Consider the following 56487-nt stretch of genomic DNA (forward strand, 5'->3'; position numbering starts at 1 on the left):
ATCTGAACACCCTGTTGATCGACTGCGTCTTGCGATCAGCTCTCTGAGCAAAGGTCCTTCTGGTGTGGCGGTCAAAGGCCCGCGTCTGGGTGATATCCAGAAAATAGCGCGCAACGAAGGGGCTAACATATTACGCGCGACTTTGGGTACGAAAGTGTCACCGGCTTTGGTGTTGGCGGTGATCTCGGTTGAATCAGGAGGGCGCGTCAATGCAGAAAGCCATGCAGGCGCGCAGGGATTGATGCAGTTGATCCCAGCCACAGCAGAGCGATTTGGCGTCAAAGACAGCCTGTCAGCGCAGGACAACATCAAAGGCGGCGTTGCTTATCTTGATTGGTTACTGCGCGAGTTTGATGGTGATGCTGTGCTCGCGCTGGCGGGATACAACGCAGGTGAGAACGCCGTAAAAAGACACGAAGGCGTACCACCCTACGCGGAAACACGTGATTATGTGCCGAAAGTTCTGGCTGCCTATCAGGTGGCACGGGCGCTTTGCAAAACCCAGCCCGAATTGGTAACCGATGCCTGTGCATTGCAATTGGCTTCGAATTAGCGGGCATCTGAGGTGATGCCCGCCAAAGATATCTGTTAGACGATTGACGCCTCAGTAGCAGCGCGAAGGTCGTCTTCGCTAATGTCAGGGGCCGTTTCGACAATCTTTAAGCCACCTTCGACAACATCCAGCACGCCAAGATTGGTGATGATGCGATCGACCACACCTGTGCCGGTCAGCGGCAGGGTGCATTCCTTGAGCAGTTTGCTGTCACCGTGCTTGTTGGTGTGATCCATCACAACAACTACACGACCGACGCCCGCCACCAGATCCATTGCGCCCCCCATGCCTTTGACCAGCTTGCCAGGAATCATCCAGTTGGCCAGATCGCCATTCTCAGCCACCTCCATGGCACCCAGGATGGCCATGGCAATCTTGCCGCCACGGATCATGCCAAAACTGGTGGAGCTGTCGAAATATACAGTCTCTGGCAACTCGGTGATGGTTTGCTTACCGGCGTTGATCAGGTCAGCATCCTCTGAACCTGAAATCGGGAAAGGACCCATGCCCAGCATACCGTTCTCGGATTGCAGCGTGACGCTGACACCGTCAGGGATGAAGTTTGGCACGAGCGTTGGGATGCCGATGCCAAGGTTCACATAGGTGCCGTCTTCAAGCTCTTGCGCGGCGCGGGCCGCCATTGCGTTACGATCCCAGGGCATATCAGGCCTCCCTCACTGTGCGTTGCTCAATGCGTTTTTCGTGCGCGCCTTGGACAATGCGATGCACATAGATGCCCGGCAGGTGGATGTTGTCGGGGTCCAGGCTGCCAACCGGCACGATCTCTTCAACTTCCATCACGCAAACCTTGCCGCACATGGCCGCGGGTGGGTTAAAGTTGCGCGCGGTCTTGCGGAAAATGGCATTGCCGGTCTCATCCGCTTTCCAGGCTTTGACAATCGACAGATCAGCGAAGATGCCGCGTTCCATGATGTAAGTCTCGCCATCAAAATCTTTGTGTTCTTTACCCTCGGCCACCTGCGTTCCGACACCGGTTTTGGTGTAGAAGCCGGGGATGCCTGCACCACCGGCACGCATCCGTTCAGCTAGGGTGCCTTGCGGGTTAAACTCGATCTCCAACTCACCCGCCAGATACTGACGCATGAATTCAGCATTTTCGCCCACGTAAGAACTTAGCATCTTTTTAACCTGCCGCGTTTGCAACAGGATGCCGATGCCGAAATCATCAACGCCTGCATTGTTCGATGCGAACGTTAGATTTTTGGTGCCTGCCTCTTTGATGGCTTGCAGCAGCAATTCGGGAATGCCGCACAAGCCGAAACCGCCGGCAGCGATCAGCATGTCATCATGCAGCAGCCCATCCAGGGCTTCGGCTGCATTTGCGTAGAGTTTGCTCATGAGAGTCTCCTGAGTAATTCGATAGCCCGGTTTTACGGGCTGCAGGAGACAAGTCAATGAAAGGTGGCGGCACTGGTATTTCTACGCATCTGCTGCTGCCTGATGGTTCAAACGACTGCTGCAGATGCTTTGTTTACTTTGTAGCCTTGACCGTTTTCTTGGGTGCGGCTTTCTTTTTGGGTGCGGCTTTTTTGCGCCCACCCTTTTTAGCGGCCTTCTCAGTGACAAGCTGTACTGCCATTTCCAGCGTCACATCCGCAGGCTCAACCCCTTTGGGCAAAGTGGCGTTTACCTTGTCCCACTTCACATAGGGGCCATAGCGCCCATCCATGATGTTGATCGGTCCGCCGCTGTCTGGGTGTTCGCCCAGCTCTTTCAATGCTTTCGCAGGAGCGCTGCGACCCCGACCGGGATTGGCGCGTTTTTCGGCCAGCAATTCTACGGCGCGGTTCATGCCGATCTCAAACACATCCGCCGGATCTTTGAGGTTGGCGTAGGTCGGCTTCGCTTCATCCGGCAACTGGTGCATGAGGTATGGGCCAAAACGGCCAAAGTTTGAAACAATCTCGCCCCCGTCGGGGTGGGCACCAATCGGGCGCGGTAATGAAAGCAGGCGTAGGGCCTTTTCCAGGTCCATATCGTCTTTGGACCAGCCACGTGGTAGGGATGCGCGTGGAGGCTTCTTATTTTCGGGCGTTGGTTCACCGCGTTGCACATAGGGGCCAAAGCGTCCGGCTTTGAGCCAGATTTCATCGCCTGCGTCTTCACCAAGTACACGTTCATCACCCTCGGCGCCTTCACCTGCAATGGGGCGGGTGTAGGTGCATTCTGGATAATTGCCACAGCCCACGAAGCCACCAGTGCGGGAGCTTTTCAGGTGCAATTGCCCGTTGCCGCATTTTGGGCAGACGCGCGGATCAGACCCATCTTCGCGCGGTGGATATAGCTGTGGCGCAAGCGCGTCATCCAGAACATCCAACACTTCGGAAATCCGCAATTCAGAGGTTTCAGAAATAGCAGCCGAGAAATCGCGCCAGAATTTGCTGAGGACTTCTTTGTAATCCATGCCGCCAGCGCTGACCGTATCGAGCTCATCTTCGAGGTTGGCTGTGAATTCATACCCGACATAGGTGCGGAAGAAGTTCAGCAGGAAGATTGTAACAATCCGACCCTTGTCCTCGGGGAACAGACGGTTCTTGTCCTTGCGGACATATTCGCGGTCTTGGATCGTGGTGATTACGCTGGCGTAAGTCGAGGGGCGTCCAATACCCAGCTCTTCCATGCGCTTGACCAGAGTCGCTTCGGTATAGCGTGGGGGCGGTTGGGTGAAGTGCTGTTCTGGAGTGATGCTGCGCTTGTCGGCTTTTTCGCCCTGCATGATCTGGGGTAGACGGCGATCATCATCACCCACGACCGTATCATCGCGACCCTCTTCGTAGATGCGCATAAAGCCATCAAATAGGACAACCTGACCCGTGGCTCGCAATTCGATCTGGCCATCCACGCTGGCGACGTCAACGGTAGTACGTTCCATCCGAGCGGCGGCCATCTGGCAGGCCAACGTGCGTTTCCAGATCAGATCATAGAGTTTACGCTGATCTGCATCGGTAGTTTTCAGTTTGGACGCATCGCGTGTCATTTCCGTGGGACGGATACATTCGTGCGCTTCCTGTGCGTTCTTGGCCTTGTTTTTGTACATGCGCGGTGAGGAGGGCACATAGTCAGCCCCAAAGCGGTCTTTGATCGCATCACGGGCGGCCATCACCGCCTCGGGGGCCATGTCGATCCCATCGGTTCGCATATATGTAATGTAGCCAGCCTCATAAAGCCGCTGCGCGGTGCTCATGGTCTGGCGCGCGCCCATTCCGAATTTGCGACTGGCTTCCTGTTGTAGAGTCGAGGTCATGAACGGGGCCGATGGGTTGCGATTGGCAGGTTTTGCCTCAACCGATTTGACCGTCAGGTCGCGTGAATGGATCGCCTGCTGCGCCAATTCAGCCTGCGTTTCATTCTCGATATCATATTTATCAAGCTTCTTGCCGGCCAGCACGGTCAGACGTGCTTCGTATTCCTGACCGCGTGGTGTACCCAGCATGGCCTTGACCGACCAATACTCGCGCGGCTTAAAAGCCTCGATCTCCATCTCTCGCTCAACAATCAGGCGCAGGCAAACGGATTGCACGCGGCCCGCGCTTTTTGCGCCGGGCAGTTTGCGCCATAGGACCGGTGACAGGTTGAAGCCCACCAGATAGTCCAACGCGCGGCGCGCCAGATAGGCATCAACCAAATCGGTGTCGACATCACGTGGGTTTTGCATCGCCTCGGTCACGGCGGACTTGGTGATCGCATTAAATACCACGCGGCTCACGGGCGTATCTTTCTTGATCGCACGGCGTTTGCGCAGGGCTTCTTCAAGGTGCCAGCTGATCGCTTCACCTTCGCGATCGGGGTCGGTTGCGAGGATCAGAGCGTTGTCATCTTTTAATGCGTCGGCAATGGCTTTGACATGTTTACGGCTGTCGTATCCGACCTCCCATTTCATATCGAAACCGTTGTCGGTATCGACAGATCCATCTTTAGGAGGCAAGTCACGCACGTGGCCATACGAGGCCAGAACCGTGTAATCGGGTCCTAAATATTTGTTGATTGTCTTGGCTTTAGCCGGAGATTCGACAACAACAACGGGCATGCAATTTCCTTTCGACTCGGAGCGAGGCTTATGGCGGCGAAACATGTGGGCTGACAAGGGGGAATGTCAATGCACTCGTCGCAACGCTGATATCGGCGTCAGGAAAATGTAAAATTCAGACGGTCAATGACAAGAGGCCACCGGGGTGCCGGGTGACTTTTCCATCCAATTCCAGATCTGTTAAAACCGGGCTAACGGTGGCGGCAGGCGTGGCCAGATCACGGATAAGTTGATCCTCGGCCAGTGGGGATGGTCCAAGCCGGTTCAGGATCTGGCTGTGCAGCTGTGCCGTATCTTGCAAGCTGCGTTTTGGTGTCGCAGGCGTTTCCAACGGCAGATCGTTTTGCGTTGGCGTAGTGGGCTTGGGTGGTAAGGCTTCAATCACATCTTCAGCGTTGCGCACCAAACGCGCTCCGTCCCGTAACAGCATGTTGCAGCCAGATGCGCGTGCATCAAATGGGTGTCCGGGGACGGCAAGAACCTCTCGCCCCTGATCCAGCGCATTGCGGGCTGTCAGGAGAGAGCCAGACTTTGCTGCCGCTTCAATGACTACGACGGCGCGGGCGATACCGCTGATCAGTCTATTGCGACGGGGAAAGTGGCGCGCCTGCGGTTGCAGGCCCATCGGTTGTTCGGACAGGCGCAGACCTGTTTCAGCGATTTTTTCAGCCAGATGGGTGTTCTCAGCCGGATACATGATGTCCACACCACCGGCCTGAATCGCGATGGTTCCTGTCGCAAGACTGGCGGTATGTGCCGCTGTGTCTATGCCGCGCGCCAGTCCAGACACGATGATAAATCCCTGTGCCGCCAAATCGGCTGCCAACGCGCGCGCCATGCGCAGGCCCAGGGATGACGCATTCCGCGCCCCGACCAGCGCGATTATCGGCAGATTCAGCGTGGAGAGTTTCCCCATTGACCATAGAAATGGAGGCGCATCCGAGATCTGCTTCAGATCTTCGGGGTATTCCGCGTCCGTTATGCAAGTCATTCTTGCGCCATGTGAATGTGCGGCGGTCCACTCTTGCATAGCGGCTTCTTCTGAACAGGGGTTATATTTCTCAACCCCGGCTTTGCGAGCGACCTCTGGCAACGCTTCAAATGCAGAGCGAACGCTGCCGTATTCGTCGATCAGGCGATAAAAGGTCGATGGACCCACCCGACGTGAACGCAGCAGGCGAAGCCACAATACCCGATCATCTTCCGAGGTGGGTGGGTGTGAGAGTAGAGTGGAAGGTTGAATATCCTCGGGCATCATGACTCCGTCTGCTTGCAGAGAGAGTTAAGACAGACTTGGTTAATGAACGGTAAAACAAATCAGGAATTTGAAATAATTTACGAACTGGACTTGCCTTGCGGTCGAACGCCGGTTGCGATCCAAATCCGATGCGGGACAGCCAAAGGCTCTTTGGGGAAATCGCGGGTCAGCATGTTGAAAAGCTCTTGATCGAAGGCCTTTGTCTGCTCATCACTCAATGACGCCGCCACACCCGCGCTAGCCCGAATGCGACCGCGCCAACCGATGTGGCCGTAGGGTTGAGACAGATCAAAAGATGCTGTTTCCAACTGGTCAAACCCGGCATTGGCCAGATCTGTGAGCCATGCGGGGTAGAGTCCAGTACCATTTGCGCCAGCCCACAATGGATTGTGCTTTAGTATCAGCTCTTCAGTTTTTTCAACCACATTGCCGGGCAGGGGCAGCCAATCAAAATGCGCGATGACAAGCCGACCTCCGGGGCGCAAAACTCGTTTCACTTCGGCGGCTGCGCGCGGCCGATCGAACCAGTGCCAGCACTGACCGGTCGTCACCAAATCTACGCTTTGGTCGGCGCTCCCCGTGTCCTCGGCTGTGCCGGTCCGATATTGTACTTCAACGCCTGCGGCTTTGTCGAGAACACGAGCCTGTCCAAGCAGGTCAGAGGCAGGATCGATCCCGGTGACTTGCAGACCATGGTGAGCAAGGCCACGTGCGACCGTGCCAGTGCCGCATCCCAAATCGAGCGCAGTTTGACCTGAACAGGCATAACGACGTTGTGCGAGAAGATCGAAAAACTCTAGTGGAAATCCCGCGCGGTGATTGGCGTAGTCGTGGGCTGTCTGTCCAAAGTCCACTGATGTACCAAACTGGCGCAACGCCTCTGGAGAAAGCCCATCCTTGTCTGAGCTCAAGCCGCAGATCCCCCGACGGTTAGCCCACCAATCATGACTGTGGGCTGCCCCACACCAACTGGCACCCACTGGCCTTGCTTGCCGCAATTGCCCATACCCGGATCAAGAGCCATATCATTGCCCAATGCACGAATTTGGTTGAGTGATGTTGCCCCGTCCCCGATCAGTGTTGCACCTTTAACCGGTGCACCGACCTTGCCGTTTTTCACACGATACGCCTCGGTGCAGGAAAAGACGAACTTGCCGTTGGTGATATCAACCTGACCACCACCAAAACCGACGGCGTAGATGCCGTCTTTTAGATCGGCCACAATATCCTCGGGCGCGGTGTCACCACCCAGCATATAAGTATTAGTCATGCGTGGCATGGGCGCATGAGCATAGCTTTCGCGGCGGCCATTGCCGGTTGGCTTGACGCCCATCAGGCGGGCATTTTGCCGGTCTTGCATAAAGCCGACCAGAATGCCGTCTTCAATCAGGGTATTCTTTCCTGACGGCGTGCCTTCATCATCAATGGTGATTGAACCGCGACGATCCGGGATGGTGCCGTCATCCAGAACGGTCACTCCAGGGGCGGCGATGCGTTTGCCCATCAATCCTGCAAAGGCCGAACTGCCCTTGCGATTAAAGTCTCCTTCGAGTCCATGGCCGATGGCCTCGTGAAGTAAAATACCGGGCCATCCCGGGCCAAGCACGACATCCATCACGCCGGCCGGGGCAGGTTCGGCATTTAGGTTCACCAAGGCCAAGCGCAAGGCTTCGTCCGCTTTCCGTTGCCAATCAGATGGATCCAGTAACCCATCCAACCCGACGCGTCCTCCGCCACCAGCGCTCCCCGATTCACGCAGGCCGTTCTCCTCAACAATCACACTGACATTGACGCGGGTCATCGGTCGGATATCGTGCAGCTCGGATCCATCGGGGCGTAGAATCACGACTTCCTGATGGGAGGCAGCAATGGTCGCCGAGACCTGAACAACGCGTGGATCAAGATCGCGGGCATAGGCATCAATTTGACGCAAAGTCTCGAGTTTCACGGGAAATTCGATGCCAGAGATCGGATCGGCATCGGTATACAGCCTGCGATTTGTTGGGGCAGGAGGGGGGGCCAAGACGCTGCTATCTGAACCAACGGCCAGACGCACAGTGGAAACTGCACGCTTTATCGCGTCTTCGCTGACATCGGACGAATGCGCATAGCCCGTTACTTCACCTTGCACGGCGCGCAGCCCGAACCCTTCGGAGGCATCATATGAGGCATTTTTGACACGCCCATCTTCGAACACCAACGCCTCGGCGCGGCGGCGTTCAAGGAAGAGTTCACCATCATCTGCCCCGCGTGTGGCGCCCCGAAGGTGCTTTAATGCTTGGTCGCGGTCCAAAGCGGTTTCGAATGGGCGAAAGGAGTTCTCAGTCATTTTTCAAGGGGTCCAATTCATAATTGTCGCGATTCGAGGTCAAAAAATTGACCTAAATCAAAAAAAGTGTCCGTTTGCCGCAGTGGTCTTTCTTGTCTGCTGACGCAGAATATGGTTTTTAGCGTCGGTAAACCAATAGGAATCCGCAAATCTGCGAATCCAGAGTGTAAAAAGAGCCACGAACCGCTTCAACCGATCAGGGTATAAAATGCGACGACTTTCCAGCCTTCTGGCCATCCCGGCCACACTGACAGCCATCCCCGCCTTTGCTCAGGAGAGCCTTGAGGTTCTCGGTAAGCCAAAAGACGGCGGCATTGCGTTCCAGCCAGCCGCGACTGAACTGGCGCGCGACATTCAGTGGCTAGATAATTTGGTGTTGATCATCATCACCATTGTCGTTCTGTTTGTGTGTGCTTTGCTGGCAATTTGTATCGTCCGCTATAACCGCAAGGCCAACCCAAATCCGGCGAAGTTCACACACAACTCGCCGATTGAGGTGGCATGGACCTTGATTCCTGTTCTCATTCTGATCGTGATCGGTTCGTTCTCGCTGCCTGTGTTGTTCAAACAACAGGAAATTCCAGAAGGTGAAGTGAACATCAAGGTCATTGGCCACCAGTGGTACTGGACTTACGAATACCCGGATCAAGAGATTGAGTTCGACAGCTTCCTGTTGGGCCGTAGCGCGTTGGAAGAGCATGGCTACGAAGACAGCGATTACCTGTTGGCCACAGATACAGCTGTGATCGTGCCAATCAACAAGGTAGTTGTAATGACCGTCACAGCTGACGACGTGATTCACAGCTGGACCATCCCGGCATTTGGCGTAAAGCAGGACGCGGTGCCTGGCCGCTTGGCGCAGCTTTGGTTCAAAGCTGAAAAAGAAGGTGTGTACTTCGGCCAATGTTCAGAGCTGTGCGGCAAAGACCACGCCTATATGCCAATTACTGTCAAAGTTGTCAGCGAAGAAGCATACGCGGCATGGCTTGAAGCTGTGAAGTCGGCCGATGAATATGTCGACATTGCTGCGCTGAACTGATGATTGAAACAAAGCCCTGAGATCGTCTCGGGGTTTTGAATAACCGGACGGAACCATGAGCGACGCGAGCCTTAATGCCAGCCAGACACAAACCGGCGATGCCGGTTTTGGTGATTATTTTGCCCTGCTGAAACCGCGGGTGATGTCGTTGGTTGTATTTACAGCGTTGGTTGGCCTTCTGGCCGCGCCGGTTCCTGTGCATCCGATTATTGGGTTTGCAGCGATTTTGTTCATTGCTGTAGGGGGCGGAGCCTCTGGCGCGCTGAATATGTGGTGGGATGCGGACATCGACCGGATTATGAAGCGCACGCAAGGCCGCCCTATTCCGGCGGGTCGCATTTCCGAAGGCGAGGCTTTTGGTTTTGGCATGACTCTGTCGGTTATGGCGGTCGTCATGTTGGCGTTGGCAAGTAATTTAGTGGCTGCAGGCCTGTTGGCGTTTACAATCTTCTTTTATGTTGTCGTCTATACGATGTGGCTCAAACGTTGGACACCGCAGAACATCGTGATCGGTGGAGCGGCTGGAGCGTTCCCTCCGATGATAGGCTGGGCAGTGGCAACTGGCGGGATCAGCGTTGAATCGGTGCTGATGTTTGCCTTGATCTTCATGTGGACGCCGCCGCATTTCTGGGCGCTCGCGCTGTTCATGAAGTCGGATTACAAAGAGGCCGGCGTGCCAATGCTGACGGTCACACATGGCCGTCGCTCAACCCGCAAGCACATTCTCGTTTATACGCTTCTGTTGGCCCCACTGGCTATCGGCACAGCATTCACCAGCATCGGTGGCCCAATTTACTTGGCTGTGGCCGTTGTGTTGAATGCGATGTTCCTGAAAGGCGCATTTGATATCTGGCGCCGGACCGAGGAGCAGGCAGAAGCCGACAATTACAAGACCGAGAAAAAGGTCTTTGCCCTGTCGCTGTTCTATCTCTTTGGGCATTTCACCGCGATCTTGTTGCAATCAGTTATGGCCGGTTACGGATTGGGGGGCTGGTGATGTCATTCCCTGACGAGCATGAACTGCACAAACGCCGTTTTGGTCGCAACTTGGGTTTAGGCTTGGTGTTGGCCGCCTTTGTGACCCTTGTCTTCGGCATGACAATCGCCAAAGTCAGCGATGAACGCTTTGCTGTTCCGACCAATGAGGTTGCAAACTGATGGCGACGGACAACAAAAATAAAACGGTTGTGCGTCTTGTCGGTGTGGTGGTGCTGATGGGTGGCCTCGCTTGGGCATCGGTGCCGTTTTATGACTGGTTCTGCCGGGTGACCGGTTTTGGTGGTGTTACCAGCGTGGCGGACAGCGGATCAGATCAAGTTCTTGATCAAACCATCACGGTCCGATTCGATGCCTCAAAAGACCGCGACATGCCGTGGGAATTCAAACCACTGGATCGTGAGATTGAGCTTAAGATCGGCGCAACTGGTCTTGCGTTTTACGAGGCCTACAACCCAACCGATCGCCCTGTCGCCGGACAAGCCAGTTATAACGTTGCGCCTTACGAGGCAGGTGGATTTTTCACCAAGATCGACTGCTTTTGCTTTACCGAACAGGTGTTGCAACCCGGTGAACGGGTCGAGATGCCCGTGACTTTTTACGTAGACCCTGAAATTGTGACTGACAGAGACGCAAAATACGTCCATACGATCACTTTGGGATATACGTTTTACGAAATCGATCTGCCCGAGGCCCAGGCGGCCCTTGCGCAGGACAGTGAAACCAATAAGAATCTGAACTAACAGAGCCTTCGACGAGGGATATGCTACATGGCACATGAAAAGAACCACGATTATCACATTCTAGCCCCTTCGATCTGGCCCCTATTGGGCGCGGTTGGTGGCTTTGTCATGCTGTTTGGCGCGGTATTGCTGTTCCAATGGCTGAAACTGCCAGAGGGTGCGCCGTCAACAGGTGGTGCAAACCCTTGGATGTTCCTGATCGGCTTTGTCGCCGTTCTGTATGTAATGTTCGGCTGGTGGGCTGAAACCATTAAGGAAAACCAAGTGGGTGACCACACTCCGGTTGTTCTGATTGGCCTGCGTTATGGCGTGATCATGTTCATCATGTCCGAAGTGATGTTCTTTGCCGCGTGGTTCTGGGCTTTCTTCAAAAATGCCATGTACCCTATGGGCCCCGACAGCCCGATCAAAGATGGCGTTTGGCCTCCGGTTGGGATTGAAACCTTTGACCCATGGCACTTGCCACTGATCAACACGCTGATCCTGCTGTGCTCGGGTTGTGCTGCGACATGGGCGCACCACGCACTGGTTCACGAAGATAACCGCGAAGACATGAAGTGGGGTCTGATCCTCGCTGTTGCTCTGGGCGCGATCTTCACAGTCTTCCAAGCCTATGAATACAGCCATGCGGCCTTTGGCTTTTCGGGCAACATCTATGGCGCGACCTTCTTCATGGCGACAGGTTTCCACGGCTTCCACGTCATCATCGGGACCATCTTCCTGTTGATCTGCCTACTGCGGGTTCAGCGCGGTCACTTCACCCCAACCAACCACGTGGGTTTTGAGGCGGCAGCTTGGTACTGGCACTTTGTTGATGTTGTCTGGCTGTTCCTGTTTGCGGCTGTTTATATCTGGGGCGGCTAATCGGGTTGAATAACCCGTCGTAAAGCTTAAAACACAAAGCGCGCGATTTTCGCGCGCTTTTGCTTTACAGGAGCCTCTCCGTGCACCGTATCCTAATTCCTTTGCTTTTTGGCCTGATAGGCGCCGCGGTGCTGATCAGTCTTGGCACGTGGCAGATGCAGCGTCTGGCGTGGAAAGAGGAGATCCTGACAGGTATTGAAAGCCGAATTACAGCTGAGCCGGTCGCACTTCCTGAAAGCCCTAACCCAGACTCTGATAAATACCTACCTGTAATTGCCAGTGGCACACTCGGGATGCCCGAGGTGCATGTGCTGGTGTCGTCGAAAAAGCGCGGCGCTGTCTATCGTGTCATTCAACCGTTTGAGACCGAAGGTCGTAGGATCTTGGTGGACATGGGGACAATCCCACTTGATGAAAAACACACAGCAAGAGCGCAGCCAGAAGTGACGCTGACAGGGAATTTGCACTGGCCGCAAGAGATAGACAGCTACACACCCGAGGCGGATGTCGCGGACAATATCTGGTTCGCGCGGGACGTATTAAAAATGGCGGAGACACTGCAAACTGAGCCGATTCTGCTTGTTGTGCGAAAAACGTCGCAAACTGTCGCAAACTTGACGCCGTTGCCCGTCGACACGGTTGGCATTCCCAACGATCACTTGGAGTATGCGATCACTTGGTTTTCGCTATCGGCAATCTGGCTGGTGATGACTGGCTATTTTTTCTGGCGCATGCGCCATAAACCTGAAGGCACTGAGACATGAAATATATCTCGACCCGGGGTCAGGCCCCAGAACTGAGCTTTGAAGAGGCGATGCTGAGTGGCTTGGCCCGTGATGGCGGGCTCTATTTGCCACAAAGCATCCCACAGCTGAGCCATGACGAGATTGCAGCACTGGCCGGGCAAAGCTACGAGGTAGTCGCCTTTCGTATCATGCGACCCTACGTGGGTGAAGCTTTCACCGATGATGAGTTTCGCGGCATCATCGCCCGCGCTTACGAGGGGTTTGGCCACGCTGCACGCGCGCCACTGAAGCAACTTGATAGCGGGCACTTCCTGTTGGAACTGTTCCACGGTCCAACGCTGGCGTTCAAAGATTTCGCGATGCAATTGATCGGCCAGCTGTTTGAGTTTTCGCTCAAACGCTCTGGCAATCGGGTCTGCATCGTGGGGGCGACCAGTGGCGACACAGGATCGGCAGCGATTGAGGCCTTCCGCGGACTGGACGCGGTTGATGTTTTTATTCTCTACCCTCATGGCCGCGTCTCCGAGGTTCAACGTCGCCAGATGAGCACCCCGTCCGAGGATAATGTGCACGCATTGGCGTTGACTGGTCACTTTGACGATTGTCAGGCACGAGTCAAAGACATGTTCAATGACTTTGCGTTCCGCGATACGGTTGGGTTGGCAGGTGTCAATTCGATCAACTGGGCGCGGGTTCTGGCGCAAGTGGTTTACTACTTCACCTCAGCTGTCAGCCTTGGCGCGCCGCATCGTAAAGTGAGCTTCACCGTCCCGACGGGCAACTTTGGTGACATCTTTGCAGGCTACATCGCCAAACGTATGGGGTTGCCGATTGACCGGCTGGTAGTTGCGACCAACCAAAACGATATCCTGCACCGCTGCCTAAGCGGCGAAGGCTATATGCCTGATGGTGTGATTCCATCGATCAGCCCATCAATGGACATTCAAGTCAGCTCCAACTTTGAGCGTGCTTTATTCGAGGCCTATGATCGTGACGGCGCTGCTGTGGCCCAGTTGATGGATGAGTTGAAAGCAGGCGGCTTCAACGTCAGCCAAGGCGCGTTGCAGGCGTTGCGTGAAAACTACGATAGTGGCAATTGTTCCGAGGATGAGACTCGCGCCACCATTGGCCGTGTCACGCAACAAAGCGCTGAGCTTTTGTGCCCACATGGAGCCATTGGTGTGAAGGTTGCTGATGAGCAACGTAACGCCGATGTGCCGATGATCACCCTTGCCACAGCGCACCCGGCCAAGTTCCCGGCCGCGGTGGAAGAGGCCAGCGGCATACATCCCCCCTTGCCCGACCGCATGTCGGACCTGTATGAGCGTTCAGAACGGATCACCCGGGTTGATAACGACCTTGGTGAGATTGAAACGCTGATCAAGGAGCGCACCGGAAATTGACGGTTAACCTGACAACATTGCCGAACGGGTTTCGGGTCGTCTCAGAACATATGCCGGGGCTGCAATCTGCAGCCATCGGCGTCTGGGTTCTAGCGGGTGCGCGGCACGAGGATGCCGCGCAAAACGGCATTGCCCACTTTCTGGAGCACATGGCTTTCAAGGGCACGAAAACACGCACGGCTTTGCAGATCGCTGAGGCAATTGAGGACGTCGGTGGATACATCAACGCCTATACCTCGCGCGAAGTGACGGCCTATTACGTTCGCGTTCTCGAAAATGATGTGCCTTTGGCCTTGGATGTCGTGGCAGACATTCTGCGCAATCCGGTGTTTGATCCGGAAGAGATCGAAATTGAGCGTGGGGTGATCCTGCAGGAAATCGGTCAAGCGCTGGATACACCGGATGACATTATATTCGATTGGTTGCAGGAAAAAGCCTATCCGGATCATCCGTTGGGACGTACCATTCTTGGGGCCGAAGAGCGCGTGCGTGCGTTCAATCGTGAAGATTTGCAACGTTTTGTGGCGCAGCAATATCAACCGGGACAGATGATCTTGTCAGCTGCGGGTGCCGTTGATCACGATGCACTGGTTACCACGGTTGAGAAATTGTTTGGCGATATGCAGTCGTCGCCCGTGGTGGTTCCGCCGACGGCGAAATTCTTTGGCGGTGAGAGTCGCACGGTCAAGGCTTTGGAACAGGCGCATTTCGCCATGGCCTTTGAAGGTCCGAATTACATGGATCAGCGTATTCATGCCGCGCAAATTTATGCCTCTGCACTGGGTGGGTCCATGTCGTCACGCCTGTTTCAAGAAGTGCGCGAAAAGCGTGGGCTGTGCTACACGATTTATGCGCAGGCCGGGGCCTATGCCGATACCGGGATGATGACGATTTATGCGGGCACCTCTGGCGATCAGATGGCTGGATTGGCTCAGATCACGGTTGATGAAATGAAACGCGCCGCCGACGATATGAATGCAGCCGAGGTGGAACGCGCCCGAGCGCAGATGAAAGCGGGGTTGTTGATGGGGCTTGAAAGCCCGTCGAATCGAGCCGAACGTCTGGCACGTATGTTGCAGATCTGGGGCCGTGTGCCTGAGTTGACCGAAGTGGTAGAGCAGATTGACGCCGTTTGTTTGAACGATGTGCGTGATTTGGCTGCTGACTTGGCGGTGCAAGCAAAGGCGGCTCTGGCGCTTTATGGTCCGGTAGAGGCCGCACCTACGCTGGAGGCACTGCAGGAAAGGCGTGCTGCCTGATGTTTATGCCGCGCCGCAAAGTCAGGATCGAGACTGAACGTCTGACCTTGCGTGCGCCGGTGATGCAGGATTTTCAAACTTGGTCGCGCCTGCGCGAAGACAGCGCGGACTACCTGACGCCGTGGGAGCCGCAATGGTCGACTGATCATCTGGCGCGTCGTGGTTTTACCAATCGTGTCTACTGGGCACAGAAATCAATTTCCAATGGCACGGCGGTGCCGCTGTTCCTGATCCGGCGCGAGGATGAGACCCTGCTGGGGGCGATTACTCTGGACAATATTCGGCGGGGGCCTGCGCAAGCGGGCACGCTGGGTTATTGGACGGGACAGCCTTTTGCGCGTCAGGGTTACATGCGCGAAGCGATTGAGGCGGTTGTCCATCATGCATTTGAACGGTTGGACCTGAGCCGGATCGAAGCGGCTTGCCTGCCGGAAAATGCGGCCTCGCGTGGATTATTGGAAAAAACCGGTTTTAAATACGAAGGCGTTGCGCAAAGCTACCTGCAGATCAATGGCCGCTGGCGCACACATGTTTTGTATGCGTCTCTGCGGGGGGATCGGCGGGGTCGGACCGAAGCCGGGTAGGAGCGCTGCCTCAGTCGCTGCGCGACTCCCCTAAGATTTTTTTGGTCAGATGAAATTGAACCAATCGGGGCGGAAAAGTCATGACAGTCAACTCAGCCGATGAACAGTTTGTCGAGGCTTTGCAGAATGTCCTGCCTTCGAGTGCCTTTCGTCCGGTCGAGCCACGATATCTGGAAGAGCCCCGGGGGCGGTGGTTTGGCAAAGCCGGGATCGTGGTGGCTCCTGATCGGGTTGAGGATGTGGCGACTGTGGTGCGCTGTGCCTTCGGCGCGCAGGTGCCGGTTATGCCCTACAGTGGAGGTACAGGATTGGTCGGCGGACAAGTCATGCCGGATGGGCCTGCTCCGGTCTTGTTGAGCCTGGAGCGGATGAACAAGATCCGCGCGACCTATCCAGATGAGAACACCATAGTGGCAGAGGCTGGCGTGATATTGTCGGATCTGCATGAAGCGTCTCGAAGCGTTGACCGGCTGTTCCCCCTGTCGATTGCGGCCAAAGGGTCTGCCAGATTGGGCGGACTGCTATCGACCAATGCGGGCGGTGTGAATGTGCTGCGCTATGGCAATGCGCGGGATCTGTGCCTGGGGTTAGAAGCGGTCTTGCCCGACGGGCAGATTTGGCACGGGCTTAAGCGACTGCGCAAAGACAACATGGGTTATGATTTGCGCAACTTGTTGATTGGGGCTGAAGGTACGTTAGGGGTGATTACGGCCGCCACACTGAAGCTGAACCCGCGTCCGGCACATGAGGGCACAGCACTGATGGTGGTGCCGGATCCGGCAGCTGCTTTGAAACTGCTGGCAATGGCGCAGGCGCATGTGGGCGAGGGAATCAGTGGCTTTGAATTGATGGCTCGTACAGGGTTGGAGTTTCTGGCACAAACCATGCCCGAACAACGTCAGCCGTTTGAGGTGATGCCAGAGTGGTTTGTGCTAATCGACCTTGGGTTGGCGCAGGGGCTAGATCCGGCTCAGGCATTGGAAAAACTTTTCGTGCAAGCCATGGAGCAGGGTTTGGTGAGCGATGGAGTGATTGCGCAGTCTGAAGCGCAACGGCAGGTGTTTTGGGATCTGCGAGAGAATATTCCAGAGGGCAACAAACGGATCGGTTCCATCAGTTCACATGACATTTCTGTACCGATGGGTGCCATCCCAGATTTCATTTTAACAGCCAAGCAAAGATTGGCAGAAATTGGGACTTTTCGGATCAATTGCTTTGGTCATCTGGGGGATGGGAATCTGCATTTCAACGTGTTCCCACCAAAGGGGGAAAGCCGAGAGGCCTATCGGGGTGTACGGGATCATGTGCAACGCGCAGTGCATGATCTGGTTCATGAAATGCAAGGGTCAGTCAGTGCAGAACATGGAATTGGGCGGTTAAAGGTTCCAGATCTGGAGCGATATGAAGATCCGGTGAAGTTGCAGGCCATGCGCACCATCAAGTCGGCGCTTGATCCCAAAGGGATCATGAACCCGGGTGCGGTGTTGCGGGATGTACCTGCGCCCTGAGCGCCATTTTGTCGTTTTGCGCACAACGGCGGATGCGCTGGCCGGACATTATGACTACCTTTGTTGCTCTGTATCAGTCTTGCCGCAAATGCTTCGCTTTTATGCTGTTCTTATGTGGGCTTACTCGATAATTCTGGACAACGATTGAAACCACCTGACACACAGGTGGGATAGGGATGGCACCAGACAGATATGTCCGAACTTTGGCAGGGAATAACGCAAGCTGTTTGGCTGCTGATCACGTTTGATGCGGATTTATATGAGATCACGTTGCGCTCCTTGCAGGTGACGTTTACCGCTCTGTTGATCGCTTGTTTGATTGCCTTGCCTCTTGCGGCCTTGCTCGCGGTGCGCCGGTTTCGCTATCGGCGGGCGACAATTGCCGTGCTCAACGCTTTGATGGGCCTGCCGCCGGTGGTTGTTGGGCTGGTGGTCTATGTCTTCTTGTCGCGTGCAGGGCCGTTTGGGGTCTTTGGGTTGTTGTTCACCCCCACAGCGATGATTATCGCGCAGGTGATCATCATCGTGCCGCTGATTGCGTCGATTGCGCATCAATCCTTACGTGAACTTTGGGCGGAATATCATGATCTGTTGATCTCTCTGAACACCACGCAACTCCAGCGCATTGCGACGCTGCTGTGGGATGCACGGCGCGCTTTGCTGACAGCGGCGCTTGCCGGTTTTGGGCGTGGCATTGGCGAGGTGGGTGCGATCATGATTGTGGGCGGTAACATCGATCATGCCACGCGAGTGCTGACCACGGCGATTGCACTTGAAACCGGTAAAGGTGATTTCGCGTTGGCACTGGCGCTGGGCTTTATCCTGATTGCTCTGGCGATTGCTGTGAACCTGATGATTCACTGGCTGAGCCGGACAGAGACGGAGGGCCGGTGGTGAGCAGCATGTTTCCGGTGAAGGTCCAAGGCGCAGAAGTGCGCAAACGAGGCAAGACCCTGGTCGGACCAGTGGATCTGGAGTTGCAGGGCGAGGGCGTCAGCATCGTGATTGGCCCCAATGGTTCTGGTAAGACCAGCCTGTTGAAAATGCTCCATGGTATTGTCCGGTTGCGCGAAGGCAGTGTCACATGGTCATGCCCACGCGAAGAGGCGCAACATTGTCAGGGCTTCGTGTTTCAGACGCCGGTGATGTTGCGGCGCACGGTTTTGGAGAATCTGACTTATCCGTTGCGCCTTCTGAAAGTCCCCAGAGCCGAGGCCCGTGATCAGGCCGCACAGTGGGCCACTCGGATTGGGTTGGGCGATGCGGCAGAGCGGCAAGCAACGGTGCTGTCTGGTGGGGAGCGGCAGAAACTGGCGCTGGCCCGCGCACTGATCCGCCAGCCGGAGCTGCTGTTTCTGGACGAGCCCTGTGCTTCTTTAGACGGGCGCGCGATCCGAGAAATCGAAGATATTTTACAGGCGGTGGCACAGGATGGCACGCGTATCATTATGTCGACCCATGACATGGGGCAGGCGCGACGGCTGGCCAATGAGGTGATTTTCATGCTGCATGGGAAGGTGCATGAATTCAGCCCGGCGGAAGTGTTTTTCAGCAAGGCTGCCACCCCGCAGGCGCGGGCGTTTTTGAATGGCGATATCGTGGAATAGGGGAAGAATGCGATGTTGAGATGGATAACCGGCACGATTTTGGCGATCAGTCTAGGAACCGCCGCATGGGCAGAAGACATGAAGCTGGCGGTGACCACCTCGTTTCATAACTCGGGTTTGGCCGAGGTTCTCTTGCCGGAGATTGCCAAGGACACAGGCATTGAGGTCCAGCTTTTGGTTGTGGGCACCGGGCAAGCCCTGCGCCTAGGCGCTGCAGGGGATGTGGATGCGATATTGGTGCATGCCAAGGCTGCAGAGGAGCAGTTTGTGAAAGACGGCAATGCACCGCATCGGACCGAGATCATGTATAATGATTTCGTGATCATTGGCCCGGCGGATGACCCTGCGCGGATCGGTAGTGTGCAGACTGCTGCAGAAGCCCTGCAGAAAATTGCAACGATCCAGGCCGGTTTTGTCAGCCGTGGTGATGATAGTGGCACCCACAAGAAAGAGCTGAGCCTCTGGCAGGCTGCAGGTGTTACCGCCGAGGGCGCTTGGTACAAGGCCGTGGGCGCGGGGATGGGGGCAGCGCTGAACACGGCATCTGGGCTGAATGCCTATATCTTGTCGGATCGTGCCAGTTGGTTGAACTTTGGCAATAAGGGCGACCTGGAACTCTTGTTTGCGGGAGATCCCGTCCTGTTCAACCAATACGCCTACCTGCCTGTGAGTGCAGAGAAGCACGGGCATGTGAAGGCTGAACTAGCCGCGCAGGTTGAGACATGGTTGACGTCAGATCGGGCAAAAGAATTGATCGACGGTTATCGGCTCGAAGGGGAGCAGTTGTTTACTTTCAATGCAGAATAGGGGGCATCGCCTCCATCTCTGCGCAACTCTCCGCAGGTATTTTGAGATCAGATGAAAGAGGGATTCTGAATTGAAAGCTAAATTGATCATCGCTGGGGCGACATGGTTTTGTGCAACTACAACAAGCGCTGAGATGATCACTGAACGTATGGAGTGGCAACAAATCGTTTCCGCCGCGCACGCAGAATGTGCATTAGAATGGCAAGCTGTTGCGAACAATCCGCTACCCGAAAACCAATACGATATTTTGCGTTGGGAACTGGAACATGCGAGTGATGCTTCAATTGGATGGGACACCTCAAAACCTTGGCCACGGTCTCCGAAGCACTATCGCGATATTGCCTTTGCGACTGTTATGGCTGCGGATGCAGCGCTTGTTCTAAGTTTACAGGCTTTAAGCGTTGAGTATGGAAAAACTCAGAAAGTCTCAGAATACACCTTTCAGTTCGTGCGTGCGTATCAGGCTCGGCGGGCATTTCAGGAGTGCCTGAAGCTTACGCCGAATGAATACATTGAGCTTCGGGAGGATGAGGATGGACCACATATCGATACGCGGCGCTGCATGGCTGAAGTGAATGCGGGTATTGATACTGTTTTGAAGCGCACGGCGACTTTTGGCGTGCCTGTCAGTCAAAATGAATTCAAAAGGCAGGTGCTAGATGTCATGCTGAACTGCGATCTTCCGAATTGATCTAAAATACTCTTTTACTCGTCCAGCGATCCGTGAATGGCAAACTGATCCAATCCGGCGTCCTGCGGTTCAATGACACGAAAGCTCTCTTTGACACCGGCCTCAGTTAGCTCGCGGGCGACTGTTAAGAGCGTGTTGGGCCGGTGATCTTCACAAAGGTCGGCCATATGATCGATTTCTGATTGCGCTACGGGCAAAGCAGTTGCCAGATCTGGCGCGCCGTAGAGATCAACAAAGTGTTGAGCCAGCATGCTGATCAGAGCCTCCTGTTCGGACTGCTCAATCTGAGTGATAGCGACAAAGGTGACCCGTCCAAAGGTTTCCAAACCCAGCCAGCCATTGGCGAAAGCCTGGCGTGGTTTTCCGGTCAGGTCAGCCTCACCCCAGTTTGAAAACTCGAATCCGCCCGAGATGCACCATTCGCCTGTCCGGGCTGGACTGGCATAAACATTCATATCGCTTTCATCGAAATGGATCGCGCGGGCCAGTTTCATCTGCTGTGCTCCAAAACAGTGCTGAGGGGAATGAGGTGGGTCGTGTCGTCTGCGCGTATGAGCATGCCGAAGTTTTCATCGACCCCCATAAAAGTACCAGACATGCCGCCGTGTTGTATCGGTTCGCCGATGCCTTGCGCCAATCCGCGCCATTCTGCGTGCAGCCCACGATTGCCTTCGTCCTCCCACCGGGTGATCCAATTCAGAGTATGACGGGCCCAGCTTTCGAGCAGATTTGTCGGGTCAACGTCGGCGCACCCTTCATTATAAAGTGCTGTCTGGCCTGGCGTGTCGCCGGGGCGGTCGCCGGTTTGCAACAGAGGCAGTTCCAATCCGACGACAAGCCAGCCGGGTTCCTGAGCGGGATCATCCCCACCTGCTGCGACACGTAACTTCCCGCAAGAGGCACCGTTGATGCGTAGCCCGCCGTCCCATTCCAAGTGAACGGCTACCTCGGGCGGGGCGATTGCGCCAAGCGCGTTTTGAAACCCGACGCCGCAACCAGGTAGCATTGCCATCGCCTGCTCCAACGGCACCTCGGGGGCCATGACCAGAGCGGCGGCCAGACGGTTGGCCGCAACATGATGCACGATCAGCCCGGCATCACAGCCCAAAGCGGCCATCGCGCAGGCTTTCTCGAACGGCTCAATTCCGCTCTCGACCGCGAGGCCGGACATTAGGGGAGGGAAGTTTGGCGTACTCATGCCATCCCTTTCACCACCAATTGCTTGGCAATATCGCGGAAGGCCTGTGCCTGCACGCTTTCAGGTTTCGAGACAACGATAGGGGCACCACCATCGGCCGCCAGCCGGATATCGAGATGCAAGGGCACTTCGGCGAGTAGGGGCACGCCAAGCTTTTCCGCCTCTACCTTCACACCACCGTGGCCGAATACATGTTCCTCATGACCGCATTGAGAGCAGATATGCGTCGACATGTTTTCGATCATGCCCAGTACCGGCACGTTCAACTGATTAAACATGTCGATGCCTTTGCGTGCATCCAATAGCGCCACATCTTGAGGTGTTGAAACAACGATAGCCCCATCCACAACGGCCTTTTGCGCCAAGGTCATTTGTACATCTCCAGTACCCGGGGGCAGATCAACCAACAGGCAATCCAAAGCACCCCACTGTACTTGCATCAGCATCTGTTGCAGAGCGCCCATCAACATCGGCCCGCGCCAGACGACGGCCTGCCCTTCGTTGGTCATCAAGCCAATAGACATCATCGTTACACCGTGGTTGCGCAGCGGCAGAATGGTTTTGCCATCCGGGCTGGCCGGACGGCCTGAGACGCCAAGCATGCGGGGCTGGCTGGGGCCGTAGACGTCAGCGTCTAGCAGGCCGACGCGTCGGCCCTCGGCAGCAAGGGCACAGGCGAGATTGGAGGACACGGTGGATTTTCCGACGCCGCCCTTGCCTGACGCAATCGCGATGATGCGGTTTACACCCGGCACACGCTCAGGCCCTTGCTGGGCCGCGCGTTGTTGAGGTTTCAGATCCGGCGGTGGAGCCTTGGCGGAATGTGCGGTTAGCACAGCAGAAACTTCACTTGCACCAAGTGCCTTGACCGCGGCCTCTGCCGCATCTCGCACCGGGCCATAGGTCTCGGCTTTGGCGGGATCTATTTCAAGCACAAATCGGACTGTGCCACCTTCAACATTCAGGGCGCGGCTGACGCCGGCAGACACGATGTCATTGCCTGAAACCGGGTCTTTAATGTCTTTCAGTGCGGCAAGAACCGCCTCTCGCGTTATGGTCACGCTTATGCCTCGCCCTTGATTTTGCCTGTGACTGTGTGCTCGACATCCAGCCCGTCAATGGTCAGGACCACCTTCGCTTCAAACTCTTGACCGGCACTTGCACCCGCCTTGCGCAGCCCATCCTCAATCGCTTCCTGCGATGTGACCCCGACCTGTTTGAGGAATTTGCGCATCGACATATTGAAATCGTCGCTCATGTTTTATCTCCCTATTGTTCTGATATTGACGCAAGGCGATTGGTTTTCCTACCCTTGGCTATGCGCCTGCATCCTTTGAAATTGGTTTTTGTCGCTCTGACGGCCCTCGCCATCGCCCCGCTGCATGCGGTACATGCGGCAGAAGGGTTTCGCCTTTCGGCCCCGGAAGCTCTGGTTAAAACCGGCTTCCTCAAGCACCTTTTGCCACGGTTCTCCTTGAAAACGGGCACGCGTATCGAGGCTGTTGCCGAAGGCGAAAGTGCGGATGCAAGTTTTGCGCAAGACGAAGAGGGACGTGCTGTGTTCTCCGGCCCATCTGGTCTTTGGAAAATGCAAACTCTGACAAGCGACCACGACGGAGTTGTGCAATTTTCCGACTGGCTGATTTCTGACGTAGGGCAGCGCACCATCACGGCTTTTGCTGTCGATGGGGAAAACCTCTTTAGCTTGCCCAGTCAGGAACAGGCTGCGGTGGTTGAGGTCAGTTTTGAAGGCGATGCAGCGACCGGCGCGCAACTTTCGGTGCTGCATTGCGGCCGGTGTCATACGGTGAACGAGGCGACCAGGTTCAGTGCCTTGGGCTCGACCCCGTCCTTTGCGGTGTTGCGCGCGATGCAAGATTGGGACTTGCGATTTCAGAGCTTCTATCTTCTGAACCCGCATCCGGCCTTTACCCAGATCGCCGATGTGACCGATCCATTTCCGATAGACCGGCCATCGCCTATTATACCACTTGAACTGACCATTGCAGAGTTCGAGGCGATTTTGGCCTATGTTTCGGCCGTGCCGCCAGCCGATCTTGGTGCCCCTTTGAAACATCAGTGATCGCGGCGCTTGCTGAAGTAATCTTCTGTCATGCGCACGCGGGGCCGTTCCCCCGCTGCAAAAGGATTGTCCGGCGCTTTGAACTGAGCGCGGACACGGCAGTCATCGCACATTTGGATCATCCGCAATGCATCTGGATTGCTGAACATCGCATGATTGCCCGCCAATTTCTCGGTGATCTTTTCAATCGTTGATTTGACCCCGAACAAGGTACCACATTCGACACAGGCAAAAGGTTCTTCCTCATTCAGGACGACTTGCGAGAGGGCCTCATCAGTTAAGTTCAGTCGGGGCTCATACGAAATCGCGTCTTCCGGGCAGATGTTTGAACAGAGCCCACATTGCAGGCAGGCATCTTCCTGAAATCGCAACTGTGGCAGGTCTGGATTGTCGACCAGTGCCCCGGAAGGGCAAAGCGAAACGCAGCTCAGGCACAATGTGCAGGCATCGGTGTCCACCAAAACGGCCCCATAGGGTGCGTCATCTGGAAGATCTATTTGATCCAATGACGGGTGAAGCGCTTTTGCGCTTAACCTAGTAATCTGACGACGATTACCTAGTGGTAAAATTGGCTCAGGGCAGGGCTCTGACTGGTCAAACGGATTGTATAGAATATCGCACAAAGTATCGGGGTCAGTACCGTCCAGTACCGTCACTCTATCTTCGCCAGCGATTGCTCGCGCTAACGGGATTTCTTTTTCTAGAGCTTCGCGTTCTACGGTTGGAGATAGCAATATAGATACCTCCACAAACCCAGAAGCCAGAGCTGAAAGCACCTCTGTGTGGCCAAAACCAGCCAGCGCCGAGGCCTCCAACGGGATGACATCAGCGGGTAAGCCACGGCTATGCCGGGCGGCGAGGTGTATCAACTCACGACCAAAATTGGCGTCGTGGACCAGCAATCTTGGGGTATCACCCCCCGCTTTGCGATAGGCTGAGGCCAGCGTATGGATACGACGGAACAGAGCATCGGGTGGTGGGGCGTCGTAGGTGATGGCACCTGATGGACAGCGCGCTGCACAAGATCCACAACCCGCGCAGATCATCGGGTCAATACTGACATGATCGCCAGCAGGTGAGATTGCCCCGGTTGGGCATATGTTCAGACAATTCGAGCAGCCGATCTGTTCGGCGCGTGAATGCGCGCAAATGAGTGGTTCAAGCGTGACATATAACGGTTTTTCGAAGGTTCCGATCAGTTGTGATGCTTCCAATACAGCATCGGCTACAGCGTTGATGCTGCCCGGATCTGCACGCAGGTATCCTTCGCGTTTCTCTGGTGCTGGGAACAGCGGTGTGCCTCCACTCAGATCGAGGATCATGTCGCATTCGCTTTGCCCACCATCACGCGGACCTGTCCATTGCAGTGGGCCGCGCCCACCCGGCTGAACTTGTTGTAGTGCGTCAATGGTCACTTCGAATTGCCCAAGTGCGCCTTGGGCGTGTTTGATCTGCCCGCGAATGACGTCGTAGTCGCGCGCGTCGGGGGGCTCAGATTGATCGGATAGCATAGCCGTCACACTCAAGAACGACGACAGCTTTTCGGCCGCCGGCAGAGCGATGTCAGCCGCGCCAATGATCAGACAGAGCCCTTCAGACACCACGTCGATCGTCTTTTCTGCAGGAATGTCGAGCGTGGCTTCGGCCAAAAGCGCGGCCATTTTGGGTAGTTTCGACCTTGGATCATCCGACCATCCTGCCCGATCCCTCAGGTCTACCAATGGGGGGCATTCTTGGTCTAGCTCACCGGCGATTTCGTCGAAAATTCGCGCCTCCTGCTGGCAACAAATAATTGCATCACCGGATGCAATCGCTTCTGCAGTAACGTTGGTTTGCGTGGTGCAAAGATCAGAATGTACCTTGGAACAGGTCATACCTGTTGCCGTTTCAAGGGCGTTTAGGTCTATTAGTTGACTGCCGGAACAGTTGCATAAAATCAATTGCTTAGGCATGATATCTGGCTTTTCATTTGGATCGGATTTACCCGCTTGTGCGGAATTTCACCCTCAGCTTAGGCATGAATTGAGTAGATCGTAAATACGAATTCTGTCCTGAAAATCGACACTATGGATTGGTGAGCAAATCCTGAGTGATTCTATTTTCCAGTGCTTTTGAGGCTTCGCCTTCGATGCAGCAGTTCAGGTGGTTTGGTCATTTTGTCCAGATGCCCCTGCTGTGCTTGTGGGGACTACCCAAATTGTCCGCGAAATTCATTTGTGTGCGATGGCATGTAAATTCTACTTTGTGCGGTTAATAAACTGGACCAATCTTTGAGTGGGACCAAAGGGGGAATGGATAGACGATGATCCGCAATCCCGAAAAGTATGACGAAATTCCACTGGGGATCGTGGTGCGGCGTACGCCGGGGGTGACGCGCTGGGCGAATTGGACATGGAAAGCTGTGGCCGTATTGCCTGGTGCTGAACCGGCCAATTGGCGTGTGCTACGCCAAGAAGGCGATGTGGTTGAATATCATGTCGCCACGGTCTTACTCGAATTGCACGGCTCCGATACCGAAGCCTATCTTCATGGCCTGTCAGCACAGGTGCCTTCGGTCTTTGCCGTGATGCGACCTGAGGAGGATGAACAACACCCCTTGTCCGTAGCGTTGGTCACCGCCTCTCCTTACGAAGCCCAAGACTATGCTGACAACGGTGAAGATATCGTCGAAAAAATTCCGATGCCTGCGGGACTAGTGTCTTGGATTCAGGCTTTTGCCGAAGCCCATCACGAAGACGAAGTTTTCGTTAAGCGCCGCCGGGACCGCCTGAATGTTGATCGGGTCGAGAATGGCATCGGTGATGCCCGCATTCCTCAGGTGGTGGATGTCTACCGCGCACCTGCATTGGCCAGAAAGGAGCGGTTGCAATGAGCAAACAACAAGATTTCTGGAGTCGACGCAAGGCTGGGGTGCTTAGTGAGCAAGAAGCTTATGCCCGTGCAGAAGAATTGCGCGGTGAGGAGATTAGCGCAGCAATACAAGCTGAAAAATCAGATGAAGACATCCTGACCGAGCTAAATTTGCCTGATCCGGATAGTTTGGAACTTGGAGATGATTTTCGCGCCTTCATGACCAAAGCTGTGCCTGACCGGATCCGTCGGCGCGCTTTACGCAGACTATGGCTAACAAACCCTGCCTTGGCCAACTTGGATGGTTTGATTGATTACGGTGAAGATTTCACTGATAGCGCTACAGTGATCGAAAACCTGCAAACTGCCTATCAGGTCGGTAAGGGTATGATGACCCATGTCGAGGAAATGGCACGAGAGGCGTCGGAGGAAGCTACGCCCGAAGAAAATCTTGCGATCACTGAGGAAGAAAAAGAGCACGAGGGGGGAACCATTCCCGCCGATTCTGCGGTTGTCGAAAACTCCGCTTCAGAGCCCGATGAAATCGCCTCAACCTATGAGAACAGCAAGCCTGACGTAGTTGAAGAAGATTCCACCCCTTCGATGCCGAAACGCCGCATGCAATTTGTCTTTGGGGATGACTTCGGAGCCAGAGCATGAACACACAAGAGGTGACGATGTCCAAGACCGGGGAAGCCACACAGATCGCAACCGAAGATCGTCTGCGCGCCGACCTCTATGATTTTCTGGGGCTAATATTAGCCCGTCCAGCTGACCAAAACCTGCTACAGCAAACTGCTAATCTGACCGGAGATAAAAGTGCACTGGGGACAGCAATTGGCGCCTTGGCGCGGATCGCAAAACACAGCAAGCCACGGGCGGTCGAGAGAGAGTTCAATGCGCTTTTCATTGGCATGGGTCGTGGTGAGTTACTGCCCTATGCAAGCTACTACATGACGGGCTTTTTGAACGAAAAACCACTTGCGGCGCTGCGGCGTGACATGGCGGCGCGCGGTATGACGCGCGCTGCAAACGTTTATGAACCCGAAGATAACGTCGCCTCTTTGATGGAGATGATGGCGGGATTGATCACCGGGCGCTATGGCCGAGCGGCTACGTTGGCGGATCAAAAAGCGTTTTTCGCCAAACACATCAGCCCCTGGGCCGGGCATTTCTTCGCAGATTTAGAAGCAGCTAAAAATTCCGTTCTCTATGCCTCGGTCGGTGCTGTTGGCCGGGTGTTCATGGAGATCGAAGCCGAAGGATTCCGAATGAGCGCGGAATAAACAATTAACCAATGCGATGTCGGGGAGCCTCGATGCAACAAAGAAGAGAAGGAGGAAAGTAAATGACTAAGCAAACGGAAACCACAGCCAGCCGGCGTGATTTCCTCAAACTGGCTGGTGCCGGTGCACCCGCTGCAGTTGCGGCTGCGGTTGCGACTAGTGGCACGACTGCAAAGGCTGCAGAGCCCGACCTGTCATCAGACAAGATGCAGGATACCGTGCACACGCGCGCCTATTTCGACAGCGCCCGGTTTTAAAGCCGGACGAGGTCATCCCTGCTGACGACTGGTTGCGATTGGCCCGACTGATCAGCGGATAAACTTAGTACCCAGCCACCCCGACAAGGGGCGCTAAGGGAGGAGAGAGAAAATGCTTAGGAAAAAGACCAATGGGGTTGCGAGAGGCCCCCGGCGGACAAGTATCCTGTCTGAGGTCGCGGAATCCTCCGTTGACCGCCGCGCGTTTTTGCGTGGCTCTGGCCTGGCCATTGGTGGCCTTGCTGCAATTGGCGCAACGGGCGGGTCTGTGACACGTGCAAATGCGCAAACCGCCGCGACACAGGCGGTTGAAACCGTGAAATCTGTCTGCACACACTGTTCGGTCGGCTGTACTGTTGTGGCCGAAGTCAGCAATGGCGTCTGGGTTGGGCAAGAACCCGGCTGGGATAGCCCTTTCAATTTGGGCTCGCATTGTGCTAAAGGCGCGTCGGTTCGCGAACACGCCCACGGTGAGCGCCGCCTGAAATATCCGATGAAAAAAGAAGGCGGAGAGTGGAAACGCATCAGCTGGGAACAGGCGATCAACGAGATCGGCGACGGCATGATGAAAATCCGCAAAGAAAGTGGACCAGATTCCGTCTATTGGCTGGGCTCTGCCAAGCATAACAATGAACAGGCCTATCTGTTCCGTAAATTCGCCGCTTATTGGGGGACCAACAACGTTGACCACCAAGCGCGGATTTGCCACTCAACCACCGTTGCAGGTGTTGCAAACACATGGGGCTACGGCGCCATGACCAACTCTTACAATGACATTCACAAAAGCCGCGCGATCTTTATCATTGGCGGCAACCCGGCCGAGGCGCATCCTGTGTCGCTGCTGCATGTGTTGCGTGCGAAGGAGCAAAACAACGCGCCACTGATTGTTTGTGATCCACGCTTTACCCGCACGGCGGCCCACGCGGATGAATATGTTCGCTTCCGTCCCGGTACAGACGTGGCACTAATCTGGGGCATCCTGTGGCACATCTTTGAAAACGGATGGGAAGATAAAGAGTTCATTCGCACCCGTGTCTGGGGCATGGACCAGATCCGCGAAGAAGTTGCACAATGGAACCCAGAAGAGGTTGAGCGTGTCACCGGCACACCGGGCCCGCAGCTTGAGCGTGTTGCGCGGACAATGGCCAACAATCGCCCCGGCACCGTGATCTGGTGCATGGGCGGCACACAGCACACCAACGGCAACAACAACACGCGTGCTTACTGCGTGCTGCAGCTTGCGCTGGGCAACATGGGCACCTCGGGTGGTGGTACAAACATCTTCCGCGGCCACGACAACGTGCAGGGTGCAACGGACCTTGGCGTTCTGAGCCATACTTTGCCGGGCTACTATGGTCTGTCTGCTGGCGCTTGGGGCCATTGGGCGCGAGTTTGGGGTGAAGATCCAGAATGGCTGGCGGGACAATTCGACAGCATCAAAGATAAAGAAGGCAAAGACGCCTCCTTGCAGAATCTCAAGGGTATTCCTGTCAGCCGTTGGATCGATGGCGTGCTGGAAGATGCCGAGAACATGGAGCAACCTAATAAGGTGCGTGCCATGGTTCTGTGGGGCCATGCACCCAACTCGCAAACCCGCGGCAAGGAAATGAAAACGGCGATGGAAAAGCTGGATATGCTGGTCGTGGTTGACCCTTATCCAACGGCTTCAGCTGTGATGCATGACCGCACTGATGGGGTTTACCTGTTGCCAGCCTGTACGCAGTTTGAGACGCGTGGTTCTGTTACCGCCTCTAACCGGTCGCTGCAATGGCGTGACCGAGTTGTCGAGCCGCTGTTTGAGAGCCTCCCTGACGAGGTGATCATGGCCAAGTTCGCCAACAAGTTTGGCTGGGCTGACCGGTTCTTCCGTAATATCGAGATGGAAGACGCGGAAACCCCAAATGTCGAAAGCATCACGCATGAGATCAATGCAGGCATGTGGACGGTGGGTTACACCGGACAGTCACCTGAGCGGATCAAACTGCACATGGCGAACCAACACACCTTTGATCGCACGACGCTTCAGGCCATTGGTGGGCCTGCAGATGGCGATTATTACGGTATGCCGTGGCCATGCTGGGGGACGGCGGAGATGGGGCATCCCGGCACGCCGAACCTTTATGACATGTCCAAACCCGTATCCAAAGGTGGCTTGACCTTCCGCGCCCGTTTCGGTGTGGAACGTGATGGTGACAATTTGCTGGCCGAAGGGGTCTACTCTGCGGGGTCGGAAATTCAGGATGGATACCCTGAGTTTACCATGCAGATGCTGATGGACCTTGGCTGGGATGGTGATCTAACGGATGAGGAACGCGCGGCCATTGATGCGGTTGCAGGTCCGAAGACCAACTGGAAAACCGACCTGTCGGGGGGCATCCAGCGGGTTGCGATTAAACATGAGTGCGCGCCATTTGGTAACGCCAAAGCCCGTACCGTTGTTTGGACCTTCCCTGATCCGGTGCCGATCCACCGCGAGCCGCTTTATACGCCGCGTCGCGATCTGGTGGCGGATTATCCGACCTACGAGGACCGTCAGGCCTACCGCCTGCCAACGCTCTATGCATCTATCCAGAAGAACGATTTCTCGCAGGACTATCCAATCATCCTCACATCCGGTCGCTTGGTCGAATACGAGGGTGGTGGCGAAGAAACCCGTTCAAACCCCTGGTTAGCAGAGCTGCAGCAGGACATGTTCGTCGAAATCAATCCACGCGATGCCAATAACCTTGGTGTGAGGGATGGCGCGCAGGTCTGGGTCGAAGGGGCGGAAGGCGCCAAGGTCAAAGTCATGGCCATGGTCACCAACCGAGTGGGTGAAGGCGTGGCCTTCATGCCATTCCACTTTGCCGGGCACATGGAGGGCGTGGATCTGAGGGATAAGTATCCCGAAGGTGCTGATCCCTATGTTCTGGGTGAAGCGGCGAACACCGCGATGACCTACGGCTACGATTCAGTCACGCAGATGCAAGAGTCCAAAGTGTCTCTTTGCAAGATCAGCGCAGCATAAGGAGGAAAGAGATATGGCAAGAGCAAAGTTTCTCTGCGACGCCGAACGCTGCATTGAATGCAACGCCTGTGTTACGGCCTGTAAGAACGAACATGAGGTCCCTTGGGGCATCAACCGCCGCCGGGTTGTTACCATCGAAGATGGCAAACCGGGCGAGCGGTCGATCTCGGTGGCCTGCATGCACTGTTCCGATGCACCCTGTATGGCGGTCTGCCCTGTTGACTGTTTTTATCAGAACGAGGAAGGGGTGGTTCTCCACTCCAAAGACCTCTGCATCGGCTGCGGCTATTGCTTTTACGCGTGTCCCTTTGGGGCGCCGCAATACCCGCAGGCCGGCAACTTCGGCTCTCGCGGCAAGATGGACAAATGTACCTTCTGTGCTGGTGGTCCCGAAGAGAATAACTCCACTACCGAGTTCCAGAAATACGGACGCAACCGGATAGCTGAAGGTAAGCTTCCAATTTGTGCCGAGATGTGCTCGACTAAGGCGCTTTTGGCAGGGGACGGCGATGTCGTGTCGGCCATCTACCGCGAACGCGTCGTGGCGCGTGGATTTGGTTCAGGTGCTTGGGGCTGGGGAACAGCTTACGACCAGAAAGGCGGATGATTTCCGCTCAGACACATGATGCGTGTCTGCAGGAAAGGCGATTGATTTCGCCTTTCCCTGTTTCCCTGAGTGGCGAATACGGTAAAGTATTTTCCAATTCGTACTCTTGGGGAGAGATTAGAAATACGGTAAAGTATATTTATGCTGATACTTTATTGGGAAGTCCTGTAATGCCACATACCGCATTTACGTTTTCACGCACAGAAGATGCCGTTCGATTTGCAGACGCCCTGATGGGTGCCTCTCCATTTTCATTTCGGTCCGGCCTGTTTCTGGCAGGACCCAGACGCACGGGTAAAAGTACCTTCCTGCGTCAGGATCTAATGCCAGAACTGCAGGCACGCGGAGTTCTGACCATCTATACTGACCTCTGGGCAGATCGCGGTGCAGATCCGGCGGATCTGATTGCCGAAACTCTTCGTAAGACCATGGCCAAATTGGCTAACCCCTTGCAAAAGGCTGCTAGCACCGTTGGGGCGGTTAAACTGGCAGGTGTCGAAATCACGCTTGCTGATGTCGGGCAGACAGGCGGCCTAACGCTTGCCGATGCGTTGATACGTATTGGGCAAGCTGCTGGCAAACCCGTGGCCTTGGTCGTGGATGAGGCTCAGCACGCCCTTTCAACGCCGCGCGGAATCGATGCGATGTTCGCACTCAAGGCGGCACGCGATGCAATGAATCAGGGGGAAGTCTCGCAAGTGCCGGCTTTGATGCTGGTCTTTACAGGTTCGCATCGTGACAAGCTTGTCGGTTTGTTGCGCAACAATCGCCAGCCATTCTTTGGGGCCAGTGTTACAGACATGCCGTTGCTAGGGCGGGGCTATGTTTCGGCTTATGTCGAATGGCTGAATGCCTGGCTGGCTTCAACAAATCAGATCGATTCAGATGAGGCCTATGCTGCCTTTGAGCTGCTTGGACACCGCCCGGAACGTTTGGAAGAGGCCTTGCGAGATATTGCTCTGGGTCCGGGAGGCGCGGCTGCGCTGGGCGATACTGTTCTGGGCAAGGCACATGCACTGCGCGATCGGGTATGGGCGGATTATGATAATGACTTTGGCGAGTTGAACAAAACCCAAAAGGCGGTACTAGAAGAGATGGTTGCACAGGGTACGGGATTTCAGCCGTTTGTTGTCGCAACGTTGAACGCGTTTGCCAGGCGGTTGGGACGGAAAGTCACCAAGTCGACCATTCAAAGCGCACTGGCGGAACTCAAAGAAAAGGGGCTCATCTGGCAATCGGGCCGTGGGCAATACGCGCTTGAGGACCAGGGAATGATCCCATGGCTCAAGGCGCGTGGATTGAGGCCGTAAATCATGTCGGGTGATCACCCTCCGATGAAAGGGAAAGTTATGAAACAGATCCTCTGGTCCATTATCCTGTCATTCGGGCTGGTGTTCTCCAGTACGGCCTTTGCACAAGAAGATGATGCCTCGGAACGCGCATCCACGGGTGGAGCGCAAACGCTCGAAGATATCATGGCGCGCCAGCGCGGGGAAAAAATCGATGACAGTTTTCGGCGTGGTGCAACCGGAGACGCTGATAGTGCGGCGGGTATTGCCAATCAGTTGGGCACGCTTGGCGGTGCGTCTGATCCGGAAGTCTGGCGCGCGTTGCGCTATGGTACAGCGGATGTGACCGTTTCCACGGGCGGTGACGAAGCCCGAGTATTGATGCAGGATGGCGGTATGAAATGGCTGCGGTTCCGCGAGGGGCCGCTGGCCACCAATGGGGCATATTTGCTGGGCGGTACACTTCTGGTGCTGGTTCTGTTTTACCTAATCCGTGGTCGTATCAGAGTTGATGGCGAAAAGACCGGGCGCACAGTGACCCGATTTGCCGCGATTGAACGGTTTGGACATTGGTTGATGGCCGGGTCCTTCATTATCTTGGGCATAACTGGGTTGATTTCCCTGTTCGGGCGAAAGGTTCTGATCCCGGCCTTTGGGCACGACTCCTTTTCCACCATCGCTATAGGTTCCAAGTGGATCCACAACAATATTTCGTGGGCCTTCATGCTGGGCCTGGTTATGGTTTTTGTGATGTGGGTCATGCACAATCTACCCAGTCGAAGCGATCTGAAATGGATTGCGCAAGGAGGTGGTTTGTTCAGAAAGGGCGTTCACCCGCCCGCCAGGAAATTCAACGCCGGGCAAAAGCTGATATTTTGGTCAGTGATCATATTTGGTGCGTCAATCTCTGCATCTGGTCTGTCGCTCCTCTTCCCCTATGATCTGCCGATGTTCGCAAAAACATTCAGCGTGCTCAATCAAACAGGTTTGCCGCAGCTCTTTGGCTTTGGCGAATTGCCAAGTGTGCTCGCCCCGCAAGAAGAGATGCAATATGCTCAGATGTGGCACGCGATCATGGCCTTCGTTTTGATGGCGATCATCTTCGCGCACATCTATATCGGCTCTGTCGGGATGGAAGGGGCGATCGACGCCATGACCACCGGCGAAGTCGAAGAGCAATGGGCGCGCGAGCATCACAGTCTTTGGCTGGAAGAGCTTGAAGCCAAGGAATCAGACTTGCCCGAGGGCAAAGCAACTCCAGCCGAATAGATGTGGCGAATTGTCGGCACTTTGGGTGTTTTGCTGTCTGCGACGATGGCGTTCGCCCAAGATTTTAACACGCTCAAGGGGCATGGCGGCCCGGTGATGGACATCGCAATTCATCCTGAAACGGGGCGGGTTGCAACGGCCAGTTTCGATAACTCTGTCGGCTTTTGGGACGGTCGCGAACCTGTATGGTTGGAAGGGCACAGTGCGGCAGTCGTGACGCTAGAATTTGTCGAGAATAAATTCCTAGTGTCCGGTGGAGATGACTTTCAGGTATTGCTCTGGTCTCACCGGCGTTCCGATCCAGTTAAGATCGCGCAACACAAAGGCAAAGTATCCGATATTGCCTATTCGGAGAATACGCGCAGTTTTGCCACAGCAAGCTGGGACGGAACAATTGAGTATCTCAAGGCCAGTGATCTGAATGATGCCACAGAAGTGATTGAAACCTCACAGTTCAGCTCAATGACGTTGACCGGCCATGATGCGGGGGTAAATGCGGTCGCATTTTCAGAACGAGGCGGTTTGTTTTCCGCGTCTTCCGACGGGACAATCCGATATTGGAGTGTTGATGGCTCTGAGATCTCTTCACGGGTGGTGGTTTCAAATGGCTTCGGGATCAATAAAATGGTCCTGAATGATAAGGGCGATTGGCTCGCTTACGGTTCTGTCGACGGGGTCACGCGCGTTGTACATCCAGAGACGGGTGACACGTTGCATGACTTTACGTTGGAGCGTCGTCCGATCCTGTCGATGGCGTATCACGCGAAAACTGCCCAACTCGCAGTGGGAGATGGGTACGGGTACATCATGATCATCGATACCAATGACTGGAGTATCGCCCGCGACTTCCGTGCAATGCGGCGGGGGCCGGTCTGGGCTCTGGCTTTTTCCCCTGATGGCACGCAAATCTATGCCGGTGGTATCGAGGATATTGCCTATGCTTGGCCCGTGACCCTCTTGGAAAAGTTTGACCCGGCGGGCGGAGAAACACGCAGCTTTCTGCAAGATCCCAAGGACATGGCAAACGGCGAACGTCAATTCATGCGCAAATGCTCAATTTGTCATGCGCTGACTGCAGACCCTTCGCGTAAGGCAGGGCCGACCCTTTATAACCTTATGAACCGCCCAGCTGGAACGATTTTGGGTTATAACTATTCTGAAACTTTGAAGAATTCTGATATTGTCTGGTCTGATGAGGCCATCCATGACCTGTTTCGATTAGGGCCAGATCATTTTATCCCGGGGTCTAAAATGCCGATGCAACGCATTACAAAAGTGGAAGACCGACAAGATCTGATCGATTTTTTGCGCCAGGCAGGTGGCGCTGATCCAGCGGCGCAGGAGGATCTGAAGTGAAGACAATGTTCATCGCATTTATCGTTACGGTATTGATCGCGATCATTGCCAGCGGTGTTTTATCCGGGGCAGGTTTGTCCTCGTCTCAGAAAAATGCGGGTGACGCCGTGCGCTTGGACGAGGATGAGCAATGATGCAGCAGATGGCAAAAATGCAGCAGGGAGCAACCGGCGGTGATGACTACGGTGAAAACCTTGAAGCCGCCTCGATCCTTGTGATCGATGATGAGCCAGGCATGCGCAACTTTCTGACCAAGATCCTGACACCGCGCTGTAAGCGGGTCGAACAGGCGCGTTCGGCGATTGAAGCGGTGGCTATTCTGGATCGGGCGCATTTTGACCTGGTCATTCTCGACAATATCATGCCGGAAAAAACCGGGCTTGAATGGCTGTCTGAACAGCGCCGTGTCGGGCTTTTTGCCGATACAATCCTGATTACGGCTTACGCAGACCTAGACACCGCCATTCAGGCCTTGCGCAGCGGCGTGGCTGATTTCGTCCTCAAACCTTTCCGCGCCAATCAGATCCTGAACGCGGTGGCCCGCGCGCTGGATCGCAAACATTTGCGGCGAGAAAACTACCTGCTCAAACATGAGCTTTCAGAGGGAGGCAATGCCGCGCGGGGGCGTCTACTGGGTAACTCTGCTGCTATCCAAAATGTGCGGGATATGCTGACAAGGCTTGCCCCGATGCCGACCTCCGTACTGTTTACGGGCGCGAGTGGTACGGGCAAGGAAATTGCAGCCCGTACCTTGCATGGTCTTTCTGATCGGGCAGACAAACCATTTGTCGCCGTGAATTGTGCGGCCATTTCCGCTGATCGTATTGCGGATGAACTGTTCGGCGTGGTGCAAGGGCAGGACTACCGCAAAGACGGGCTGTTTCTGCATGCCGATGGTGGCACGCTGTTTCTGGACGAGGTGGCGCAATTGCCAGAACAGGTGCAAGCGGCCCTGCTACGTGTTCTCGAGGACCAGCGCATTCGTCCATCTGGTGCGGAACGTGAAATTCCATTGAACTTGCGGTTTTTGTTCGCCACAAATGCTGACTTAGAGCTTGCTGTGGCCGAAGGGCGCTTTCGCGCGGATCTGTATCACCGGATCAACGTAGTTAACATCGCCATGCCGCATCTGCGTGAAAGGTCCGAGGATATCGTTGAACTTGCCACCCAGTTCATGAGTCAAATCTCTCGCTCCCTCGGGATGCCTGCGCTGGAACTGAATGAAGAAGTGTTGCTGAAGCTCAGTCGATATCACTGGCCCGGAAATGTGCGGGAATTGCGCAATCTGGTGGAGCGTTCGGTAATTTTGGGGGCTTTCCCGGAAGAATTTGCCGGACTTGGAACCGTAACGGGAACCGAGGCCATAGAAACACTGGAACTGGTCGAACAACGCCATATCCTGAACGTTCTTGATGCCTGCAACGGAAACCGGGCCGAGGCTGCCCGGCGGCTGGGTGTATCGCGCAAGACAATTGATCGCAAATGCGCTGCATGGGCTGAGTGATTGCTAACGACTGATCAAAAGCTTCATGCCTAGTAATCCCAGAACCCCAGCAGAAACACGATCAATATAGACCTTGGCTCGCAGATACGCCGCGCTGACCGCCTTGGTGCTCATCCCAAGAGCCATGCCGCAATAGAAAACGATCTCAACGAAAAGGTGATTGAGCATTACGAAGACACTCTGCCCCGTGGTCATATCTGATGGAAAAATCACAACCAGCACGGCAGCTGCGAACAACACAGATTTGGGATTCAATAGGTTGATCATGATCCCTTGGCGAAAGGCATGTCTTGCAGGCTGCTCGATGCTTTCAGCCTGGTCGCGCGCGTGTTTCCACATGCTGCAGGCGATATAAATCAGATAAATTGCACCAGCGGTTTTTACGATCACATAGGCCCATGGAAACAACTCGAACACCACTTCAAGCCCCAAGAGCGCGGTGAGCGTCCAGAGCGCAGCCATCAGCCCCAATCCGCACCCGATGGCCATGCCGGCGTTGCGACCAGTAGTCAGGGTTGTTTTTATAGAGACCAACAGTGCCGGCCCCGGGCTGGCAAGGGCTGCAAACAATGCCAGATTGAACGCTATCAGATGTTCGATGGTCATGGTTTACCCTCCACTCGCGCAGGCTGCGCTGGATCGGGTGGAATTGCAACCTGCCCAAAGAAGTTTGAGCAGGTTGCAGGGCAGGCTTATCCACAACAGCCTGCACTTTGTTTGCTGGATCTCGCAGGTGCTTCGTTAAAATTTGCCCCACGACCTAGGAACGTGCGATCAGCCAGGTAGAAGTCAGCAAAGGTGTCTTCAAAGTCTCGGGCAACGGATTTTTCCGCAATCCCAGTGTCCATCAGTGCACTTTGCCATGCTTTCACCTTTGGGAATTCCGCCACAAAGTCATAACCAGACCGGTTATCGATGATCTTGGCGCGGTGCAGCAGAGGAAGCCAAGCGATGTCGACGTTCCCTAGCGATGTCCCACTAAAGAATGGAGCGTCATCAAGTTGTTTTTCTGCCTTTTCAAAGACCTTGTTCAGTTTGGCTTCGCGTTCAGCCAGTGTCTCCTTGTCGGCACTTTGCATGGTCGAGCATTGCACCAGATAGTGTTTGGTTGCCTGATAGCTCCAGGCACGCTCAATCGCACGCTGCTCTGCGCTGATATTTGCAACCAGAGGTGCGGTGACCTCATCAATGTATTCCACGATGGCGTCCGATTCGAATAAGGCGGTCCCGCCTTCGGTCACCAAAACCGGCACTTGGCCAGTGGGGGAGATGTCCAAAAACCACTGTGGCTTGTCGCTCAGTTTGATGAACTCGATTTCATAGAGGACGTTCTTGGCTTCCAGCAACGCGGTCACGCGCTGCACGAAGGGGCAGATTTTGAAACTTACGATTTTGATCATTGGTCTTTCCTTTCTTGGTTTCGCCTGTAAGACGCAGGCCGTTCCAAAAAGACGAAAGATTTTTCAACAATTTTTGCAGTGGTCTGATTTCACGCGATAATCTGAGATGTTTCCCTGCGCATCCAGCGTCAAGTGACAGCAGTTTTCAAACACGGCTTTTAGCTCCGAGCGCGCCCTTTTTAGGCGGGATTTTAGCGTTGAGTAAGAAATGTTGTGTTTGCTGGCATAGTCCTTTTGCGACTGACCTTCAAAATCGATCTGACGTAACATTCGCACAGAATTCAGGGGTAAGGCGGATAGAAAGGGTTCCACGCAACCTTCAAAATCCTGCAAAACCTTTTTTTCATCTTCCAGATACCAAAGGTCGTCAGGATGCACCTTTTTTGATCGGCTCTTGGCGCGGTAGAAATCTACGATGGTATGTTGTGCGATCTGAAACAACCACGCCTGCACCTTGGTTGGATCATCCAATGCGTCCAGCTTGGTGAAGGTTTTGATCGAAATTTCTTGAAGCAGGTCGTCAACATCTGCAGGGTTTGACACCTTGGAATGCAGAAAGGATTTTAACCGGGCTCGATACTGTTGCCAGATTTCTTCAAGTGTCATGATTTATGTCCCTTCCGATTCTGCTGGCAGCCAGACGGTAAATTCAGCCCCGCTATTGGGTCTGTTGCGTACTGAAATCAGACCGCCTGCCGCCTGAATCAAGGTCTGGCTGACCGATAGACCCAAGCCAGTGCCTTCGCCCAGTTTCGTGGTGTAAAACGGGTCAAAGACCGTATTCAGCTTTTCACTAGATATCCCCGGACCTGTGTCGGCAATCATCAGCTCGGCCCCCTCTTTGTTGTCGCGCATTGTGCCCTGAATGGTGATCTGCAACCGGCCTTTGTTCTGCATGGCCTGAACTGCGTTGATGATCAGATTGATCACTACTTGCTGCAATTCACCCGGGTTGATATGGACCGGAGGTACGTCCTGTTGATCGATTTCGACAGCGATCTCTCCTTTGCTGATCACATGATCAACCAAAACCAGACAGTCATTCAATACATCACTAATGTGCACGCTTTCCTCAAATGCTCCAAACTCAGTTGGACGCGCAAATTGCAACAGTTTGCCCACAATTGCGTTGATCCGCCCGACTTGCTGATCGATCAGCCCCAACTCGGTCTGTACCGGTTCTGTACCTTCTTGCAGGACTTCGCGCACGACATCCACATTGCCTTGAATGACTGCCACCGGATTGTTGATTTCATGCGCGACACCAGCGGTAATTTCTCCGATCGAGGCCAGCTTTTCCGACATGACCAACTGTTGATAGGTGCTTTCCAGCTTCTGGTTCGCCTCGCGCAATTCTGCAGTTCGGTCTTCGACGCTCGTGTTTAACTCATCTGCCCAGGACCTGAGCGCCTGGTCACGTTCCTGCACCTGATCGAGCAGTTCATCTAGGTGCGCGGCAACAGTACCTATTTCATCGCGTGCGGGAACGGTTCCGATGCGCGCATCAAGATCACCATCTTCGACGCGCTTCATGGTTTTGGTCATGCGTTCCAGAGGTGAAAAAATCCCACCTGCCAGACGCAAAAACACTGGAACAGTTAAGGCCAACACCAAAACAAAAGAGGCAAAGGTTAGAATGTATGCCCCGCTCTTGATGCTTTGGAATGGTGCCTCCAAAAAGCCGACGTAGAGCATTCCAACGCGGTTTCCAAAGCTGTCGATCAGCGGCAGATAGCCTGAGATGTACCAGTCGTTCACTACGAAGGCACTGGCCAACCAGGTTCGCCCCTCGACCAGTACGGTATGGCGGACAATCGCCGATACGCGTGTGCCCAAAGCGCGTGAGCCCTCGAACAGTCGGACGTTGGTTGATACCCGCACGTCTTCCAAAAACAGCGTGGCGGTGCCTTGGCGTTCGCCACCGTTCACTTGCGGTCGATAGACGAGCGCATTGATGGTGTCGATAAAATCCAGATTACGGTTCAAAAGAATTCCCCCGACCAGAACACCACTCCGTGCTTGGGTGTGAACCGGGGTTGCTGTGTGAACGACCATGCCGCGATCTTCGACGGTACGATCAGTAGGCACCGCAGCCTCTGTTTCGATTAATGGAAAAAGCGCTTGAACCGCGAGGTCGTCTGATAGTTCTGACAGGTCTTTGCCAGAAAAAATATCAATTTCTGTTTTGGGCTGTCCGATAGAAGCACTTTGAACGATGGGCCATTTTTTTGATAATTCAGTGGCTTGAGATGTATCGGCATAATACAGAAAGTCTAGCTTCAAGGCCTTCCGGTGATCTGCCAAAAAACGATCCAGTTCTTCTTGCGATATGCTTGCGATATTGTGAAACTGCGCCGAATTTGCCAGGGCTTCAACATCGTCACCGGTCGTTTTCATGATTTGTTTTAGATACTGCTCGGCAATCCGCAGATCGCTTTCGACATTGGTGATCAGCAGATCGTCATAATTCGCGGACCATCGGCTGACCGCCAGCGCCAACAATAATGGCATCAGCACGACCAAGGGCAGCAAAGCCAGAATAAGCAGGCGCAAGCGAACGGATTTCATCAAAGATCCAGAAATTGAAGTTCAACTTTAATCTAGAGTAGTCAACGCACCTGTGCCAACTCTGTTGACAAGCTTAATAAAATCTTCCCCCTAGCATACCGCCTATGGATCGCCTACCTTCACATCAAGTTCACCTATGCGCGAGAGGGTAATGTCCGAAAGCGGTTTGCAAAAATTGGCGTTTTTCCTGCTCGTCCTGCTGATCTTTTATGTTTCAGTGCTCGGGGGCGTGTAATGGCGCAACGTTTTGGTGGAAAATTCAGCCCTGATAGCCCGTCGGACAAACGCACGGGGCAGCAACGCAATGCCTATGATGGGGCCAGCCGCACACGGGCCGGTGGGCGCGTGAATCTGCTGTTCATCGCGCCGCTGCCGCTGATTTACGCGGCCTTTACAACGGGGCCGACGGGACTTGCCCTTAACCTGATTGCGCTTGGCATGTTGCTTTTGGCGGCTTGGATGACACGCGAGGGGCTTAAGGCCGAAGAGGCTTATGAGGCCCGTAAGGTTGCCCGCAGACCGGGTGTGCCACGCAAACTGATCGGCGGTGTTGTGACCGGGCTGGGTTTGGCTGTGGCAGGGGTTGCCGCAGGTGCCTCTTTAATCGAACCGATAATTTACGCCATTACGGGCGCCGTTTTACATTCTTTCGCCTTCGGTTTGGACCCGATGAAAGACAAAGGCATGGAGGGCATCGACACTTTTCAGACAGATCGTGTTGCCCGCGCTGTGGATGCGGCTGAACAACATTTGCAGGCCATGAATGATGCGCTGAAAAGGGTGAATGATCGGAACGTGAGAACGCGTGTGGAACAGTTTCAGAGGACCGTGCGTGATTTGTTTCGCATCGTTGAAGCGGATCCTCGCGATCTAACCGCAGCCCGCAAATACCTAAGCGTTTATTTGCAAGGGGCGCGTGATGCGACTGTGAAGTTCGTCGATATCTTCGCCCGCAGCGGTGACCACAAAGCCCGGACAGATTATCTGGCCTTGCTGGATGATCTGGAACAGAACTTTGCCGCCCGCACCGAAAAACTGCTTCTAGATGACCGCAGCGATCTGGAAGTGGAAATCGAAGTGCTGCGTGACCGGCTTGCGCGTGAAGGCCTGAGCACGACCACACAGAATGACTAAGTGAGGAAATTTTATGTCCGAGAACGTTCGCCAAAAAGCCGAGGCCGCTCTGGCCGAAGTTGAAGAAATCAGCCAGGCGATTTTGCCCGAGCCCGTTGCCGCCAATGAGATTATCGCATTGGATCAGGCTGATGGCCCTGTCAGCAACGAGATCAAATCTCGCATGGATGAGATCGACATGGGTGACACAAACTCAATCGTGGCATTTGGGTCTGGCGCACAGGCGGAACTGCAGGAAATTTCGCAATCGATGTTGCAAGGGGTGCGTAACAAGGATGTCGGCCCAGCCGGGGATAGCCTGCGCAATATCGTCACCACCATTCGCGGCTTCTCTGTCAGCGAACTGGATGTTCGTCGCGAGCGGAGTTGGTGGGAGAAATTGCTGGGCCGTGCGGCTCCATTCGCCCAATTTACAGCGCGATTCGAAGAAGTGCAGGGCCAGATCGACCGTGTGACGGATGAGCTGTTGGGTCATGAGCACACATTGCTCAAAGACATCAAATCGCTCGATATGCTCTATGAAAAGACATTGGCATTCTATGACGAACTGGCGCTCTATATCGCGGCCGGCGAAGAGAAGCTGAAGGAACTGGATGAAAAAGACATCCCAGCGAAAGAAGCTGAAGTTCAGGCAGCAGCAGAGGACAAGCAGGTCATCACTGCACAAGAACTGCGCGATCTGCGCGCCGCGCGCGATGATCTGGAACGCCGCGTTCACGATCTTAAACTAACCCGACAGGTGACGATGCAATCGCTGCCGTCGATCCGTCTGGTTCAGGAAAATGACAAATCGTTGGTGACCAAGATCAATTCAACCTTGGTCAATACCGTGCCTTTGTGGGAAACCCAACTCGCGCAGGCGGTCACCATCCAGCGATCTTCTGAGGCCGCCGCCGCTGTGCGAGATGCAAATGACCTAACCAACGAGTTGCTGACAGCCAACGCTGCCAACCTGCGCGAGTCGAACAAGATGATCCGCGAAGAAATGGAACGCGGAGTGTTTGATATTGAAGCGGTCAAACAAGCCAATGCTGATCTGATCGGCACGATTGAGGAAAGTCTACAAATCGCAGACGAAGGCAAGACCCGTCGTGCCGCGGCCGAGGAAGATCTTAAGGCCATGGAAGCGGAATTGCGCGACACATTGGCCTCAGCCAAATCGCGCCGGGATGGCACCGGAGACAACGCTGGCACCGCAGTTCCGAACGGCTGAGACGATGACACGTCGCAGGTGGGCAGATAAGTGGGCAGGGGGGCTGGCGTTGCTGACGCTGACGGCCTGTATGACCACGCAGCCTCCTGCGCCCACTCCACTCCCTACTACGGGTGGGGGGAATGTTGCTGTGGAGACCAAGCCACCTTCAGCGCAGAGTCAATCGTTGGCTCTTTATTATGGCCGTGTTCAGGCCGACCTGCTGGTGCAAGGGTTGCTGCGCGTTGACGGTGGTGGAGTTGATACGCCGTTCACCGATACCGATCTGGTGCGCAACTTTGACCGCATCGCCTTCTACGATGAATACGCCCCTAACCAAGGCTTTCAAAAGCCGTCGGATCAGGCTGGCGGATTGCGTAAGTGGGCCGGTCCGGTCCGGTTCGGTTTGGAATTCGGTGCCTCGGTGCCTCAGGCGCAGCGCGATCTTGATACCAAGGTGGTACAGGATTACGCCAAACGTCTTGCGCGCATCACAGGGCATCCGATCAGCATGGGGAATGAACGTTCGGCTAATTTTCACGTCCTTTTCATGGGCGAAGATGACCGTGCCGAGGCCGTGCGGCGCATGCGCGAGATTGAGCCAGGCGTTAACACCGCCACGGTTGGCATGATCCAACGCCTGCCGCGTTCGATTCATTGTATTGTGGTGGCCTTTGCCGCCAATGAGCAAAGTCGGACCTATCGTCGGGCCATTGCACTGATCCGTGCAGAACATCCGAATTTGACCCGCAAATCCTGTGTGCACGAAGAATTGGCACAGGGGCTTGGTTTGGCGAACGACAGCCCTAAGGCGCGGCCATCGATTTTTAATGATGATGATGAATTCGCATTCCTGACCACACATGACGAAATGCTGCTCATGATGTTGTATGATCCGGCATTGAAAGTTGGAATGACTCGCGAAGAGGTTTTACCGTTGGTCCGAGAGATGGCGGCGGAATTGGTAAACGGACCGCCGGGCAGTTAAGCACGACAGGCCATTGTGACCTGCACCGCTGACAGGTCAACAAGGTAAGAGTTTAAAGGTGTAAGCCGAAAGGGAGATAACAATGGGCATTTTTGATTTTCTCACCGGGGAATTCATTGATGTCATCCATTGGGTGGATGACACGCGCGACACTATGGTTTGGCGATTTGAACGTGAAGGCCACGAAATCAAATACGGTGCTAAACTGACCGTGCGCGAAGGACAGGCCGCTGTTTTCGTGCACGAGGGACAGCTGGCTGATGTCTTCACACCAGGACTTTATATGTTGGAAACCAACAATATGCCGGTGTTGACCACGTTGCAGCATTGGGATCACGGATTCAAATCGCCGTTCAAATCCGAAATCTATTTTGTCAACACAACGCGATTTAATGATCTCAAGTGGGGAACCAAGAACCCGATCATGCTGCGCGACCCCGAGTTCGGACCAACCCGCATTCGCGCCTATGGCACCTATTCTGTTCGAGTGGTGGATCCGGCGCGGTTCCTGGTGGAAATCGTTGGCACCGATGGTGAGTTCACCATGGATGAAATCAGCTATCAGATCCGCAACATTATCGTGCAGGAATTCAGCCGTGCGGTCGCCGGCTCGGGCATTCCTGTGCTGGACATGGCGGCAAACACGGTTGATCTGGGCAGGCTGGTGGCGACTGCCATTTCGCAGACCATCGCGGAATATGGCCTGTCGATTCCAGAACTTTACATCGAAAACATCTCGCTTCCGCCTGCTGTCGAAGAAGCTTTGGATAAACGCACCTCTATGGGCATGGCAGGTGATCTGGGAAAATTCACCCAGTATTCCGCTGCCGAAGCCATGACCGAAGCCGCCAAAAACCCGAATGGTGGCGGCGGCATGGGCGCAGGTTTAGGTATGGGGATGGGCATGGCCATGGCGCAGCAAATGTCAGGCGGGCAGGGGCCATGGGGTGCACGCCCCGCACCCGCAGCGCCTCAGGCCGCAGCCGTGCCACCGCCTCCTCCTCCAGTCGAACATGTTTGGCACGTAGCGGAGAATGGCAAAACCCATGGACCATACTCCAAGGCCGCTTTGGGCCGCATGGTGGGGGAAGGCAAACTGACCCGCGAAAGCCATGTCTGGACTGCTGGGCTGGATGGCTGGATGCGAGCCGAGGATGTGACGGAACTGGCGCAACTCTTTACAGTGATGCCACCACCGCCACCCGCGCAGTGACTCGTTAGCCCGTACCTCACGTGCGACGATATTTGAGATAAGGTATTAGACCATGGCCCAGATGCCGCCACCGCCCCCTGTGGAAGTCGAGGAACTGCATCGTTTTCCCTGTGATCAGTGTGGAGCGGATTATGCGTTTTCCCCGGCCGAGGGGCGGCTGGTCTGCGGTCACTGCGGTCATGGCGAGGATATCACGCAGGTGCAGACGCGGGCGTTGTCCCATGCCGAGCTGGACTTCCAAGCGGCGGTAAACGACCAGCTGCCCAGTCAGGAGATCGAAGACACCCGTGTGCTGTCCTGCACCAATTGCGGCGCGCAGGTGACTTTGGACACGGATGCTCAAGCATCCGAGTGCCCATTTTGCGCAACCCCGGTTGTCACCGATACAGGCACCCACCGGCATATCAAACCCCGCGCTGTTCTGCCCTTCGCACTCGATGAGCGCACGGCACGCGGCGCGATGACCGATTGGCTGGGCCGCCTGTGGTTCGCGCCCAATGGGCTTAAGGACTACGCGCGCAAAGGGCGCAAGATGAACGGTATTTACGTGCCCTATTGGACTTTTGATGCAGATACCAAATCGGCCTATCGCGGGGAACGGGGAACGGTTTACTATGAAACCCGCACTGTTGTGCGCGATGGCAAACGCCAGCAAGTCCGTGTGGCCAAGGTACGTTGGCGGCCTGTGTCTGGCCGGGTGGCACGGTTCTTTGATGATGTTCTAGTGTTGGCGTCTAAATCCCTGCCCAAAAAATTCACCGATGCGTTGGCCCCTTGGGATCTGTCCGAGCTCGAGCCTTATAACCCCGAGTATCTCGCAGGCTTTCAGGCGGAAGGTTATACAGTTAAACTTGAAGATGGGTTTCAGGAAGCGCGTGTGCTGATGGACCGTGTTATTACCCGTGATGTGAAATTTGACATTGGCGGGGACCGCCAGCGGGTTCATGATATTCAAACACAGATGAACGATGTGACTTTCAAACACATCCTGCTGCCGGTCTGGCTGGCCGCCTACAAATATCGTGGCCAGACCTACCGTTTTGTCGTCAACGGTCGCAACGGACGTGTGCAGGGCGAACGCCCCTATTCTGCATGGAAGATCACTGTGGCCGTGGTGCTGGGCCTGCTAGCTGCCGCTACCGTTGGGTATATGTTGGCAACAAGTCAGGCGGGTTACTAATATTAAGCGCTTGAATTGTAATAGGCCTCGTTCAGATTGTTCATCCTGTCGGAGGGTAAACCTTTCCTTTAGAAAGCTCGGAGTCTCCAAATGAGTAACTCAGCAGAATATGACAGCTATGCTTACTTTGGGGTGACTTCGGAGTTACTTCTAGCGGATATCAACACTTATTTCGGTATTCCGGGTGAGGAACGTTCTTGGAGTATTGGTGATATTCGCAAACTCGGACCGGGCGGAAAATATGAATTGTCGTCTTGGAAGATGAAGAGCGGACTGAAACCCGGATTGCCTTTGGAGGACCACCTTACAGCGCTATGGCGAAGGATGGAGCGCATCCGCGAAAAAGTTTGTGAAATACCGGATGAAATGCATGGTGTCATCCAATGTGTCGGCTACTTCAAAAGCCATCGTGATGTCTGTGCACTCTCTGCGGGGCATTACATCACCGCCGCTTATTATCAATTGAATATCGACTTTGACCTTTACTTCGATGACGATTTTGGCCACGAAAACGAGGGGATGCCATATTGGAAGTGGTGATCTCAAGTAGTCATACAGTGCCGATTGATTGTTGTACCTAATATTCGTAGAATCCAAAAATAAAACAGCGCCGGAATGCGGCGCTGTCTTCAATTCATAGAGGTGCGGATTTAGTCCCAACCAACCTCATTGAAGATTGCCTGAGCCTTTTGCGCATTGTCGCTGAAGGCTGCGGTGTTGGTCTCGGTGTCAGGCTTGTAGTCACCCAGACGTGCAGTGTCTTCATCGCCAACGGCACCGGTAACGGCAGGATATTCATTGTTTGAATTCGCGAATTGCGCCTGCGCGAAATCACCGGTCAGGAATTCAAGGAATTTCACCGCGTCGTCAGCATTGGGCGAGGCTTTGGTCATTGCTGCAGTGGCCAGATTGACGTGCACACCGCGCCCGTCTTGATTGGGCCAGACCCAGCCAACGTTTTCCACGCCATCTGTCAGGCCTTTGACGTCTTTGTCAAAGGCACGCAGGAAGTAATAGTGGTTGGCCACGGCGACATCGCATTCTCCTGAGACGAGGCCGCGCAGCTGGTCCGTGTCACCGCCTTGAGGCGGGCGCGCCATGTTATCGACGATGCTGGCTGCCCATTCCTTGGCCGCTTCTTCGCCGTGATTGGCAATCAAAGACGCCAGCAAAGATTGGTTGTAGATGTTTGAAGACGAGCGGATGCAGATCTTGCCTTTCCACTCGGGCTTCGCCAGATCCTCATAAGTCTGTGGCGGAGTCTCAACACGGTCCTTGGCGTAGAAGATGATGCGCGCGCGTTGCGACAGGCCGAACCACAGGTTTTCAGGGTGACGCAGGTGGGCCGGGATGCGTTCGGCAATCACGTCTGAATTGATCGATTGCAAAACGCCAGCCTCTTCAGCACGAGCGATACGACCCACATCCACCGTTAGCAATACGTCGGCCGGGCTGTTGTCGCCTTCCGCTTCCAGACGCGCGATCAACTCATCCGCCTTGGCCTCGATCCGGTTCACCGCGATGCCGGTTTCTTCGGTGAATTTTTCATAGATCGCATCGTCAGAATCGTAGTGACGACTTGAGTAAACATTGACTTCTTGGGCCATGGCTTGCCCGCCGAAAACGGCGGTGAAAGCAGTAAGAGCCAAGGTAGAGCGAAGAGAAGGGCGCATAAAGGCCTCCGGTTCCTGATTGAAATTATCAGGAACTGGTTTGCTATTTCTGACTGAAAGAGTCAATATAGGATTGCGCGATTTCAAATATCCGCGGAATCTGACCAATCAATTGGTGCGTTCTTTGAGTAAAGCCCCCAAAGACATGCTGAAGACAAAGAACACGGCAGCACAGCAAACAATCGTTGGCCCGGTCGGCGTGTCTTGCCACAGCGACACCTGAAGCCCAGACAAAACCGCCGCCACCGCCACACAGGTGGCGATCACCATCATCGCCAGCGGCGTGCGCGATATAGTGCGTGCAGTTGCGGCTGGAATGATCAACATTGCCGTGATCAGCAATACACCAACCACCTTGATTGCCACGGCGACCACGATGGCCAAAGACAGTGTCAGGATCAGTTGTTCGCGGCGCGGATCTATTCCACTGGCATAGGCGAGATCAGGGCTGAGCGTAGACAACAGAAGCGCATTGCGCCGCCAGATCAGCATACCAACAACCAAGGCAGCCCCGCACCAGATCACCGCCAGATCCACCTTGTTCACGGCTAAAATATCGCCGAACAGATAGGCCATGATGTCGATTCGCACATTTGGCAAGAACGACACCGCGACCAGACCAAAAGCCAGCGCCGAATGCGACAGCACGCCTAACATTGTATCCATGGCAAAGCCGCGGTCCGATAGGTTTGCCACCAGTGCCGCCATGACCAACGCAATGATCATCGCCCCAGCAAAGATGCTCATGTTCAGTGCCAGTGACAGCGCTACGCCAAGGATGGCCGCGTGCGCCGTGGCATCGCCGAAATAAGCCATCCGCCGCCAGACCACAAAACATCCAAGCGGCGCAGCGGCAAAAGCGACACCCATCCCGGCCAACAAGGCGCGGGTCATGAAATCATCAAGCATGGTGGTGCTGCCCTTCGTGCGTGGTGCAATCGTGGTGATCATGGTCGTGGTCATGGCGATAGAGAGCCAATGCACCTTGCGTGCCGGAACCAAAGATTGCGCGGTACTCTGGAGCTGAGGCGACAACATCTGGTTTGCCTTCGCAACAAACGTGTCCATTTAGGCAAATCACCCGGTCGCTGGTGCTCATCACCACATGCAATTCGTGGCTAACCATCAGGACGGCACAGCCTGAGTTTTGTCGCACTTCTTCAATGTGGCGGTAAAAGTCGGCCGAACCCGGCTGGTCTAGCCCTTGTGTGGCTTCGTCCAGTATTAGCAAATCCGGTTGCTCCAACAACGCTCTTGCCAACAAGACACGCTGCAACTGACCACCAGAAAGGGCGGACAATTGCCGTGCTCCCAGATCCGGCAGGCCAGCTTGATCCAAAGCATATTGGATTCGCGCAGCTTTGTGGCGGGTCGGCAGGTTTAAAAACGCGCGTACGGTCAAGGGCAGAGTGACGTCGACATGCAGTTTTTGCGGCACATATCCAATACGTAGACACGGTTTGCGCGTGATGCGACCGGCAGTCGGCTTCAAAGCGCCGGTGATGGCCTTGAGCAGTGTCGACTTGCCTGATCCATTGGGGCCAACGATGGTTAAAATCTCGCCACGCTGAATGTTGAGGTTCACATGGCTCAAAATATTCTGACCACCCAAGGTGATGTCCAAATTTTCGACCGTTAGCAGCGTCATTATCAAGCCTGTGCTTTGCAATTGGGGCAAAGCCCCATAATTTCGACCACGGCTTGCTCGATCTCGAATCCGACGTCCCGCACAGCCTTGCCCAACATGTTTTTCACCGCTTCCATATGGGCTTCGACAACTTGGTCGCATTTCCTGCAGATCAGAAATGCCGGCATATGCTGTTCTCCAGGATGCATGCAGGCAGCGAAGGCGTTCAGGCGTTCAATTTTGTGGACAAAACCGTGTTGCACCAAAAAGTCCAAGGCGCGATAGGCCACGGGTGGTTGAGACCCAAGACCTTCTTCGCGCAACATCTCTAGGATGTCATATGCACCCATGGCTTGATGCCGTTCCAGTAATATCTCAAGCACGCGCCGGCGAACCGGGGTGAATTGCAGCTTTTCACGAGCGCAGAACTCTTCAGCCGTGTTCAGAGCACTGTTGATACAGCTATGATGATCATGCTGAGTAAAGCCAAGATGTTCCATAATTTGTCCTGCGCTGATGATTTGGGCTTGATAGGTTATACTATAACCTATAGCAAGTTCCACTGTGTTATAACATATCACTGGAATCGACATGTATCTAAAACGCACTTCTCTTTCGTTTGTCTTGATGGCTTGTATGGCGCAGGCCGATGCGCCCAATGTTGCGGCTGATATTGCACCGGTACATTCGCTCGTGGCGCGCGTCATGCAAGGGGTCGGGGAACCCAAATTGATCATTCAACCCGAAGCCTCGCCACATGGCTATTCCCTGCGCCCAACCGAGGCAGCGGCGATTCAAGAAGCAGATCTGGTGATTTGGATGGGTCCTGAATTGACCCCTTGGCTTGAGGAAAAGCTGCATACCCTAATGCAGGACGGCGAAAGCTTGGCATTGCTCGAAACTTCAGGTGGTACGATCCTGGAGTACCGCGAAGAGCATGGTTTTGGATCGCATGATCACGGCGATGAACATGGTCATGACGATGATCAGCACGACGAAGAACATCATGATGATCACGCTGACAATCACGGTGAAGATCATGAAGAACATGCCGAACATGATGATCATGATGACCACGAAGAGCATGTCGATCACGAGGGTGAAGGTCACAATCCCCACGCATGGTTAGACCCCGCGAACGCAGGAGTATGGATGCGAACCGTTGCTAAGTATCTGGCTGAAATCGACCCGGAGAATGCGGCGCAATACCAGACCAATGCCGAAGCCGGGCAGATCGAGATGGAAGCACTATTGGGAGAAGTGAACGAGCTTTTAACCTCCGCCAGATCCAAGCCCTATTTGGTGTTTCATGACGCGTATCAGTATTTCGAAGAACGTTTCGACGTACCGGCACAAGGAGCCATTGCGCTTGGCGATGCCAGCGCACCGGGGCCGGCGCGCGTTGCGGCACTGCGTGATGTAGCGCTAGATACAGGTGCGACCTGCATCTTTTCGGAACCTCAGTTTGACCCTAAGATTGCGCGCTCTGTTTTTGGCGATGATGTCACGATTGCCGTGCTTGACCCACTCGGTCATGGCCTGCCAGTGGGGATCAATCTATACCCGCAATTGATACGGAATCTGGGGCAAAACCTGGCAGATTGTCTGGGCCAATAAATTTAACGACCCACCGTTACGCTTGCACCGCGTCACAAAGATTCGCATGTTGTCACCAAGAGGTTACACGCCCCTTTGGGGCTAGTGGGAGGACAACATATGAATTTCGCGTCAAAAGATGATGCGCTGGCGATCCAGAACGAGATGCCTTGGGAGGAGCGGGACCGCCCCGCGACCCTGTATCAGATGCTGAGCAACACGGCGAAGACGTTTCCAAATCGCCCGGCGGTCAGCTACCAATTGTTGTCCGGTCCAACCGACAAGGCGCAGACTCAAACCTGGAAAGAGTTCCATGATCAGGTATGTCAGGTGGCCAACTTGTTTCGGTCGCTTGGCATTGGAGAGCAAGATGTTGTGGCGCTGGTTCTGCCCAACTGCCTTGAGACAGCAACAGCCACTATCGGTGGAGCGATTGCCGGGATTGTGAACCCGATCAACCCGCTGCTCGAACCCGAGCAAATCGGGGCAATCCTGCGTGAAACCAATGCCAAGGTCGTGGTCACATTGCGCGGTTTCCCAAAAACCGATATCGCTCAGAAAACGCACGAGGCGGTGAAATTCGCCACCAATGTGAAAACCGTGCTCGAGATTGATCTCAATCGGTATCTCACCCCACCCAAAAGCTGGATCGTCCCACTGATCCGGCCAAAAGTTGAAGTGCAACATGGCGCCGACGTTCGCGATTTCAACAAGGAGATGGCGAAACACGGCAAGGCGTTGTCTTTCGCTGATTCTACCGGTGATCGTGTCGCAGCTTACTTCCACACAGGTGGCACAACCGGCATGCCCAAGGTGGCACAGCACCTCTATTCGGGCATGGTCTATAACGGTTGGCTTGGCCACACGCTGTTGTTTGATGAAAATGACAGTATCATGTGCCCGCTGCCCCTGTTCCACGTTTTCGCGTGTCATGTGATCTTGATGGCAATGATCAAATCCGGCGCACATGTCGTGTTCCCGACCCCAGCCGGGTATCGGGGTGATGGCGTGTTTGATAATTTCTGGAAGCTCTGCGAACGCTGGAAAACCTCCTTTGTTATCACCGTCCCCACGGCTGTTTCGGCTCTAATGCAGCGCGAAGTGGATGCCGATATTTCAACTGTTAAAAACGCCTTTTCCGGTTCGGCCCCGATGCCGCTGGAACTGTTTAACCGGTTTGAGGGCGCCACCGGCATGACCGTGATCGAAGGTTACGGCCTGACTGAGGCCACTTGTTTGGTGTCCTGCAACCCTCCCGGCGGCGAGAAGAAGGTTGGCTCTGTCGGGGTGCCTTTGCCCTATACAGATGTCAAAATCATCACGGCAACTCCGGATGGCCCGGTGGAATGCGAGGTGGATACCGTTGGCGAAATCTGCATCTCGAATCCAGGCATCTATGCGGGGAACACCTATACCGAGGCCGAGAAAAACGCCGACCTTTATCATCACGACAAATATCTGCGCACGGGTGATTTGGGCCGTATCGACGAAGACGGCTATCTCTGGATCACCGGCCGCGCCAAAGATTTGATTATTCGTGGGGGGCATAACATCGACCCGGCCGAGATCGAAGAGGCGCTGATGGCGCATGATCAGGTGGCCATCGCGGGCGCGATCGGTCAGCCCGACGCCCACGCGGGTGAAATCCCTTGCGTCTACGTTGAACTGGTCGAAGGCGGCACTGCGACAGCGGACGAACTGATGGCGCACTGCAAGGAACACGTGCATGAGCGCGCTGCTGTTCCAAAGCATGTCGAGATCATGGCCGAATTGCCCAAAACCGCCGTTGGCAAGGTCTTCAAGCCTGACCTGCGCAAACGTGCGATCACCCGCATCTATAATGCGGCGCTGGACGAAGCGGGCGTGGCGGCGCAGGTGGTCGAAGTCATTGACAGCAAGAAGCGCGGCCTTGTCGCTCAGGTACAGAAAACCGGTGACGTGGATGAGGAAGAGCTCGGCCATGTGCTGGGGCAATTCGTGCGCCCGTGGGAGTGGGCGGAGTAATCCACTTCGATTTAGGCATTACAAGGGGGCTGGCATATCGCCAGCCTTTTTTTCATGCTATGCAGCGAAAAGCATGCCAAAGCAGGAGAGTGCCTATGATCACCCAGGACGATTTCCGTCTGAATCCAAACCCGCCCACGATGGTACCATCAGATATGACACCACAAGAGGCCTTCACCACGGCAGACAAAACAGAACTGATCGCTGAAGCCTTTGCCACGGATGACGAATCCGTTCTTGCTGGTGTGTGGGAATGCGCCCCGTGTAGAGAAGAGATCGAAGCCTATCCTGTGCACGAAATGATGACCCTCATTTCCGGAGCACTCACGCTGACGCATCCCGATGGTAGAGCAGAACATTTCAAGGCGGGGGATACCTTTTTCATCGCCAAAGGCTCGCCTGTGGTCTGGGAAATCACCGAGCGCCTGCGCAAGTATTATATGATTACGACTTGACCATTGGGACCGAAACGAAAAGCCCGGGGAATTCCCCGGGCTTTTGTGGTTCTTTATTTGAAGGGCCTTACGACACGTCTTTGTAGCTGACCTCTGGCGTGTCACCGCCGGTTTTCTCGCGGCGCACCAAAAGACGGTTGAGCGCGTGAACATAGGCCTTGGCCGAGGCGACAACCGTATCGGTATCCGCCGACTGACCGGTGACGATGCGGCCTTCTTCTTCCATGCGGACACTCACGGTGGCTTGCGCATCGGTGCCTTCGGTCACGGCATGCACTTGGTAAAGCTGCAAACGCGCATCGTGCGGGAAGAGGTTCTTGACCGCGTTGAAGGTCGCATCAACAGGGCCGTCCCCTGTGGCTTCGGTGCTGTGTTCTTGACCGTCGATGTCCATCACCAGTTCCGCCTGTTGCGGCCCGCCAGTGCCGCAAACAACGCGGAGCGATTTGATCTGCAAGCGCTGGCTTTCTTCATCGGCGCCGGTGCTGACCAAGGCGATCAGGTCATCGTCGTAAACTTCTTTCTTGCGATCGGCGAGTTCCTTGAAACGTACGAAGACGTCGTTCAACTGGTTGTCGGCCAACTCGTAACCCAAGTCCTTGAGCTTGGCGCGCAACGCGGCGCGGCCTGAGTGTTTGCCCATGACCAGATTGGTCTCGGTCAGGCCCACGTCTTCGGGGCGCATGATCTCGAAGGTCTCTGCGTTTTTCAGCATGCCGTCCTGGTGAATGCCGGATTCATGGGCAAAGGCGTTCTTGCCGACGATGGCTTTGTTGGGTTGAACCTGGAAGCCGCTGACGGTGGAAACACGGCGGCTGAGGTGCATCAGTTTGGTGGTATCGATGCCAGTTTTCCATGGCATGATGTCGCCGCGCACTTTCATCGCCATAACCACCTCTTCCAAGGCGGTGTTGCCGGCACGTTCTCCTAAGCCATTGATTGTACACTCAATTTGCCGCGCGCCTCCAGCCACGGCGCCAAGCGCGTTGGCGGTGGCCATGCCCAGATCGTTGTGGCAGTGGGTGGCAAAAATCACTTCATCCGCCCCCGGGACGGTTTCGATCAGATTGCGGATCAGATCAGCGGATTCAACGGGCGCAGTGTATCCAACGGTGTCGGGGATGTTGATGGTAGTGGCCCCGGCCTTGATCGCGATCTCGACCACGCGGCAGAGATAATCCCATTCGGTTCGGGTTGCATCCATCGGTGACCACTGCACATTGTCGCAAAGATCACGCGCATGGCTGACGGTTTCGTGGATACGGTCGGCCATTTCATCCTGATTGAGGTTCGGAATGGCGCGGTGCAAAGGCGAAGTGCCGATGAAGGTGTGAATGCGTGGCTTTTCAGCGTGTTTTACCGCTTCCCAGCAACGGTCGATGTCCTTGAAGTTGGCACGTGCCAATCCACAAATCACTGAATTATTTGCATTTTGTGCAATCTCGGTTACCGCGCGGAAGTCGCCCTCGGAGGCGATGGGAAAGCCAGCCTCGATAATGTCGACGCCCATTTCGTCCAGCAGCCCGGCAATTTCGAGCTTTTCATCATGGGTCATGGTGGCACCGGGGCTTTGCTCGCCATCGCGCAAAGTGGTGTCAAAGATCACTACGCGGTCTTTGTCTGTATTGGTCATGTCGGGTCTCTTTGTTTTGTCCTAAGCCTGTGGCGCGAAAATGCACATCCTCTGAGCGGTCGCGCCGAACGATGGCACGCTCAGAGGCGGCTTAGGAGTAGCAGAATAGACGCAGACGCGGCACCAAGGGCGCGCGGAATCATTGCGATATGCTGCTGCTGTTTCATGCGGAGAATTATAGAGCTTGCGCCGGGGAAGGAAAGCCCCAATTCGCATCGGATATGCGAGGAAGGTTTGTACAAGTTGTACAGCTTGTACGTGGGTTTTGTACAAAACTCTGGTGTTAGGACATTGGGCGCCTGCGGCGCGCAGGTTTGTCTCGTTGTCGGCCTTTGGCCTCCGCCTCGGGTTTGCCTCCGGCGGAGATACTTAGTTCAGATGAAACGGGCGGATTGGGATGTGTTTGGAAGGCCGCAGCAGGTTAGCAAAGACGTGCCACGACAGGAGTTGAGATCAAGCTTCTAGAAAGGGTTCTAAAAGTTCCATCAGCTTTTCTGGAAATATGGTTTCAGTAGTACTTAAGAGTTCTGCCTGTGACCACCAGTGATGCTGATTGAGATAAATTTTCTCTAAACTGCTTAACCGGTCTTGGCAGATCGTATTGGAAGGTGTTCTGATCATGAAGTACCTCTCATCTGCTTTTACAAACTCCCCTGAGGGGATTTGAAATACAGGCGCGTGTT

57 protein-coding genes (2 of these 57 only partly in view) are annotated in these 56487 nt (G+C 54.8%); 36 read left to right on the forward strand and 21 right to left on the reverse strand.

What is annotated here, in order from left to right; all coding sequences use genetic code 11:
* Window positions 1–553 carry the 3' portion of a lytic transglycosylase domain-containing protein gene (locus tag ROA7450_RS03275; RefSeq protein ID WP_234999416.1) on the forward strand. The gene continues 221 nt to the left of window position 1, outside the view, so only the last 553 of its 774 coding nucleotides appear in the window; its start codon lies beyond the left edge, outside the window; its stop codon occupies window positions 551–553.
* A gap of 35 nt (window positions 554–588) precedes the next feature.
* On the opposite strand, the gene ROA7450_RS03280 is transcribed toward ROA7450_RS03275, so the two are convergent.
* The 6 genes from ROA7450_RS03280 to tldD form a co-directional block, all read right to left on the reverse strand.
* The gene (locus tag ROA7450_RS03280) at window positions 589–1215 is read right to left on the reverse strand and encodes a 3-oxoacid CoA-transferase subunit B (RefSeq protein ID WP_085804247.1); all 627 of its coding nucleotides are present in this window, start codon (window positions 1213–1215) and stop codon (window positions 589–591) included.
* Window position 1216: 1 nt separating this feature from the next.
* On the reverse strand, window positions 1217–1912 hold the full coding sequence (locus ROA7450_RS03285; RefSeq protein ID WP_085804248.1) for a CoA transferase subunit A: 696 nt from the start codon (window positions 1910–1912) through the stop codon (window positions 1217–1219).
* 133 nt (window positions 1913–2045) lie between these two features.
* The gene (topA, locus tag ROA7450_RS03290; RefSeq protein ID WP_085804249.1) at window positions 2046–4601 is read right to left on the reverse strand and encodes a type I DNA topoisomerase; all 2556 of its coding nucleotides are present in this window, start codon (window positions 4599–4601) and stop codon (window positions 2046–2048) included.
* Between the two features lie 115 nt (window positions 4602–4716).
* Complete coding sequence (gene dprA, locus ROA7450_RS03295; RefSeq protein ID WP_085804627.1) at window positions 4717–5856, reverse strand: DNA-processing protein DprA; 1140 nt, start codon at window positions 5854–5856, stop codon at window positions 4717–4719.
* 80 nt (window positions 5857–5936) lie between these two features.
* A complete protein-coding gene (locus tag ROA7450_RS03300) occupies window positions 5937–6770 on the reverse strand; it encodes a class I SAM-dependent methyltransferase (protein WP_200812917.1) in 834 nt (277 codons plus the stop codon).
* On the reverse strand, window positions 6767–8188 hold the full coding sequence (gene tldD, locus ROA7450_RS03305; protein WP_085804250.1) for a metalloprotease TldD: 1422 nt from the start codon (window positions 8186–8188) through the stop codon (window positions 6767–6769). Before tldD ends, ROA7450_RS03300 begins: the two co-directional genes overlap by 4 nt.
* A 208-nt stretch (window positions 8189–8396) precedes the next feature.
* On the opposite strand from tldD, the gene coxB reads away from it, so the two are divergent.
* The 14 genes from coxB to ROA7450_RS03370 all read left to right on the forward strand — a co-directional run bounded on the left by coxB (window position 8397) and on the right by ROA7450_RS03370 (window position 20435).
* Window positions 8397–9227 (forward strand): cytochrome c oxidase subunit II, encoded by an 831-nt coding sequence (coxB, locus tag ROA7450_RS03310; RefSeq protein ID WP_085804251.1) that lies wholly within the window; start codon window positions 8397–8399, stop codon window positions 9225–9227.
* Between the two features lie 55 nt (window positions 9228–9282).
* The gene (gene cyoE, locus ROA7450_RS03315; RefSeq protein ID WP_085804252.1) at window positions 9283–10224 is read left to right on the forward strand and encodes a heme o synthase; all 942 of its coding nucleotides are present in this window, start codon (window positions 9283–9285) and stop codon (window positions 10222–10224) included.
* Window positions 10224–10385, forward strand: a complete 162-nt coding sequence (locus tag ROA7450_RS21125) for a cytochrome c oxidase system small membrane protein (RefSeq protein WP_200812918.1) — start codon at window positions 10224–10226, stop codon at window positions 10383–10385. Before cyoE ends, ROA7450_RS21125 begins: the two co-directional genes overlap by 1 nt.
* Window positions 10385–10966, forward strand: a complete 582-nt coding sequence (locus ROA7450_RS03320; protein WP_085804253.1) for a cytochrome c oxidase assembly protein — start codon at window positions 10385–10387, stop codon at window positions 10964–10966. Before ROA7450_RS21125 ends, ROA7450_RS03320 begins: the two co-directional genes overlap by 1 nt.
* Before the next feature lie 27 nt (window positions 10967–10993).
* Window positions 10994–11830, forward strand: a complete 837-nt coding sequence (locus ROA7450_RS03325) for a cytochrome c oxidase subunit 3 (RefSeq protein WP_085804254.1) — start codon at window positions 10994–10996, stop codon at window positions 11828–11830.
* Window positions 11831–11910: 80 nt separating this feature from the next.
* Complete coding sequence (locus ROA7450_RS03330; protein WP_085804255.1) at window positions 11911–12594, forward strand: SURF1 family protein; 684 nt, start codon at window positions 11911–11913, stop codon at window positions 12592–12594.
* Window positions 12591–13979, forward strand: a complete 1389-nt coding sequence (gene thrC / locus ROA7450_RS03335; protein ID WP_085804256.1) for a threonine synthase — start codon at window positions 12591–12593, stop codon at window positions 13977–13979. The genes ROA7450_RS03330 and thrC overlap by 4 nt, the downstream gene beginning before the upstream one ends.
* Window positions 13976–15238, forward strand: a complete 1263-nt coding sequence (locus tag ROA7450_RS03340) for a M16 family metallopeptidase (RefSeq protein ID WP_085804257.1) — start codon at window positions 13976–13978, stop codon at window positions 15236–15238. Before thrC ends, ROA7450_RS03340 begins: the two co-directional genes overlap by 4 nt.
* Window positions 15238–15822 (forward strand): GNAT family N-acetyltransferase, encoded by a 585-nt coding sequence (locus ROA7450_RS03345; protein WP_085804258.1) that lies wholly within the window; start codon window positions 15238–15240, stop codon window positions 15820–15822. Before ROA7450_RS03340 ends, ROA7450_RS03345 begins: the two co-directional genes overlap by 1 nt.
* An 80-nt stretch (window positions 15823–15902) precedes the next feature.
* Complete coding sequence (locus ROA7450_RS03350) at window positions 15903–17330, forward strand: FAD-binding oxidoreductase (protein ID WP_085804259.1); 1428 nt, start codon at window positions 15903–15905, stop codon at window positions 17328–17330.
* A gap of 192 nt (window positions 17331–17522) precedes the next feature.
* Window positions 17523–18227, forward strand: a complete 705-nt coding sequence (locus ROA7450_RS03355) for an ABC transporter permease (protein WP_085804260.1) — start codon at window positions 17523–17525, stop codon at window positions 18225–18227.
* 5 nt (window positions 18228–18232) lie between these two features.
* Window positions 18233–18937: an ATP-binding cassette domain-containing protein gene (locus ROA7450_RS03360; RefSeq protein ID WP_085804261.1), complete on the forward strand. Its 705-nt coding sequence runs from the start codon at window positions 18233–18235 to the stop codon at window positions 18935–18937.
* Window positions 18938–18949: 12 nt separating this feature from the next.
* The gene (locus ROA7450_RS03365; protein WP_085804262.1) at window positions 18950–19744 is read left to right on the forward strand and encodes an ABC transporter substrate-binding protein; all 795 of its coding nucleotides are present in this window, start codon (window positions 18950–18952) and stop codon (window positions 19742–19744) included.
* A gap of 70 nt (window positions 19745–19814) precedes the next feature.
* The gene (locus tag ROA7450_RS03370; protein WP_143534345.1) at window positions 19815–20435 is read left to right on the forward strand and encodes a hypothetical protein; all 621 of its coding nucleotides are present in this window, start codon (window positions 19815–19817) and stop codon (window positions 20433–20435) included.
* Between the two features lie 14 nt (window positions 20436–20449).
* On the opposite strand, the gene ROA7450_RS03375 is transcribed toward ROA7450_RS03370, so the two are convergent.
* From ROA7450_RS03375 to ROA7450_RS03390, 4 genes are read right to left on the reverse strand one after another with little or no spacing between them, the layout of a single operon-like run.
* Entirely contained in the window at window positions 20450–20929 is a 480-nt protein-coding gene (locus ROA7450_RS03375) for a DUF6505 family protein (RefSeq protein ID WP_085804264.1), read from the reverse strand.
* Window positions 20926–21633: a biotin/lipoate--protein ligase family protein gene (locus tag ROA7450_RS03380; protein WP_085804265.1), complete on the reverse strand. Its 708-nt coding sequence runs from the start codon at window positions 21631–21633 to the stop codon at window positions 20926–20928. Before ROA7450_RS03380 ends, ROA7450_RS03375 begins: the two co-directional genes overlap by 4 nt.
* The gene (locus tag ROA7450_RS03385) at window positions 21630–22694 is read right to left on the reverse strand and encodes an Mrp/NBP35 family ATP-binding protein (RefSeq protein WP_085804266.1); all 1065 of its coding nucleotides are present in this window, start codon (window positions 22692–22694) and stop codon (window positions 21630–21632) included. Before ROA7450_RS03385 ends, ROA7450_RS03380 begins: the two co-directional genes overlap by 4 nt.
* A 2-nt stretch (window positions 22695–22696) precedes the next feature.
* On the reverse strand, window positions 22697–22891 hold the full coding sequence (locus tag ROA7450_RS03390) for a DUF6494 family protein (RefSeq protein ID WP_085804267.1): 195 nt from the start codon (window positions 22889–22891) through the stop codon (window positions 22697–22699).
* Between the two features lie 60 nt (window positions 22892–22951).
* Between ROA7450_RS03390 and ROA7450_RS03395 the strand changes: the two genes are divergently transcribed.
* Window positions 22952–23716, forward strand: coding sequence for a cytochrome c family protein (locus ROA7450_RS03395; RefSeq protein ID WP_085804268.1), 765 nt, complete (start codon window positions 22952–22954; stop codon window positions 23714–23716).
* Here the strand turns inward: ROA7450_RS03395 and ROA7450_RS03400 are convergent.
* The gene (locus ROA7450_RS03400; protein ID WP_085804269.1) at window positions 23710–25668 is read right to left on the reverse strand and encodes a 4Fe-4S binding protein; all 1959 of its coding nucleotides are present in this window, start codon (window positions 25666–25668) and stop codon (window positions 23710–23712) included. The two genes, ROA7450_RS03395 and ROA7450_RS03400, sit on opposite strands and share 7 nt — an antisense overlap.
* 350 nt (window positions 25669–26018) lie before the next feature.
* Here ROA7450_RS03400 and ROA7450_RS03405 point away from each other — a divergent pair, with 350 nt between their 5' ends.
* The 11 genes from ROA7450_RS03405 (at window position 26019) to ROA7450_RS03450 (ending at window position 37141) form a co-directional block, all read left to right on the forward strand.
* Entirely contained in the window at window positions 26019–26588 is a 570-nt protein-coding gene (locus ROA7450_RS03405; protein WP_085804270.1) for a DUF3305 domain-containing protein, read from the forward strand.
* Window positions 26585–27226 (forward strand): DUF3306 domain-containing protein, encoded by a 642-nt coding sequence (locus ROA7450_RS03410; protein ID WP_085804271.1) that lies wholly within the window; start codon window positions 26585–26587, stop codon window positions 27224–27226. Before ROA7450_RS03405 ends, ROA7450_RS03410 begins: the two co-directional genes overlap by 4 nt.
* The gene (locus ROA7450_RS03415) at window positions 27223–27852 is read left to right on the forward strand and encodes a TorD/DmsD family molecular chaperone (protein WP_143534346.1); all 630 of its coding nucleotides are present in this window, start codon (window positions 27223–27225) and stop codon (window positions 27850–27852) included. Before ROA7450_RS03410 ends, ROA7450_RS03415 begins: the two co-directional genes overlap by 4 nt.
* A gap of 62 nt (window positions 27853–27914) precedes the next feature.
* The gene (locus ROA7450_RS03420) at window positions 27915–28109 is read left to right on the forward strand and encodes a twin-arginine translocation pathway signal protein (RefSeq protein ID WP_085804272.1); all 195 of its coding nucleotides are present in this window, start codon (window positions 27915–27917) and stop codon (window positions 28107–28109) included.
* Window positions 28110–28221: 112 nt separating this feature from the next.
* Window positions 28222–31116, forward strand: a complete 2895-nt coding sequence (locus ROA7450_RS03425; RefSeq protein WP_085804273.1) for a formate dehydrogenase subunit alpha — start codon at window positions 28222–28224, stop codon at window positions 31114–31116.
* 13 nt (window positions 31117–31129) lie between these two features.
* A complete protein-coding gene (gene fdh3B, locus ROA7450_RS03430) occupies window positions 31130–31723 on the forward strand; it encodes a formate dehydrogenase FDH3 subunit beta (protein ID WP_085804274.1) in 594 nt (197 codons plus the stop codon).
* Between the two features lie 170 nt (window positions 31724–31893).
* Window positions 31894–33033: an AAA family ATPase gene (locus ROA7450_RS03435; protein ID WP_085804275.1), complete on the forward strand. Its 1140-nt coding sequence runs from the start codon at window positions 31894–31896 to the stop codon at window positions 33031–33033.
* Window positions 33034–33072: 39 nt separating this feature from the next.
* A complete protein-coding gene (locus ROA7450_RS03440) occupies window positions 33073–34281 on the forward strand; it encodes a formate dehydrogenase subunit gamma (protein WP_085804276.1) in 1209 nt (402 codons plus the stop codon).
* Window positions 34282–35637, forward strand: coding sequence for a c-type cytochrome (locus ROA7450_RS03445; protein WP_085804277.1), 1356 nt, complete (start codon window positions 34282–34284; stop codon window positions 35635–35637).
* A complete protein-coding gene (locus ROA7450_RS20930) occupies window positions 35634–35771 on the forward strand; it encodes a hypothetical protein (RefSeq protein ID WP_159453988.1) in 138 nt (45 codons plus the stop codon). Before ROA7450_RS03445 ends, ROA7450_RS20930 begins: the two co-directional genes overlap by 4 nt.
* Window positions 35768–37141 (forward strand): sigma-54-dependent transcriptional regulator, encoded by a 1374-nt coding sequence (locus tag ROA7450_RS03450; RefSeq protein WP_370738198.1) that lies wholly within the window; start codon window positions 35768–35770, stop codon window positions 37139–37141. Before ROA7450_RS20930 ends, ROA7450_RS03450 begins: the two co-directional genes overlap by 4 nt.
* 3 nt (window positions 37142–37144) lie before the next feature.
* On the opposite strand, the gene ROA7450_RS03455 is transcribed toward ROA7450_RS03450, so the two are convergent.
* From ROA7450_RS03455 to ROA7450_RS03470, 4 genes are all read right to left on the reverse strand, one after another.
* Window positions 37145–37747, reverse strand: coding sequence for a LysE family translocator (locus ROA7450_RS03455; RefSeq protein WP_085804278.1), 603 nt, complete (start codon window positions 37745–37747; stop codon window positions 37145–37147).
* A gap of 86 nt (window positions 37748–37833) precedes the next feature.
* A complete protein-coding gene (locus tag ROA7450_RS03460) occupies window positions 37834–38541 on the reverse strand; it encodes a glutathione S-transferase family protein (protein WP_085804279.1) in 708 nt (235 codons plus the stop codon).
* Window positions 38542–38604: 63 nt separating this feature from the next.
* Complete coding sequence (sigZ, locus tag ROA7450_RS03465; RefSeq protein WP_085804280.1) at window positions 38605–39147, reverse strand: RNA polymerase sigma factor SigZ; 543 nt, start codon at window positions 39145–39147, stop codon at window positions 38605–38607.
* Between the two features lie 3 nt (window positions 39148–39150).
* Window positions 39151–41109, reverse strand: a complete 1959-nt coding sequence (locus ROA7450_RS03470; RefSeq protein ID WP_085804281.1) for a sensor histidine kinase — start codon at window positions 41107–41109, stop codon at window positions 39151–39153.
* A 234-nt stretch (window positions 41110–41343) separates the two neighbouring features.
* Between ROA7450_RS03470 and ROA7450_RS03475 the strand changes: the two genes are divergently transcribed.
* From ROA7450_RS03475 to ROA7450_RS03500, 6 genes are all read left to right on the forward strand, one after another.
* Complete coding sequence (locus ROA7450_RS03475) at window positions 41344–42243, forward strand: 5-bromo-4-chloroindolyl phosphate hydrolysis family protein (protein ID WP_085804282.1); 900 nt, start codon at window positions 41344–41346, stop codon at window positions 42241–42243.
* Between the two features lie 13 nt (window positions 42244–42256).
* Window positions 42257–43456, forward strand: a complete 1200-nt coding sequence (locus ROA7450_RS03480; protein ID WP_085804283.1) for a toxic anion resistance protein — start codon at window positions 42257–42259, stop codon at window positions 43454–43456.
* A complete protein-coding gene (locus ROA7450_RS03485) occupies window positions 43413–44423 on the forward strand; it encodes a DUF2927 domain-containing protein (RefSeq protein ID WP_234999418.1) in 1011 nt (336 codons plus the stop codon). The genes ROA7450_RS03480 and ROA7450_RS03485 overlap by 44 nt, the downstream gene beginning before the upstream one ends.
* An 82-nt stretch (window positions 44424–44505) precedes the next feature.
* A complete protein-coding gene (locus tag ROA7450_RS03490; RefSeq protein ID WP_085804284.1) occupies window positions 44506–45636 on the forward strand; it encodes an SPFH domain-containing protein in 1131 nt (376 codons plus the stop codon).
* Window positions 45637–45688: 52 nt separating this feature from the next.
* Window positions 45689–46816 (forward strand): TFIIB-type zinc finger domain-containing protein, encoded by a 1128-nt coding sequence (locus ROA7450_RS03495; protein ID WP_085804285.1) that lies wholly within the window; start codon window positions 45689–45691, stop codon window positions 46814–46816.
* 90 nt (window positions 46817–46906) lie between these two features.
* Window positions 46907–47356, forward strand: coding sequence for a DUF4279 domain-containing protein (locus tag ROA7450_RS03500; RefSeq protein WP_085804286.1), 450 nt, complete (start codon window positions 46907–46909; stop codon window positions 47354–47356).
* Between the two features lie 110 nt (window positions 47357–47466).
* On the opposite strand, the gene ROA7450_RS03505 is transcribed toward ROA7450_RS03500, so the two are convergent.
* From ROA7450_RS03505 to ROA7450_RS03520, 4 genes are all read right to left on the reverse strand, one after another.
* A complete protein-coding gene (locus ROA7450_RS03505; protein WP_085804287.1) occupies window positions 47467–48489 on the reverse strand; it encodes a Fe(3+) ABC transporter substrate-binding protein in 1023 nt (340 codons plus the stop codon).
* A gap of 108 nt (window positions 48490–48597) precedes the next feature.
* Window positions 48598–49398 carry a metal ABC transporter permease gene (locus ROA7450_RS03510; protein ID WP_085804288.1) on the reverse strand — a complete coding sequence of 267 codons (801 nt, stop codon included), beginning with the start codon at window positions 49396–49398 and terminating at the stop codon, window positions 48598–48600.
* The gene (locus ROA7450_RS03515; RefSeq protein ID WP_085804289.1) at window positions 49391–50137 is read right to left on the reverse strand and encodes a metal ABC transporter ATP-binding protein; all 747 of its coding nucleotides are present in this window, start codon (window positions 50135–50137) and stop codon (window positions 49391–49393) included. The genes ROA7450_RS03510 and ROA7450_RS03515 overlap by 8 nt, the downstream gene beginning before the upstream one ends.
* A gap of 2 nt (window positions 50138–50139) precedes the next feature.
* Complete coding sequence (locus ROA7450_RS03520; protein ID WP_085804290.1) at window positions 50140–50616, reverse strand: Fur family transcriptional regulator; 477 nt, start codon at window positions 50614–50616, stop codon at window positions 50140–50142.
* Between the two features lie 91 nt (window positions 50617–50707).
* Between ROA7450_RS03520 and ROA7450_RS03525 the strand changes: the two genes are divergently transcribed.
* From ROA7450_RS03525 to ROA7450_RS03535, 3 genes are all read left to right on the forward strand, one after another.
* A complete protein-coding gene (locus ROA7450_RS03525; protein ID WP_234999426.1) occupies window positions 50708–51733 on the forward strand; it encodes a zinc ABC transporter substrate-binding protein in 1026 nt (341 codons plus the stop codon).
* A gap of 99 nt (window positions 51734–51832) precedes the next feature.
* Entirely contained in the window at window positions 51833–53716 is a 1884-nt protein-coding gene (locus ROA7450_RS03530) for an acyl-CoA synthetase (RefSeq protein WP_085804291.1), read from the forward strand.
* Between the two features lie 95 nt (window positions 53717–53811).
* Window positions 53812–54171, forward strand: coding sequence for a cupin domain-containing protein (locus tag ROA7450_RS03535; RefSeq protein WP_159453989.1), 360 nt, complete (start codon window positions 53812–53814; stop codon window positions 54169–54171).
* A 67-nt stretch (window positions 54172–54238) separates the two neighbouring features.
* On the opposite strand, the gene ROA7450_RS03540 is transcribed toward ROA7450_RS03535, so the two are convergent.
* Together ROA7450_RS03540 and ROA7450_RS03545 are read right to left on the reverse strand one after the other, a co-directional pair.
* Window positions 54239–55804, reverse strand: a complete 1566-nt coding sequence (locus tag ROA7450_RS03540; protein WP_085804293.1) for a 2-isopropylmalate synthase — start codon at window positions 55802–55804, stop codon at window positions 54239–54241.
* A 453-nt stretch (window positions 55805–56257) separates the two neighbouring features.
* On the reverse strand, window positions 56258–56487 hold the 3' portion of the coding sequence (locus ROA7450_RS03545) for an NUDIX hydrolase (RefSeq protein WP_085804294.1). The gene runs 217 nt beyond the window's last position; the window shows 230 of its 447 coding nt (coding positions 218–447); the start codon falls outside the window, past its right edge; its stop codon occupies window positions 56258–56260.

The organism is Roseovarius albus (assembly GCF_900172335.1).
GTDB classification, from domain to species: domain Bacteria; phylum Pseudomonadota; class Alphaproteobacteria; order Rhodobacterales; family Rhodobacteraceae; genus Roseovarius; species Roseovarius albus.

Excerpts from the sequence above, each read along its gene's own strand:
- ROA7450_RS21125 (WP_200812918.1), top strand. The coding sequence starts at position 10,224 with ATGTCATTCCCTGACGAGCATGAACTGCACAAACGCCGTTTTGGTCGC.
- ROA7450_RS03375 (WP_085804264.1), bottom strand. The coding sequence starts at position 20,929 with ATGAAACTGGCCCGCGCGATCCATTTCGATGAAAGCGATATGAATGTT.
- ROA7450_RS03535 (WP_159453989.1), top strand. The coding sequence starts at position 53,812 with ATGATCACCCAGGACGATTTCCGTCTGAATCCAAACCCGCCCACGATG.
- ROA7450_RS03530 (WP_085804291.1), top strand. The coding sequence starts at position 51,833 with ATGAATTTCGCGTCAAAAGATGATGCGCTGGCGATCCAGAACGAGATG.
- ROA7450_RS03380 (WP_085804265.1), bottom strand. The coding sequence starts at position 21,633 with ATGAGTACGCCAAACTTCCCTCCCCTAATGTCCGGCCTCGCGGTCGAG.
- ROA7450_RS03420 (WP_085804272.1), top strand. The coding sequence starts at position 27,915 with ATGACTAAGCAAACGGAAACCACAGCCAGCCGGCGTGATTTCCTCAAA.
- ROA7450_RS03355 (WP_085804260.1), top strand. The coding sequence starts at position 17,523 with ATGTCCGAACTTTGGCAGGGAATAACGCAAGCTGTTTGGCTGCTGATC.
- ROA7450_RS03455 (WP_085804278.1), bottom strand. The coding sequence starts at position 37,747 with ATGACCATCGAACATCTGATAGCGTTCAATCTGGCATTGTTTGCAGCC.
- ROA7450_RS03440 (WP_085804276.1), top strand. The coding sequence starts at position 33,073 with ATGAAACAGATCCTCTGGTCCATTATCCTGTCATTCGGGCTGGTGTTC.
- ROA7450_RS03500 (WP_085804286.1), top strand. The coding sequence starts at position 46,907 with ATGAGTAACTCAGCAGAATATGACAGCTATGCTTACTTTGGGGTGACT.
- ROA7450_RS03445 (WP_085804277.1), top strand. The coding sequence starts at position 34,282 with ATGTGGCGAATTGTCGGCACTTTGGGTGTTTTGCTGTCTGCGACGATG.
- ROA7450_RS03410 (WP_085804271.1), top strand. The coding sequence starts at position 26,585 with ATGAGCAAACAACAAGATTTCTGGAGTCGACGCAAGGCTGGGGTGCTT.
- ROA7450_RS03320 (WP_085804253.1), top strand. The coding sequence starts at position 10,385 with ATGGCGACGGACAACAAAAATAAAACGGTTGTGCGTCTTGTCGGTGTG.
- ROA7450_RS03510 (WP_085804288.1), bottom strand. The coding sequence starts at position 49,398 with ATGCTTGATGATTTCATGACCCGCGCCTTGTTGGCCGGGATGGGTGTC.
- ROA7450_RS03425 (WP_085804273.1), top strand. The coding sequence starts at position 28,222 with ATGCTTAGGAAAAAGACCAATGGGGTTGCGAGAGGCCCCCGGCGGACA.
- dprA (WP_085804627.1), bottom strand. The coding sequence starts at position 5,856 with ATGCCCGAGGATATTCAACCTTCCACTCTACTCTCACACCCACCCACC.
- thrC (WP_085804256.1), top strand. The coding sequence starts at position 12,591 with ATGAAATATATCTCGACCCGGGGTCAGGCCCCAGAACTGAGCTTTGAA.
- ROA7450_RS03495 (WP_085804285.1), top strand. The coding sequence starts at position 45,689 with ATGGCCCAGATGCCGCCACCGCCCCCTGTGGAAGTCGAGGAACTGCAT.
- ROA7450_RS03415 (WP_143534346.1), top strand. The coding sequence starts at position 27,223 with ATGAACACACAAGAGGTGACGATGTCCAAGACCGGGGAAGCCACACAG.
- ROA7450_RS03480 (WP_085804283.1), top strand. The coding sequence starts at position 42,257 with ATGTCCGAGAACGTTCGCCAAAAAGCCGAGGCCGCTCTGGCCGAAGTT.
- coxB (WP_085804251.1), top strand. The coding sequence starts at position 8,397 with ATGCGACGACTTTCCAGCCTTCTGGCCATCCCGGCCACACTGACAGCC.
- ROA7450_RS03520 (WP_085804290.1), bottom strand. The coding sequence starts at position 50,616 with ATGGAACATCTTGGCTTTACTCAGCATGATCATCATAGCTGTATCAAC.
- ROA7450_RS03280 (WP_085804247.1), bottom strand. The coding sequence starts at position 1,215 with ATGCCCTGGGATCGTAACGCAATGGCGGCCCGCGCCGCGCAAGAGCTT.
- fdh3B (WP_085804274.1), top strand. The coding sequence starts at position 31,130 with ATGGCAAGAGCAAAGTTTCTCTGCGACGCCGAACGCTGCATTGAATGC.
- ROA7450_RS03350 (WP_085804259.1), top strand. The coding sequence starts at position 15,903 with ATGACAGTCAACTCAGCCGATGAACAGTTTGTCGAGGCTTTGCAGAAT.
- ROA7450_RS03540 (WP_085804293.1), bottom strand. The coding sequence starts at position 55,804 with ATGACCAATACAGACAAAGACCGCGTAGTGATCTTTGACACCACTTTG.
- ROA7450_RS03485 (WP_234999418.1), top strand. The coding sequence starts at position 43,413 with ATGGCACCGGAGACAACGCTGGCACCGCAGTTCCGAACGGCTGAGACG.
- ROA7450_RS03435 (WP_085804275.1), top strand. The coding sequence starts at position 31,894 with ATGCCACATACCGCATTTACGTTTTCACGCACAGAAGATGCCGTTCGA.
- ROA7450_RS03345 (WP_085804258.1), top strand. The coding sequence starts at position 15,238 with ATGTTTATGCCGCGCCGCAAAGTCAGGATCGAGACTGAACGTCTGACC.
- ROA7450_RS03360 (WP_085804261.1), top strand. The coding sequence starts at position 18,233 with ATGTTTCCGGTGAAGGTCCAAGGCGCAGAAGTGCGCAAACGAGGCAAG.
- ROA7450_RS03450 (WP_370738198.1), top strand. The coding sequence starts at position 35,768 with ATGATGCAGCAGATGGCAAAAATGCAGCAGGGAGCAACCGGCGGTGAT.
- ROA7450_RS03390 (WP_085804267.1), bottom strand. The coding sequence starts at position 22,891 with ATGAGCGACGATTTCAATATGTCGATGCGCAAATTCCTCAAACAGGTC.
- ROA7450_RS03325 (WP_085804254.1), top strand. The coding sequence starts at position 10,994 with ATGGCACATGAAAAGAACCACGATTATCACATTCTAGCCCCTTCGATC.
- ROA7450_RS03365 (WP_085804262.1), top strand. The coding sequence starts at position 18,950 with ATGTTGAGATGGATAACCGGCACGATTTTGGCGATCAGTCTAGGAACC.
- tldD (WP_085804250.1), bottom strand. The coding sequence starts at position 8,188 with ATGACTGAGAACTCCTTTCGCCCATTCGAAACCGCTTTGGACCGCGAC.
- topA (WP_085804249.1), bottom strand. The coding sequence starts at position 4,601 with ATGCCCGTTGTTGTTGTCGAATCTCCGGCTAAAGCCAAGACAATCAAC.
- ROA7450_RS03515 (WP_085804289.1), bottom strand. The coding sequence starts at position 50,137 with ATGACGCTGCTAACGGTCGAAAATTTGGACATCACCTTGGGTGGTCAG.
- ROA7450_RS03285 (WP_085804248.1), bottom strand. The coding sequence starts at position 1,912 with ATGAGCAAACTCTACGCAAATGCAGCCGAAGCCCTGGATGGGCTGCTG.
- ROA7450_RS03400 (WP_085804269.1), bottom strand. The coding sequence starts at position 25,668 with ATGCCTAAGCAATTGATTTTATGCAACTGTTCCGGCAGTCAACTAATA.
- ROA7450_RS03525 (WP_234999426.1), top strand. The coding sequence starts at position 50,708 with ATGTATCTAAAACGCACTTCTCTTTCGTTTGTCTTGATGGCTTGTATG.
- ROA7450_RS03475 (WP_085804282.1), top strand. The coding sequence starts at position 41,344 with ATGGCGCAACGTTTTGGTGGAAAATTCAGCCCTGATAGCCCGTCGGAC.
- ROA7450_RS03505 (WP_085804287.1), bottom strand. The coding sequence starts at position 48,489 with ATGCGCCCTTCTCTTCGCTCTACCTTGGCTCTTACTGCTTTCACCGCC.
- ROA7450_RS03470 (WP_085804281.1), bottom strand. The coding sequence starts at position 41,109 with ATGAAATCCGTTCGCTTGCGCCTGCTTATTCTGGCTTTGCTGCCCTTG.
- cyoE (WP_085804252.1), top strand. The coding sequence starts at position 9,283 with ATGAGCGACGCGAGCCTTAATGCCAGCCAGACACAAACCGGCGATGCC.
- ROA7450_RS03490 (WP_085804284.1), top strand. The coding sequence starts at position 44,506 with ATGGGCATTTTTGATTTTCTCACCGGGGAATTCATTGATGTCATCCAT.
- sigZ (WP_085804280.1), bottom strand. The coding sequence starts at position 39,147 with ATGACACTTGAAGAAATCTGGCAACAGTATCGAGCCCGGTTAAAATCC.
- ROA7450_RS03405 (WP_085804270.1), top strand. The coding sequence starts at position 26,019 with ATGATCCGCAATCCCGAAAAGTATGACGAAATTCCACTGGGGATCGTG.
- ROA7450_RS03395 (WP_085804268.1), top strand. The coding sequence starts at position 22,952 with ATGCGCCTGCATCCTTTGAAATTGGTTTTTGTCGCTCTGACGGCCCTC.
- ROA7450_RS03460 (WP_085804279.1), bottom strand. The coding sequence starts at position 38,541 with ATGATCAAAATCGTAAGTTTCAAAATCTGCCCCTTCGTGCAGCGCGTG.